Here is a 56,415-nt window from a genome sequence, read left to right on the forward strand (position 1 = left end):
GTTTTCGGTAAGAGGCGACGATCCGGTGCACATTCGGCGAGGTGTTCCAGAATGGCGGAAACCTCCGTCAGCACCTCTCCATCCTGCAGGGCGAGCGCAGGTACGCCGCCTTTAGGATTGATTCTGCCGAAGCGCCCCCTGAGGCGGTCGTCTGCGTGTTTAGATCAACCCGATCGAACTCGATCTCAAGACCAGCTTCATAGGCCACGATGTGAGGCGCAAGCGAGCATGCGCTAGGGCTGTGATAGAGCTTCACCATCGAAATCCTTCATTCCCGGCCCCAGCGGGAAATCGAATATCAAACTCAATGCAATGTCATGATAGTGCATCAGATGAGCCGAACTTCAAGGCGTGACCGCCAATCTTCGGGTATCGGCTCAATCCGGTATCGGATTTTGGCCTGAAGAGAGGAGTTCACCCTCGGGCGCATGCCGATGGACTGAGCCCGTGGCTTTCGCATGGCTGCGCACGCGCAGCTCGGCGAGCAGCGGGAAGTGATCGGACGCCACGCGCGTCAGCGTGTTCCGCACCGGCGCGGCATTCATCACCTCTACCGACCTGGTGACGAACACGTGGTCGAGGCGCAGCACTGGCGCACGCGTATGGAAGGTCGGCTGAGGCTCGCCATGGGAGTTGGAGAGCTGCGCATCCCTTAAGCGATTGGCGATCATGCGGTAGGAGCGCGAATAAGGCGGCGCGTTGAAATCACCGAGCAGAATCGCGGGGTCGGCGCATTCCGGGTGGCCCATCCAGTCAGGCCCCACGAGCGCTGAGGCCTGCGCCCGTCGTTCGCCAGAGCGAAGCGACAGGTGGGCGTTGATGACATTCACCTTGTGCCCATCAATCTCCGTACACACCCAAAGAGCGCTGCGTTTCTCGAAGGACGGCTTCGTCGATTGCGTCGGCAGGCGGCCCGATTTTACGAGATAGGCGGGATGCTTGGTGAGAACTGCAATGCCGTATTGCTCGCCTAAGATACGGATCGTGGGCTGGAAATGGAGGTCCATGCCGAGTGTGTCCGCGACAGTTGCGGCTTGATCGATCTCCCCAGTCTGGGCGCGCCCGACCCGCACCTCCTGGAGCGCGACGATATCGGCCTCGCAGGCCGCAATGACCTCGGCGATCCGTGTCGGCGAGATTTTTCGGTCGGTGCCCAGCCAGCGGTGAACGTTATAGGTGAGGATCCGAAAAGGGCGCCCGTGTTTATCGCTGTGCGTCAAAGGTCAGTACCGGCTCCAAGAATGGTGACAATGAACATGCATGGGCTTCAAACGCAGCATGCGGTGACGTCTCGATTCGCGACCTATGGTGCAAACGTGTCGGATCAATGACCCATCATCGATCAGAGTTCCGGACAAACGCAACCGTAAAAGGCGTCTTGACCCTCCCATGATTGGAAGGTTTACACCCTGACCCCATATGATGAATCAGGAGATTCAAGATGGCTGCCACCAACCGTTCCGCTGCAGCGGAGAGCTTCGACATTCCGGTCCAGGGGATGAGCTGCGCCTCCTGCGTCGGGCGCGTCGAAAAGGCAATCAAGTCGGTCGAGGGCGTCACCGCCGCCAATGTGAACCTGGCGACGGAGCGGGCGCATGTGTCCTTCGCCCCTGAGAAGGCCAATCCCCAGGCGGTCGCCGAGGCCATCCGGGCGGCGGGCTATGAACCTTCCGAGAGCCATGTGGACCTGAAGATCGAGGGTATGACCTGCGCCTCCTGCGTAGCGCGGGTGGAGAAGGCGCTCGAGCGCGTGCCAGGCGTTGTCGAGGCCCATGTGAACCTCGCCACCGAGCGCGCCTCCGTGCGGTACCTTGGCGGCGCGGACGTCATCGGTCGGATGATCGCGGCCGTCAATGCCACCGGCTATGAGGCGAAGGAAATCCGCCAGGATGCCGATCAGACAGATCGGGAGCGCGCTGCCCGCGAGGCCGAGATTGCAGCCTTGAGGCGCTCGCTCACGGTGGCCGCCATCCTCACCCTGCCCGTCTTCGTGGTCGAGATGGGCTCTCACTTCATCCCCGCGATCCATGATTGGGTGATGAGCATCCTCGGCCATCAGACCAGCTGGTATCTGCAATTCGCCCTGACTTCGCTCGTGCTGTTCGGGCCCGGCCTGCGCTTCTTCAGGAAGGGTGTTCCAGCCCTTTTGCGCTGGGCCCCCGACATGAATTCCCTCGTGGTGCTCGGCACGAGCGCGGCCTATGCCTATTCTGTCGTGGCGACCTTCCTGCCGGGGGTGCTGCCTGCCGAAATGGCCAATGTCTATTACGAGGCGGCCGCCGTGATCGTGACGCTGATCCTGCTCGGCCGCTTTCTCGAGGCGAAGGCCAAGGGCCGCACATCGGAAGCGATCAAGCGTCTTATCGGCCTCGCCCCGAAAACCGCGCGGGTGATCCGCAACGGCGAGGCACGGGAGATCCCGCTCGATCAGGTGCTGATCGGCGACATCGTGCAGGTCCGTCCCGGCGAGAAGGTGCCGGTCGATGGCGAGGTGGTCGAGGGCTCTTCCTTCGTCGACGAATCCATGATCACGGGCGAGCCTGTGCCCGTGCAGAAGGCTCAAGGTTCGGAGGTTGTCGGCGGCACGATCAACAAGACAGGCGGCTTCACCTTCCGCGCAACCCGGATCGGCGCCGACACGGTTCTGGCTCAGATCATCCGCATGGTCGAACAGGCGCAGGGTTCGAAGCTTCCGATCCAGGCCATGGTCGACAGGATCACCGCATGGTTCGTGCCAGCCGTGATGGCGGCAGCGGCGCTGACCTTCCTGATCTGGCTGATCTTCGGCCCCGATCCTGCAATGACCTTCGCGCTTGTGAATGCGGTGGCCGTGCTCATCATCGCCTGCCCCTGCGCCATGGGATTGGCGACGCCGACATCGATCATGGTCGGGACCGGACGCGCAGCGGAACTCGGCGTGCTATTCCGCCAGGGCGAAGCGCTGCAAAGCCTGAAGGAGATCGGCGTCGTCGCGCTCGACAAGACCGGCACGCTTACCAAGGGCCGCCCGGATCTCACCGACTTCGTCACCGCGAACGGTTTCATCGAGACTGACGCCCTGAGGCTCGTCGCGGCCGTCGAGGCGCGCTCGGAACATCCAATTGCGCAGGCCATCGTCGCGGCAGCGGAGCGCCAGAGCATCACTCTGCCTGCGACCGACAGCTTCGAAGCCGTGCCAGGCTTCGGCGTCTCCGCCACGGTCAAAGGGCGAAAGGTCGATGTGGGTGCGGACCGCTTCATGCAGAAGCTCGGGCTCGACGTGGCCGTGTTCGCCGATACGGCGGCCCGCCTCGGCTCCGAAGGCAAGAGCCCGCTTTACGCAGCGATTGACGGCAGGCTCGCCGCCATCATCGCCGTTGCCGACCCGATCAAGGATTCGACGCCGGAAGCGATTGCTGCCCTGCATGCTCTGGGCCTGAAAGTGGCGATGATCACCGGCGACAACCGCAAGACGGCGGAAGCCATCGCGCGGCGCATCGGCATCGACGAGGTGGTCGCGGAAGTGCTGCCCGAAGGCAAGGTCGAGGTGGTGAAGCGCCTGCGCCAAACCCATGGCCGTATCGCCTTCGTCGGCGACGGCATCAACGATGCACCTGCACTCGCTGAAGCCGATATCGGCATCGCCATCGGAACGGGCACGGACATTGCGATCGAAAGCGCCGATGTGGTGCTCATGTCCGGCGACGTGCGCGGTGTGGTGAATGCGATTGGCCTGTCGAAGGCAACGATCCGCAATATCGGTGAGAACCTGTTCTGGGCCTTCGCCTATAACGTAGTGCTGATCCCGGTCGCAGCGGGTGCGCTCTATCCTGTCAACGGCACCCTGCTCTCACCCATCGTGGCAGCAGCGGCAATGGCGCTCTCCAGCGTGTTCGTCGTCGGCAACGCGCTTCGTCTTCGCCGCTTCGAGGCTCCCATCGAGGCACGGCAGGAGATTGCTCCTGCCGCCCTAACCGTGGAAGGTGTGGCATGAATATCGGACAGGCCGCTTCCGCCTCCGGCGTTTCCGCCAAGATGATCCGCTACTACGAGTCCATCGGGCTCATCCCGAAGACCGTGCGTACGGAATCCGGATACCGAGTCTATTCGCACCACGACGTGCACACGTTGCGCTTCATTCGACGTGCACGAGATCTCGGATTCTCGGTCGAGCAGATCGCCGATCTCGTCTCACTCTGGCGCGATCGCGAGCGCGCCAGCAAGGACGTGAAGGCGATTGCGCTCGACCATGTGCACGTGCTCGAGCGCAAGATCCGTGAGCTGCAGGAAATGGCCTTGACCCTCAAGCACCTGGCAGACCATTGTCACGGAGATTCGCGTCCCCACTGCCCGATCCTTGAGGAACTTGCGAGCGAAGATCCCCTGCCCGTTCACGTCAAGACGGATGCGAAGTTCGGTGCGCTGGGTAAGGCTTAGGGGAATAAAGAGAGTCGAGCGTCCGCTGCTCGGCAACAGCGGACGCGAAGTGTCTTACAAGCCGAATGTCACGTGCCCCTGGGCGTCGATCGACCAGGCAGGGTTCCACGCGATCTCCCATGCATGCTCATCAGGATCAGCCACATACCCGCGCATGCCTCCATGCGGCGGCTCGTCGGCAAGCCGCAAAATCCGACCGCCGAAGCCTAAGAGGTGATTGATCGTCGCCTGCACATCCTCACGCGAGGCAACGTTATGGGCGAGAGAATAAGCCCCGGGCCCGGCAAGGCCGTTGCGCTGCATGTCCTCGGCAAGAGCCTCCTGCAACCAAGTGCCGAGCACGAAACCGTTCATCTGGTAGAAAATGATCTCTTCGTTCTCGAAGACAGGATGCCAGCCGAAGCCTTCGGCATAGAAGCGCCGCGAACGTGCAAGATCGCGCACGCCGAGTGTCACAACGGAAATTTGATGTTGCATTGGGTCACATCCCTACGTTGCCCTGGAGCACCATGCGCCAGGGCTTCCGTCATGGGACTTGGTGCATCTGCACCAGCCAGAACTTCCCGCAGGAAGCGACCGGGCTAACCAAACCGGTCCGCCTTTTCCGACACGCCGAGCATAGCCGGCCAAGAGATCAGGTCAAGGCAGCACCCAGCGCCTTCAAGCCGCCATCTCGACTTCGCAACCGCGGCCGAGATCGTGCATCCACTGCGCGAATTGAGGCTGCCGCTGAATCTGGCGCCCGTAATGGCGGCGTAAGCCGTCGACGAGGCGTCCGTTGTGGGACAACAGATCGTCCGCATAGGCGATCATGCGCGAGTTCGGCCAAGCCTGGGGCCTGATCAGCGTCAGTCGCTCGAAAAGCCTATCCTCCTTCTCGTCAGGGTGTGTCTGCGCCAGGAGTGTCAGCATCGCGGCCGTCGAGCGGGAAATGCCCATGTGGCAATGCACGAGAAGATGCCCTCGTGTGCGCTCGATGCTGCCTGCCGCAACCTCCTCGCCGAAGCGCAGCACGGCTTCCACATGCTCCGGCTGCGGCAGGATCATCCCCTCGATCGGATTGATGATATCGTGGAAGCGAAGGATCGTGCGGTGATGCGGATCGTATGCCTGGAACGCCTCTGGATCGGGATGATCCGGGTCCAGAATAGAGAGCACATGAGTGACTGCCCTCTCCTTCTGCTCCGGCAATTCGGAAATGCCACAGATGGTGAGCATGGAGATCGAGAGCGACTGCATTGAAAAACCCATCGAAAGCGGAGGCTGCATGATCCTCCCTGTTATGTTCGTAGGTTGTACCCATGCAGAGGGAATAAGTTCAAGCCCATCAAATGATTGTGTCCTTTTGATCACAGCTCGGCTTGGCCACATTTCTGCCATTTCGTTAACACCTTGTGGTCATCACCGGGTTTATGAACTCCCTTTCAAGGTACCGCCGCCGTTCGCGTTGGCGGCATAAGCGAAAAACCAGAAACTGCGAGCTTCCCCCACTGATGTCTGCTTTCACGGCCTTCCGCTTGTCCTCGTTGCAGAATGCAATCCGCTTCTGCGTGTTGGTCCTCCCGCTGGCGCTGGCCGCCTGTGTATCCTCCTCGTCTCCTCCGCAGCAGGCGATCCGCCATATCGATCCAGCGTACATGGCCATGTACGGTGCCCGTCCTGACGAAGCGCATTCGCTGCCCGCCACCGACATTTCCGAAGTCGACCCGCGCTTCCTGCGCCGGGAGGTGGCCTATTACGGCCGTGAAGAGCCCGGGACGGTAGTGGTCGATACCTCGGCCCGTTATCTTTACCTCGTCCGCGAGGGCGGACGCGCCATCCGCTATGGCATCGGCGTCGGCAAGGAAGGCTTGGCGTGGTCTGGCCGTGCCCAGGTCGGACGCAAGGCGCAGTGGCCGCGCTGGACCCCGACCGCCGCGATGATCAAGCGCGAGCCCGAACGCAACCGCCCCTGGGCCAGCGGCATGCCGGGCGGCGTCGAGAACCCGCTCGGTGCCCGTGCGCTCTACCTCTACAACAACGGTGTCGATACCATGTACCGCATCCATGGCACGACCGAGCCCTGGTCCATCGGCCAGTCGGTGTCGAGCGGCTGTATCCGTATGTTCAACCAGGACGTGATCGACCTCTACAACCGCGTGCCGGTGGGTTCGCCGGTGGTGGTACTGAGAGGGCGCAGCCCCTTCAACGATGTCGAACAGGACGAACAGCGCGTGTCCTTCTACTGAGCGTATGCAAGATCGGCGATGGTGAAAGGGCTGGCCGATGATGGCCGGCCCTTCTTTTTTGTCGTCCTGCCTGGCCTGATGTATGATCGGTGCATCCTGGTGGAGGCACGGCCATGACCGTAGAACGCGCCATCCTTCTGACCGTCGGCGGACTGATCATCATCAGCGTCCTGCTCGCGGTTTACGTCAATATCAACTGGCTCTGGCTGACCGGAATCCTGGGGGCCCATCTTGTCCAGGCATCGTTCACAGGCCTCTGCCCTGTCGTGATGATGTTCAAGCGGCTCGGGCTTCCCAGCAAGCCTGGTTTCACCTGAAAGCGTCCTCTCCTCCCCCTGGAGGCTTCCGCTCTCTGTCCTATGAATCAATGTCCATGGCCCTCGCGAAGGATTGTTCATGGACGAATGGTTCCCTCAAGCCTTGAGGCTCACGACACGTTTGGTCGAATTGGGCGGCGTCGCCATTATCGTGCTCGGAACCCTGAGCGCGACGATCACTTTTCTGCGGCAGATGCTGCAGGGCCTCTCCGCCGATAACGCTTACAGCCTCTACCGATCCAATCTGGGACGGGCCATTCTGCTGGGCCTCGAACTCCTCGTGGCCGCCGATATCATCAACACAGTCGCCATCGAACCATCCCTTCAAAGCGTTCTCATTCTCGGCGGCATCGTGCTCATCCGCACATTTTTAAGCTGCTCGCTGGAGGTTGAGATCGAGGGGCACTGGCCATGGGAGCGATACAAAGCGCGTGAAAAAAAGGAGACGATCCGGTCTTTACCGGAACATATCCCGGATCAAGAATGAAACTGCTCGACGGACATTGCGTCCATTTGCAGTCAGCCCCCGTATCTCTTCTGCGGTCCAAGAAGACCTCCAGCATCACGCGCTAACAGCCCGTCGCTTTAACCGCAAACCCTCCGAACCCACCGCCCGGACGGATTGTTGCATCTGCGCCACCAGCATGGGCAAAAAGTCCTCGTGCCTTCGGCAATTCGTTGACTGCATCGGCAACACGCCTTAGCTGGAACGACCGGCCCGCCAGCCGCCGCCGCCCTTCCAGCGTCCGTCGGCTCCACAATCTGCTTGATTTCTCCGCTTCATCCCCATGGATGACGTGCGATTGCGCACATCAGATCGCGATCCTCTTCGGCAGGTTTCTCTCCCAATTCTAAGCAGCCCCCTTCAAGCCCAATCGGCGCATGCCGCGATGGGCTGCTTGCAGCGATGATTGTCGACCATGATGACTTTCGAGACAGGCATCTTCCTGAGCAGGATTCCCTTCGTGAAAATCGGTTCAGGCCCCAATCCCATTGTGGTCTTCAACGGAGGTCAAGCCTTCGTCAGGCGACCGACGCCAGCGCGAACCGAAAGGGACGCCAAGCGCATTGCGCGCCTCCTGCCCTCTGACCGTCAGATCTACGTCATGGGCTACGATGCAGCGCCGCCCGCAGGCTATAGCGTCGACATGATCGTTCAGGACATGGCGACGATCCTGCGCGACGAGATCGGGCCTTCGACGGTCATGGGCATCTCGTTCGGCGGCTTCGTGGCGACCCGACTGGCTGCCGACCATCCCGATCTCGTGAAGGATCTGATCGTGATGGTGAGCGCCCACCGTTTCTCTCCGGAAGGCCAGCGCAGCATCGAGCGCCAGATCGAATGCGCCTGGCAGGGAGACTTCCATGGCCTTCTGAACGAGTTCGGCCTCGCCTTCCGCCGCCCCTGGCTCAACTGGCTGTTGCGCCTGCGCCTTTGGCAGGAGTGGGACAAGCTGCATGAAAAGATGAGCGATCCGGCGACGATCGTTCGCGGCCTTCACGCAGTCGCAGACGAGAATGTCGGCAAGGATCCGTCATGGCTGCAGCGCATCCAGGCCCGCACGCTGATCATCGGCGGAACGCACGATCCCTTCTTTGATGTGAACGCGATGAAGGAAGCAGCTCACCTGATCCCTTGGACGCAGCTGAAGCTCTTCGATGGCGAAACGCACATGCTGCCCATCGAGCGGGCGCGAGATGTCGCGAAGGTGGTGAAGGCGTTTTTGTGGTGATCGACAGGCTACGGCGGGAGTGTAGATCAATCCCGCCGTAGCCTGATCTCACGTAGGCCCGTTTAAGCCGTTTTGCGCTCGAAGATATGAGAACAGGGCTATTTCTTTGTCGTGCCGGTTCCCGCCACGTCAACGTCCAACTTCAATCGAATGTTATCCGCAGGAACGCCCGTTATCTGCGCTATTCGGCGTTGCGCTTCATCGAGGATTTCCTGGAGCTTTGCATAGTCCGCCAGGGTTTTCTCCGGCACGCTCGTGTCTTGTGGCTGCTCTGTCTCAACTGAAGTCGAAACTCCGCTGGATAGGTTAGCTTGAGGACCTTCAGTGAACCTGATTCCGTGCTCTCTTCCGTTTGACCACATGACCCGCGCCCAGACGGAAAGCTCTCTCGATGGGATTTCGAATTCGAACTCCGGCGGTATGGTCACTGGGTGCTCGAACATAATCCGAGCTCCCGTGTCCGAGAGATCTCTGACGCGACATTCGATAAGCGAGAACCGATTATTGAATACGATCCGCCCTTCAAGAATGGTGCGCTGCCGTTTATTGGATCGCTGTTCCATCAAAGACCTCCCCGCAGCGCCCTCACCGGGCCGCCAGCCTCTCGAAGCAGTCGAGTTCGAGGTCAATGTCTTTGATTCGTGAGCGACGCGAAGGAGTTGTTTCACTCATTGAGTTAGCCGAACGTAGATCCCGGGTGCTTTACAAACGCTGCGCCATCCCTCCGGGATCCAACTCGACAGATGGAGAGCAGATGCTGAAGCGGCGTCTTGCCCTTCGGGCGGCAAGCCTCAATCAAGGGCGAGAGCGTGCTCGGCCGTGCATCCGTGAACACCTGCATCCGTCATCCTCCGCCACAACCGCCGAGAGACAACACTTTCATGCGCCGGCGGCGGCATCCAGCTCAAAAATAACGCGCCAAATTCGTCCGGATGCGCTCCAGCACGGGCACGCTGACATCCGGCAGGGCGAAGGTCTGACCGGTGATGCGCTCGTAGGCGTCGATATAGACCCGCGAGGTTTCGAGGATCACGTCGGCGGGGATTTCGGGGATCGGATCCTTGTAAGGATCGCAACGCGCGACGACCCAGCTGCGGACGAAATCCTTGTCGAAGCTCTCAGGGCGCTCGCCTGCCTCGAATCGCTGAGAATAGCTCTCCGCGAACCAGTAGCGGCTGCTGTCGGGCGTGTGGATCTCGTCGGCAATCATGATCTTGCCGGTCTCGTCGATGCCGAATTCGTATTTCGTGTCGACGAGGATGAGACCGCGTGCGGCTGCCATCTCGCGGCCCTTGGCGAAGAGCGCGAGGGCATAGTCGGAAACGGTCTTCCACTGCTCGGCGCTCAGGAGATTGCGCTCCACGATCTCACTCGCGGTCAGCGGCTCGTCGTGGCCGCCATGGAAGGCTTTCGTGGTGGGCGTGATGATGGTCTGCGGGAGCTTCTGGTTGTCGCGCATGCCGTCCGGCAGTGTGATGCCGTACATCTCCCGCTGCCCCTGCTTGTAGAGCGAAAGGATCGAGGTGCCCGTGGTGCCGGCGAGATAATCCCGAACCACGATCTCCACGGGCAGGATGGTGAGCTTCTTGCACACCGCCACATTGGGATCGGGATATTCGATGATGTGGTTGGGGCAGATCTCCGCCGTCTTCTCGAACCAGAAGCGGGCGGTCTGTGTCAGCACCTGCCCTTTCAGCGGAATGGACGCGAGATTGATGTCGAAGGCGCTGATGCGGTCGGAGGCGATGATGATGCGCCACCCGTCCGGCAGGTCGTAGTTGTCGCGCACCTTGCCCCGGTAATGGTTCGGCAATTCCGGGATCGTCGCATCATCGAGGACGTAACCGGAATAGGCCCGAAGGGCTGCTTGATCGACCATGCTCACCTGCCACGGCTGTTCGGAGTTCTCGTCCGCCGAGTTCTAGACTGAATTGACCGGCTGGCTAGACCTAAAGCTCAGAAAGTCAAGCCTCTCCGCGGGATCAGTTGCCTGCGCTGGCGTTCCGGCGCTGCACCACGTTGAGGCCGGAGAGAGCCACGGTGGTCTCGTAGCCCTGGCTGTCCACGACCGTCCATTGCTTCAGGGCATTGGCGCGGCTGTCGAAACGAAGTGTAATCTTGGACGTGCCGCCCAATGTGGCGCTGTCGTCGAAGGTCACGGTGATCACCCCGTCGCGGGCGATCTGCACGTCGCGGACCTTGGTATCCCGCGCCAGGTCCACATTGTCCTGCAACAGGAACTTCAGGGGCGTCTGGCTGACGGGATAGACGTCGTTGGTGCCGAGCTTCTTGTCCCGGATCGCCACGTTGCGCCCGTCGGAGACGATCTCGAGCGTGCTCGGCGGCGCATAGGCGAAGTGCAGTTGCCCCGGACGCCGGACGGAGAGCGTGCCCTCCACCTGCTGGCCATTCGGATTCTTCTGCACGAAGTAGGCGGACAGCGTCTCCATGTTGTTGAAATAGGCGTTCACCCGCTCCAGCGCGGCCGCGGGCGAGGTCGGGTTCGGCGGCGACACGGGCGTCGCAGGCGTAGCCGCTGCGGCAACCGGGGTCGGCGTCGGAGCAGCCTGAGCGGGCGTTGAGCGCGCGGGCTTCGGCGGCTCGGCGACCTTGACCGGGGCGGACTCAGGAGCCTTCGGCTTCTCGGCGGCCTGCGCCGGAGGCTCGGTCGCGGCAGGCGCCGCCTGCTTCACCTCGGGCTCGGCAGGAGCCGGTTTGGGAGCGGCTGCAGGCGCTGCGGCGACCGGCTGCGACTGAGGCTGAGCTTGAGGCCTGGGCTGTGCGGCCTGCTGTTTCGAGGGGGTCTTCGGCTTAGGCGCAGCGGTCTTGGCTTTCGGCTTGGTCGGAACTTGGGCCTGGGCCGGGGCTGTGGCCGCAGGTGCAGGCTGCTCCGCCCGCGGGGCAGGTGTGGTCTGAGGCTCGGCTGTCGCTGACCCCTGCCCCTGATCGGGCTTGAAGATGCCGTCCAGAAAACGGGTCAGCGGATCGGGCGTGCGTTGCTGAGCAGCGGCAGGAGACGCACACGCGGCCACGACGGCGAGACCGATAAAGCAACGCAAGAACTTCTTGAGCATGACTCGACTGCAAACCCGAAAAACAAGGAACGGCCGCATGGCGGAAACCTGCGTACCGTGCGGGTCACGCCTTATCGCTTCGATTAGAGGCTGAATGAAGGCAGGAGCCTGCAGGCGAAAGCGAGTCGCGTCCAGGGACTAATCGGGACTGTGCACGGCTCCATCGGCACGGATCAGGCCGCGTCGGCGTACTCGTCCTCGTCGTCCACGGGCATGGGGCGGGTCGAAGGGGGCTTCGGCTTTGCCGCGCGCGGGCGGGACTGGCGCTTCTTCTTGGCGGGTTTCTTAGCACCCATAGCGCCCCACCAACTCTGCCAGCTCCAGGCGCCGGGGCCCACAAGCATGTAGAACAAAAGCCCGGACAGAACCCCGAGATTGGCGAGGAATATCGCCTGCTCTCCTTGGCGGGTCAGGCCGCCGTAGTCCCAGAACCGGTGCAGGGCTCCGGTGGTGATCACGAGCCCGGCAATCAGGGCGGAGGCGCTCACGCGCGGCGCGATGCCGAGGATCAGGGCGAGCGGAGCCACGATCTCGGCCACTACGATGATGGTGGCCACGATATCTCCGTAGGGGATGCCCTTCATGGTCAGCGCGGCCGCAAAGCCCGAGATGTTGGTGAGCCGGGCAATGGCGGGCGGCAGGAAGCAGCCGGCGAGCAACAGGCGGTTCAGGAGCAGTATTCCGTTCGTCGTGCCCGCATTCATGACCAAGCCCCTCTCCTCTTCGGCTGCGGCCGGAATCGGGGCCGCCGCCGTGTATTAGAGGCAGAGGTTCTTAACCTGTTCTTAGCGTGGCCGACTTGTCCACGGTGCCTGAGAGCGCCGGTCAGAGCTTCAGGTTCCGCTCGCGCAGCATGCCCTCCCAGCGCAGGGTATGATCGACGATGGTGGCAAGATCGTCATACCGGGGCTGCCACTCGAGCCGCGCGCGGATGCGGGCTGAATCCGCCACGATGGTGGCCGGATCTCCGGCACGGCGCGGCGCAATCCGGGCCTCGATCGGCCTCCCGGAGACCTTGCGCACGGTGTCGATCACCTCGGAGACGGAATAGCCGTGCCCGTACCCGCAATTCACCACGATGCTCTCGCCGCCCTTCCGCAGATAATCCAGCGCCTGCATGTGGGCGGCGATCAGATCGGTCACGTGAATGTAGTCGCGGATGCAGGTGCCATCCGGGGTCGGATAATCCGTGCCGTAGATGTCCATGGAGGGACGCATGCCGAGCGCCGTCTGGACCGCCACCTTGATGAGGTGGGTCGCATTTGCCGTCGACTGGCCATGACGCATGGCGGGATCGGCTCCGGCCACGTTGAAATAGCGGATGGCCACAAAGCGCATGTCGTGCACCGCCGCCACGTCGCGCAGCATCACTTCCGTGAGCTGCTTGGAGCTACCATAGGGCGATAGCGGCGCAAGCGGCGCGTCCTCTGCGAGCGGCTTGTCGGACGCGTTGCCATAGACCGCAGCGGTCGAGGAAAAAACGAAGGTCTTGATGCCCGCCGCCACCGCCGCTGCCAGGAGAGACCGGCTTTTGACAGTGTTGTTCAGGTAATAGCCGAGGGGATCCCGCACCGATTCCGGCACGACGAGCTTGGCGGCAAAATGCACGATGGCGTCGATGGAATGGGCTTTCAGGGTCTGCAGGACCAGCTCATAATCGCCCACATCGCCGACGACGAGGGGCACATCCTCAGGCACCGACCAGCGGAACCCGGTCGAGAGATTGTCGAAAACCACGGGTTTCAGCCCGGCGTCCCGCAGGGCCAGCACCATGTGGCCGCCGATATAGCCGGCGCCTCCAGTCACCAGAACGTTCACGGGCTCTCCTCGAACTGCCATTTTCGTCATCGTCGCCCGAATGACTCTGGATTTCCAGCGCAACCTGCTGGCAAAACAGGCTGAGTACCCTGCCATTTGTGAGAGGCTGCAGCATGAACGAACGCACGGAATATTGGTGGGTCCGCCACGATTCCGAGATCCAGCCGGCGGAAGTCGGCTTCATCGGCGGCATCCCCGTGCATTTCCGTTTCATCGGCACGGCAGGCCGCGTTCAGGCGGAAGCAGCCGAACTCATCGAGCGTCTCCCCGCCCCGCCTGTATCCGTCTTCAAGCCTCAAGCATCTTCCACCGTTGCAGCCCCCTCGAAGCCGCAGAAATCCGGCTCGCTTCTCTGGTTCATCGGCATCCTGCTGCTGATCTTGGTCGTCCAGTGTTCGGGACCGATCTTCGATGCCATCAAGTGAAGGAAAACAAGCTTCAACATGGTTGAGATCGCCCTCATTATCGATCCCGATCATGATGGGACAACAGCCTTCAGCGGTTCAATCACATCTGCCCTGCGGAGGGATGCAAGTTGTGCGTGGAAAATCAAAAAGCACCGCTATCGCGGTGCTTTCATTTTCAAATGAAGATGGTGTCCAGGGGCGGAGTTCCGATCTCTAAGTATTTCCAACTGCTTATCCAAAAGAGAGGAACCCGAAACCTCCCGTCAAAGCCCGTATTCTCCCGTGTCAGGTTCCCCACGCCAAGCTTTGTCGTTGGCTTGAGAAATACAACAAAGGAGCAACATGCTTCGTTACCAACTCCGTTCTGATCGTCAGCAGGAGTCTTCCAGAAATGTTCCTATCTTGTTCTCGATGAAGTCGCTCTATCTACGGCCCCATGGTCGAGCGACTGTGTGATTTCCCATGGATAATCGTCCGGGTTGGTTGTCCCCTCTGCCCCACCTCAAGGGACAGTATCGGTTGGCTCGGCTGGCCGAGAAGTACGGGGCTGACACCCAGCCATGTGATTTGATCGACCAGATCGCCTTCGACTGTCCAAGGAAATCTCTCCCGTGCGAGCGACCTTCAGGCCAATATGTTCCAAGGTGCAGAGCCCGGTTTGGCGACCTAGAGGCGACCAGCCGCCCTCCTCCAGACCTTCCGCCGACGATGCGGAAGCTTGCGATGATCCAAGGTGGAAGGCGACGACGGAACATAGGGAACTTCGACCCCGCACTACCGTTGGCTTACCCCTTTCGGCTGATGGCGAGATCACGCTCATGCTCTGTCTATTCTGCCAAAAGAACGTGGATGAGCCTTGTCACGACACCGTGGAGATGCAGCGACGGGGCAGCGACCACATCGAGCAATGTGAGAAAGCCCTCAAAAGCCTCCAGGGTATGATGTGCGGCTAACCGTGGCGGTCCGGGTGACGGCGTTTCTTGGCAAGGCTCTTCTGCCTATCGAGCACCTTGGCCGGGATAATCATGTCCTCGTAGCGGCGGGTATGAATGGCGTCGCATGTGCGCTTTACGAGCCATAGGGCCTATCCCTGCCCCTGTCTGATGCAGGAGACCACAGAGCTCGAATAGATCCGAGAAACTGATCAGCCGCTCGCCTAGCCCTTGGCCTGCTCCCGTCTTGCGAGCCCTCCACAAGCTCTGTCGACCGCGCCGGGAGGGCGTCCTCGACCGGAGCGTAGGCGGCTCGCAGCCGCTCTCCGAGCGTCTGAAGATCATGGGGATTCAGCGACTGGTCCACTGGAAGGTGAGATGAGAGAGACAACCTAACTGTTGGGGTATCACTCGGGAGCGGGGCCTGCATTAGAACACTCTCGCTGGCGGCACGAATTCGCCTCTGAATACCCCTATGTCCTTGCCGTGTTTAGGGTCGCTTAGGAGCAAGGCAGCGGGGTTTTGTGGCAAATGTACGGACGAGGTGTCAGGCATCTGCCCATAGCGGGCTTCACCCACGATGTTGCTTGAACTCAATGATGAGCAGTTGAGGGTCCTGAGACGTGCTCTGGAGGCGAGAGCGCGTGACATGCACCTGCGTCTGGGGAGCGAACCCGGAGATGAGGGTTTCCAACGGGAAGCAACACTCGCCACACAACTCTTACGGCTGGTCGAGGTCCTAGAACGGCAGGTTGGTTACCGCGCCTGGAGCATTGGTGATATCGAGTCCCTGCCGGAAGCGGATGAGAACTGAGTGAGAGCAAGCTGTCTGGCTGAACTTCCTTTTCTCGGGTGTCTAAGCTGATCTGCTTCGTTGAGCCGTCCTCATGACCACCAACCCAATCCCGCTCACATAGAACGGGTCACTGTCGGATCGGCATCCTTGTATTCCGCAAAAAAGCAGGAGACCGCTTGACGGTCTCCTGCAAGTCGGGAGGAACGCACAAATGCAAACCGCTGGAGATGCCGATCTCTGCGCTTTCACAGGCAACACAACTCCGCGTAGTCAATAATGTTCGATACTTTGTAGAATTTTTTGCCATTCTGGCGCAAATATAACTTATGTTACGAGGAATTTCGTCGTCCAAGAAACTGATTTTAATCTATGTTATTTCTTCAGGAGATTTGCTGGCGCTACGAACCATGTCCCTTTGCGAAGAGTTTATAAATTGAGCACTGATAGAATTTTTGGTTTGCCGACTTAGAGCCAAAACCCGCAGTTGGTACATCGCCTGTGAGGGTAGTCTCGCCTGTACAGACGATGTTAAGTCCTGCCTGGTTATATTCGGTGAAGGCTGGGCCGAACCCTTCGCATCCGCAGCGGTGAGGCAAAGACCAGCGGCTCAGAACAACGTGGGGCGCGGACAGACCGTAAGGACCGGTCACATGTTGTACCTGTTGCATGAGGCGTCACAGTTGATGCTCTCTCCCGCCCGGTTGGTTGCTGATCTCACAAGGTTTGCCTGTACCAATCCGCTCAATCCGGTTGCTTATACTCCAGGAGGACGTGCTCTTTCCGCCTCTTGCGAGATGTTCGGGCGAACCACGCGTCCCTATGCCAAACCAGCTTTCAATCTCCCTGCATCGGAACGAGTGGCGTGGCAGCGGCCCTTCTGCCGGGTGATCGCTTTTGGAGAGCCGACGAACAAGCCGAAGCTGTTGATCGTCGCTCCGATGTCGGGCCATTATGCAACCCTGCTGCGCGGCACGGTAGCGGCTTTTCTCGACAGCCATCAGGTGTTCATCACCGACTGGAGCGATGCCAAGGACGTATCCCTCGCGGAAGGGACATTCGATCTCTCAGACTACGTCGATTATTGCCTCAGCATGTTCGCAGCGCTGGGACCAGATCTGCACGTGATGGCAGTCTGCCAGCCTGCCGTTCCGGTGCTGGCGGCGATTGCGCTGATGGAGGCCGAGGACCATCCGCTGGTACCATCTTCAGCGACGCTCCTGGGTGGTCCTATAGACACGCGGTTTACCCCAACTGTGGTCAACAGTTTTGCGCAACGGCGGGATATCCGTTGGTTCAAGCGCCACTGTGTCCATCCTGTGCATGAACGGTATCGGGGACGAGGACGCATGGTCTATCCAGGCTTCATGCAACTGTGTGGGTTCATGGCAATGAACCCAGACCGCCATATCTCGGCGCATTGGGAGATGTTCAAGCACCTCGTCGAGGGCGACGGCGATTCAGCAGAAAAGCACCGGGAGTTCTATGACGAGTATCTGGCGGTCATGGACCTCACGGCTGAATACTACCTCCATACCCTGGAGACGGTGTTCATCGACCATTTGCTGCCCGAGGGGCTGATGCTGCACCAGGGCAGACCCGTGGACCTGCGCGAGATACGCCGCTGTGCTCTGATGACCGTTGAGGGCGAGAAGGACGATATCATCGGACGCGGTCAGACCTTCGCAGCCCTCGACCTCACACCGAACCTGCCGGATGCGCAGAAGGAGCGCTATCTGCAAGCCGGTGTTGGGCATTATGGCGTCTTCAATGGCTCGCGCTTCCGCAGCGAGATCGCTCCGCGCATTAAAGCGTTCATGAAAAGGCATGCGGCAGTCGTGCCGCTCCATGTGCGGAGAGCACCGAAACTCATCGCGTGAGAGCCCGACCGGGTCTGCTCGACGATCTCTCGTCGAGAGCAGTCTTCACCTGCTTGGTCGGCTTTCTGAACGGAATAACCGCTCTGAGCCTCAAGGATTGGAGCAAATGTCCTCGAAGGTCATGATCCGCATCATCCAAATCTGGAGATCGGCCAGCCGCTGCACATAGGGCTCTCGCTCCCGCTGATGGCGCTCCTCAAGCTGGGCGGCCAACTTCCGTTTGATCGCGTCAGGACCGGCCCACGCCTGAAGCCGCTCCCGGTCGGTCTCGTACTGGACCTCCAAGTCCGCCAGTGCAGCCAGCGCGCCCTGAAGCTCATCCAGAAGGTCGTCAGGGTAGCAGGAGGTTTGTGTCGCAGGCACAAGAGGTCGTAACGCGGCAGAGCTACGCGGCATCGGGTGACCCTCCCATTCTGGGAAGCCCGAATCATAGCACCCTCAGGATAATACGAAAGGATAATCTCTCGCTGCGCCCGAGCGCATAGCAGCAACGGAGTTGTTGCTGACGTAAGCCGACACAAGTTCGGCAGAAATCTCGATGAACTTCGGACACACAATTAGCGCCTGTCGCGAAGAGTGATGTTGCATGATGCGTGTCAGATTGTCTTGAGCCATTTGAAATGAGCCTTCGATTGCCCAAAGCACACCGATTGATGCCAACTATCTCTGCCGCCCAAAGATCGCGGCGATGAGGCCACCGCGCCTGGGAACGTCCTGGCGCTCGACCTGGACTTGAAGCCGTTCAGAGGCATTCTCCGGTTCGCGCAGTACCGCTTCATTCGGCTCATCTGACTTGCTCTGGGGAGTTTGATCGGGTGTGGACGCCCTATCCACCTCCTTCCTCGTGGACAACACCTCAATCTGCTCCGGAAAATCATTCCAGCGCTCGTACAAGATGTAGTCCTGGTGCCCACGCCTGATAGGAGCCTCTCTGTCGAGGATGACCTGATGGGTCACGTCCACCACGATCATGGGTCCCTGCGAAACTGTTTCGTCGATCCGACTCACCGCTCCTTCAACGAAGCTTTTCATTGGAACGGGAGGGTGGAAGTGAACGCGAACCTCATCCCCAACTGCAATCTGCATCAGCAATTTCTCAGACATTCAGAGTAGACACTCCTGTTCTTGGCAGGTGTTGCGACGCCCACATGGCAGCCTGAGTGCGATTAGACGCCCCGATCTTGCGCAGGATGGCTTTGACATGGACCTTGATCGTGGCTTCGGTGATATCGAGCTTACGGGCGATGAGCTTGTTGGACGCTCCTTCCTTCAAGCAGCCCAGGATTTCCGTCTCCCGCGCCGAGAGCTTGTACGCCTTCGGATCGGACAGGCTTGGGCCTCCCGTGTCGTCGTGGAGTGGCTGATCCTGATCCGGGGTAGGGCCAATCGCGATAGAGCGAAGGATTGCCGAGGGCACCACAGTCTCGCCGAGCATGACGAGTTCAAACGATTTGACCAGAACCTCGGGAGCACTGGCTGCTAAACAGAAGCCGTCCACGCCAGCCGCGTGCCCGAGCCTCACGAAGCTGAGGTCGAACTGATCCGCCAGAACAACGATCCGAGCCTCCGGCAACTGCTCTCTCACCTGCTTGACGATCTCAAGCAAGCGACCGGTGTTCGGGCTGGCCTCGATGACGACCAAGGCAGCCTTCGGACTTAACCTTTGGAAGCGTCTTGGAGCTGCAACAGAAGCTGCTTCGGCAATGACGAAGGGGCTTCCCGACAAAATCTGTTGAAGCCCTGAGCGTAGAAAGACGTTGTCACAGATCAGAGCCGTTGGGATCGGTGGAGTAAGACTACTGGACGAGTATTCGGGCTGATATGAGCGGTTGTGAGTGAGCGTTAGTATCTGCGCAGACATCCGTACCCCACTTAGGTTTTCCAGTTTGGCGGTCCGTCCCTTCGAAGGTCAGGAGGCCACGAGGAGTCATCACCGGTCCTGAGATAACTCAGGGTTGCAAGAACCGCACGGGCTTGTTCACGATAATCGTCCGTCACAGGCCGAATGAAGGGTCCTTGCACCCGCCTTGAATACCAGGATAGGCCACCACTCTCGGCAAGCTCCTTGGCAACTACTTCGATTTCTTCGTCGGTTCATTGGCTTCACTCGCGAGGACAGAGGGAGCCGATCAGCACACGCGCCGGATGCGCTCTTGCAGGATGGCGAGTTGCTGAAGGTAAGGCTCGCGCCGCTGGCGATGGTGCTGCTTGAGCTTCTCCAGCAGGCGTATCTTGAGGTTCACATCCATCGTACGGCAATTGATGTTGTCGCATTCGCGCTCGTACTCGAAGTCGATGTCGGCCAAAGTCCCCAGGAGCGACTGGAGCAAAGACTGAAGATCAGAAGAGTATATTCTTGGCAGCGCGGCCTGTTGGAAAGATGGAGAGGGGTGCGGCCCGTTCTCAGCCATAGTCACCCTTTCTTTGTTGTTGCTTCATTGCAGAAGAGAATGCTTGGGCAGGCGTGATTCGTCTGTCGGGAATCCAACAGAGCGGCCAATTTTACTAACATATGTTAGTGAATACAGTCATATTCTTGGCTTATTACTGCCACGTTTAAGCCCCAATTTCCTCCGCGCAGCCTGCAACCAGCGCGGTGTCCAGGTGTGAGGCAGAAGGCCCTCATAGCTGCGGCGGCCTGTGCGGTAACACCCTCAGATCATCCTGCTTACGAACAGGCTTGTGCTACGTCAGGGAGGTGAACCATGCCTGATCCAGCGGCGCTGCTTGGCACATAGAGGATTCTGGCTGCGGAATTTAGCCATGCTCTAAGACCCCGAAAACACCTTGCAGGTGTGCGGCAGCGGATTGCCACAGAGGGACTGCCCAAGCTCTCCTCAGAGGCGTTGCGGGCGTACAAGCGCCAGGAACAGCATGGCTCAGGCTCGTGCAGCCGAGTGCCTCCAAGGCTCCTCTGACGCTCTCACCGGAAGCGCTCCGTCTGTACCACGAGAGAACTGATCCCACATGGCTCTGGAAGTGGCACTGATTGGGCTCGATCCGCCTGGCGCCCTCGTTTCAAGCGATCCGATCTTTGTCTATCCTTGTCTCTGTAGAAGTCAGGCACGGAAAGAACCATGAGCTACGTCCAGCAGGTACTCCAACCGGGGGAGACCCTGCGGTTTCAGACCCATCTTCACTGGTTGATCTATCTCTATGCCATTGTGGCCCTGGTGATCGCCCTGGCCCTTCTGATTTCGTATTACGCGGACCCGAGCATGAATGTCCTTCTGCTCTATGGAGGCATTCTGTTCGGGATCGTAGCCGTCGTGCTTGCCATCCCAGCTTGGCTCAAGCGGCTGGGGACCGAGATCGCCGTGACGGACCGGCGCATTATCGCCAAGCGCGGCTTGGTCCAGCGCCACACCACCGAGGTCAACTTGGACAAGGTGGAGAGTGTGGATGTGGACCAATCCATCCCCGGACGCTTATTCGGCTATGGGTCGATCACGGTCCGGGGCACGGGCGAAGGCATCGCGACCTTAGACAATATTGCTCACCCACTGGAGTTTCGAAACAAGGTGATGGTGCGCTGACGATCTGACGGGAAGCTGATCAGCGGCACTGCGCTGTAGCGGCGTCCAAACAAGGCTCGGTTCACGGACGTAGAGACAACCAGCCGCCCTCCCCAGCCCCTTCACCGATGCTGTGGAAGGTCAGAGCCATTCAGGGTGGAAGGCGGTGAGGAGCAAGGGAATGGCAGTCTCATGCTTTCTCTCTGACAGATGTGGCTGTTACCCACAAACCAGCCGCAACAGCCTTGCCGCTTCATACTTGAATGGTGGCGGGCGTTCTTTTAGTGGGCCTGTGAAGGTCAGGATTCCCAACAGTCTCTGCGAATTGTGAGCCCACCCTGTAGTTGGTCCGCGCATCGTCGGGCTTAGCGGAATCAGGCTCCAGTTGAGACCTTAGACCAGCAAGCGTCGATAACGTGTAGAAAGTCAGTTGTACCCGCAATCAACAGGCCAAGAAGATTATGGTTAACGGCTGCTTAACCGCCTCTTTCTTAGCCGAATCGCTGCGTCCAATCGGGAGACGCAGCGGGTTGGGAGGCGGCGATGGAGAGTGAGATCGGCCTTGGCAAGCGGCATCCGAGTGTTCCCGACGCGGAACTCTTGCGCCGAATTGCGCAGGACATGCGCTCCCTCTATGCCGATGTGATCAAGCAACCCCTGCCCCGCAACATCGAGGTCGCTCTGTCGCGCATCGAACGCGAGCAGCGTCGTGCCGTGTACCAGGGGCAACGGCTTGGGGCCTGACGCCTCGTCTGCCAGCCTCGTCAGACGACTGCCAGGAGAGCGATGGCCAGGAAAACAGACCCCACAAGGACTGCCGCGCCGGTCCAAGCAACTCCTCGCGGGCGGCTATGAAAGCTGACTGCCTGTGGAACTGCCATCCCTTGCCTCCTATGAGCGAGGAATACCGTGGCCTCATGGCAATTTAATCCAAGAGCCCAAAGGCGTATCGGGCCCAAAGGGAGTGCACCTAAAGAGCTAGATCGGACCAGAGCAATCCTGACCTCTTCCCTGTTTTGCAGCGGCAACAGCCTGATCAGGTCGGGTGACCTTCCGTGTCGTCGATCCCCGGCGACTGCTCGACTGGGATTTGCTGATCCGGCACCTTCGCACTCTCGGTTGGATCGTGCTTCCCGTTCTGGTGGGCCGGGTTGCCAGTCCCATTTTCCTCCGCACCACTACGGCGGCGGCTGTTGACGCTCAGGTTTTCCAACCCGGCATCTTGGTTGGGCTGCTTTGTGCCTGCCATGGATACCTCCACGGTCTTTACATCCTTCGGGGGAACGGCGCTGCTGGTTCTGGGTTCATGCCCCTGCCCAAATAGTATCATTCCACCGGCTCGTCGGGGCCTTGCGTCCTTTCTTCGTCTCAGACATACCGCTCGGCTCGCTGCGCCCAAGGTGATTTCCCAATGCGGCGGCACCCCAAAGATTGCCTCAGCAGGCTGAATTGAAGTGCGTGATTTGACCGAAAAGCAATTTGTGACCGCGGTGGCGCGGAACGGGTTCGTCAAGGACGAGAGATTGCTCAATGGTTTCCGTCCCATCCTACCGAGGTTCAGGGCGGCGGGAGGCACTGACGAGTGCAATTCGGTTGGGAGCCGTTTTCGGACGGCTCTTTCGTCCGATCTATCGGTGGCGGTTGGGTAGCGGCGCTTTTTGGTGAGGTTCTTCTGCCCTTCGAGTGCTTCGGCAGGAGCGATCACCTCCTTTAGTGACGGGTGTGCTTCTTGAATGACGGTCTCATGCGAGCCTTACCAGCCATCTGGTTCCTCCCTTTGCAGCGACCGCAACATGAAACCATATCAAACCGAATGGAAACACCTCATCCCGAATGGGTAGTTCGGGCTTCGATGGAAGCGCGGGCCAGCAGTGATAAGATGATCCTGCTCCTGATCGCACGGAGAGATAGATCATGCGCGCCTGCGTCCTTCTCGCTGCCACCTGTCTGTGCCTGCCGGTTTCCGCCATGGCTCAGGACAGGGCAACCATTCAAAGCCTAAATGATCAGTTCGCGAGAGCCTTTAATACCGGCGACATCGCGGCAGTCGCGGCCCACTACACGGAGGATGCTGTCGTTCTGCCGCCAGGAGCCGAGATGGTGACGGGCCGGAACGCGATCCTGACCTTCTGGAAAGCTGCCTCCGAACAGATTGGGGACATCAAGCTGACGGCGGTGGATGTGAAGCCACTTGGAAACAGCGCAGCCCGCGAGATCGGCACCTTCTCTCTCCGGATCAAAGGATCGCAACCCCAGGAGGTCACCGGCAAGTATATGGTCGTCTGGGAGAAGGTTGGAGCCGACTGGAAACTCGCTACCGATATCTGGAACACCAACAAGTAGCTCCAGGCCAATCCTGCGCGATCGGCCATTCGTTTCGGTTGGCACAGGTCTGAGCGCAATGGTTTCTTCAAAGGGCGAGGGAGAGCATCATGGCGAATTTCCACCCTGTTGACCGGGTTGAGGTCCACATCCTCGTGGACAATGTGACCGACAGTCTTTCGACCGTCCCGAGCCATGTTGAGAACGAGTGGAGCTACCTGTGGCGGAATGGAATGAAACGGCTGTCGGGCCGGTGCATCTGCTGTGCCGCCCATGGTCTGTCGTGTCTCATTACGGCATTTCGTGGGGAGATCACGCACACGATCCTCTTCGACACAGGGCCAGAGGAGGAGACTTTCGAGCGCAACGTCTCGCGCCTTGGGGTCGATCTCGGCACAATTGAGGGGATTGTGCTCTCACACGGTCATTGGGACCATGCGGGTGGAATGCTGCGGGCTCTCGACCTCATCCGGGAGCGCAATGGCGGACGGGAGGTTCCCTTCTATGCTCATCCTGGCATGTACGCGGCCCGCGCCATGAAGCAACCGGATGGCAGCATGCGGCTGATGGAAGAAATCCCCAGTGTTACGGCGCTGACCGCTCACGGAGCCAAGGTGATCAACACGACCGAGCCTCAGACGCTTTCAGAGGGGATGTTCTATGTGAGCGGAGAAATCCCGCGCGTGACCTCTTACGAGCACGGCTTTCCTGGACAGTACCGCCAGACAGATGATGGAGAGTGGGAGCCTGATGTCCTTCTAATGGATGAGCGTTGGTTGGCTGTGAACGTGAAGGACAAGGGCCTTGTCGTGTTCACGGCCTGCTCCCATGCCGGGGTGGTCAATGTCCTCAAGCATGCCCAAGACTGCTTTGCGGGCGTGCCGCTCCACGCGGTCGTGGGTGGATTTCACCTGTCGGGCGGGAACGAGAAAGTAATCCCTGAGACCGTCGAAGGGATGAAGGCGTTTGGGCTCAAAACGATAGCAGCCGCCCATTGCACCGGGTGGCGGGCGGTTCTGGCTCTGACACAGGCGTTCGGGGAACCAGTGATTGCGCCCTCGGCTGTGGGAAAGCGCTACACCTTCTCATAGAACCCGCCCTCGAACACTTCCGTGACCGTCCGCGCCCACCTGCACCGGAACTGATCCGTATTCGTACGAAATGCTTTGATTTAATGGAGGCCCGCCATGGAAGGCCAAAGCGATAATCTCATCCGGATTGGCAGCCTGGAACTCCGCTTCCTGGTCGATGAGACCCAAGGCTCTGGAAACCTCGTGATGTTCGAGTTCGTGGTGCCACCCAATGCTCGGGTGCCAGCCCCTCACTATCACCGGGAAGTAGATGAGGTGGTCTATGGGCTGGAGGGAACCCTCACGACCACCCGTGATGGTCAAAAGCATGAGATTCGGGAAGGCGACAGCCTCCTGCTGCCCCGTGGAAGCGTGCATCAACACGAGAACCTGCACTCTGAGACGGCTCGGGCGCTGATCGTGCTCACGCCCGGCTCCATTGGAAGGCGCTATTTCGAGGAGATGGCCCAGGAGGTCAATGTGCCGGGCCAACCCAATCTCGGGAACATCAAGGAGATCATGCTCCGCTACGGTCTCGTGCCCGTATAATCTCTCACCTCTGCCAGCCCCACTTCGCCTTAGCGGGATGAAGCCTCTATCGGCAGTTTTATCATTGTCGGGATTGGCCAATCAGGCGGTCTGTCATGGCTTTGACCGCCCGCATCTGTGGTCCATTTCGGGTATAGTAGTTCGATCCGCTGTAGCCCCAGAAATCCCAGCAGCGGTTCGGATTCGCCGCAGAAGCCTTCGTCTGGGGGTACAGAACGACAATGTTGTTGTTCGCAGCCCAGCGATTGTAGCCCACATCTCGGATGAAGTCGTCGTAGACGCTGTCCACGTTCTGGTTACAGCCGTGTAAGGCCACATGCACGCGGCATTGCTCAGCGGCACATGAGGTTGGGACGTACAGGTAGCCGACACCGTGGAGGCTGACGCTCTCATCGGCAGGGTCGAAGAATTCCGACTGATCGAAAGCGAGCAGTGTCCCATCCCGATGCGGATCACCCGAGGCTGGTTTGAAGCGCTCCGGGTATAGGTGACGCAAGAGCATCTCAGCCGCCTCATAGCCGCACTGGATCACAAACGGTGGCTCGTGTTGACCGCAGCTTCGTAGAGGAAACTTGCTCTCTCCGGTGAACCGATTGACTGGCATCCCGTGATTAGCCGCTGTCTCGTTCTGGTTCCGGTCAAACTGGAGGTTCGGCTCGTGAACACCGAGCCGATCATACAGCCGTCTGAGGGTCTCCATCACCGGGAGCGGAACGATGGCGTCGTCCTTGCCATGGAACAGCCAAACCCGGCTGGCCACGAGATTGGACGGATGGTCGATCTGCCCCTGGCTGGCAGCCTCTCTGATGAGGTTGAGGGAATCCTCAGCCTTGGGCGGATCGGGCCGCAGCCCATAGTAGAGGTCACCGTAGTAGTGCGTGCAGACTACCACCGCCGCCGAGACCCGATCCAGGGGAATCGACCAGACGGGCGACCAAGGGTCAGGGATGTGCTCAACACAGCCATATGGCCCACCCGCAATGATACCTGCGCCTTTGACAAGGCTGGAGAAGGCGACGTGAAACTGATGAGCGAAGAACCCTCCAGAGGATAGACCTGATACGGTGACTGCCGTCCGGTCCGGGTGTGATAGCGAAGACAGCTTCTGGCTTATGGACTGCGGCGGTGGGTCAGGCAGGCTGTCATGGTTCGCGTACCCCTCTGTTGGCAGCAGCATCACAACAGCGAGTCCCAGCCATGTGAATGAGCGGACCATGATCATGCCCCCTACTGCTATAATCGAGGTATCGTTTCGCCTAAACACAACCTATTGACAAAAAAGGGAGCATTTGACCGGCCCCCGTCGAGTGGTCCGGTTGGAATGTTAATGGAGTGATGGCCTCGACGCCAGCGCGGGCGGCGGTGCTGGTTGGGATTGCTGAGCCGCCCGCGCGGACATGGCGGGCACGAAGACCTCCGGCGCTGGTGGTTTGTACCCGAGGGGTCCGTGGGGTCTCAGGGCGTTGTAGTGGCGGCGCCAGCTTTCGATCACGATCTTCGCCTCTTTCAGCGAGTAGAAGATTTCACCATCGAGCAGCTCGTCCCGAAGCCGCGCGTTGAAGCTCTCGATGAACCCGTTCTCCCAGGGGCTGCCTGGCGCGATGTAAGCCGTCTTCGCCCCCACAGCCGCAATCCAGTCCTGGACGGCCTTCGCGACAAACTCTGCGCCATTGTCTGACCGAATGTGCTCGGGCACGCCGCGCAGGATGAACAGATCCGATAGAACATCGATTGCATCGGCGGCCGTGAGCTGCCTCTGAATCCGAATGGCCCGGCACTCGTGCGTGAACTCGTCGATCAGGTTCAACATCCGGTACTTTCTCCCATCATGGGTGCGAACCTCCACAAAATCGTAGCTCCAGACATGGTTGAGCCTTTCCGCTCGCAGCCGGATGCACGAACCATCGTTGAGCCAGAGCCGACCTTTCTTCGGTTGCATACTCGGCACCTTGAGCCCCTCCCGTCGCCAGATCCGCTCGACCCGCTTATCATTAACAACCCAGCCGGCGGTCGAGCGCAGGAGTTCTGCAATCTTCCGGTAGCCGTAGCGTCCATACTGACGGGCAAGCGCGATGATGTCGGCGGTGAGCCGTTCCTCATCGTCCCGCCCTCGCGGAACACGCCTTTGTGTCGAACGATGCTGACCGAGCACGCGGCAGACCCGCCGCTCAGACAGCTTGAGTCGGGATCGGACGTGATCAATGCAGGCGCGGCGACGGGCGGGGCTCAGAAGTTTCCCGAGGCGGCTTCTTTCAAGATCAGCTTATCCAACGTCAGGTCAGCCACTGCGCGTCGGAGGCGGGCATTCTCCGCTTCCAGATCCTTCAGGCGCTTGACCTGATCTGATTTGAGCCCGCCGAACTCGGATCGCCATCGATAATAGGTCACCTCCGTCACGCCAATCGCGCGAACGGCATCCCCAACGGATTGGCCCTGTGAGACCATGACATCGACCTGGCGTAACTTGGCGACGATCTCTTCCGGCTTATGACGCTTCCTGGGCATTTTGGTTCTCCTGCTTGCCTTAAGACATACTTCAAGGTGGACCAATTCAATGGGGGTGGATCAATGAGAGCCTCGTGACCGCACTTATCGGCAATCTCGACACGAGCGTTGGCCCGATAGTCGAAATCCTTTGTAAACTTCACTCTCTGAGCCATGGCTTTCTCTATTTAGAAGCAACGCCGAGGGTGCAGGTCAGGACGTTCCAAGCCCGCTTCCCGTCGGGGTCGCGGATGTCGTGAATGTTCATGATCTGGCGCGGATCCCGAGCGTTGATCGCCCGCCAGCTTGGGGTGATGAAACGTCTCTGGCTTGATTGACGAACCGTGATTTCAACTGGGCGCACGCCTTGGGGACGGGCGGCTAGAACATCTTCCCTGCCCCGCGCCGGCGCGATGTTGGCGGCAACGGTGAACTGATCCTCCCAAGGGCCGGAGACCTCATTGCCGTATCCGTCATCGAGCACCCGACGTTTCTGGAAGGTCATGCGGTCGCGGAACTGGCCTGCTGTAGGCATCGAATACACGCCTGAAAGTCGTCCCCAGAAAAGGGGATGTGGATAAGATTGGGGGAAGCTCAGATGCTCCCTAAGCGTTCGCGAGAGGCGCTAAACGTTCCCTGCGTAGACAGCTCTTTTTTCGTTCTGGCAGAAAGGTTTGATTCAGAGTCTGGGGAGCAAATCCCGCACCTGTTTTCGCGTACCAGGTGCCCCCATGCTTTCATCAAAACTGCATATTGCCTTCACTATCACTGCCCTGATCACTCTCGGAAAAGCACCCATGGTGAAGCCGCTGAGAAATCCAGATACTGAAGTGATTATCCGCGTCGTGATTACTCGCGATGACGAGACGAAAGGCTGAGGGAAATTAGTATCGGTCTTGCGAATGAAAAATGGCCCCGCCACAAAGGCGGGAGCGCTAACAGGCGCATAAGTCAGCATCTGTATGGGGGAATGACAGATGCAGGGAGTTCAGAGGATCCCATGGCTTCGGTTATATGGCGCCGGTTCGGTCATGCACCTAGACCAAATGAACTGGGCTGCTGGCGCGTGCTGGCTATCGGAGATCTTCATTTGACTATCACGCACTCCGACTGATGTTCCTTAGCGTCTCGCCGTAGCGCTGGAAGATCACACGATCGCGAAGCTGCCCTGTGCTGGGCATTTCAGGAGTCCATAATATGGCCACGGTTGAGCGGCTAAGCTTCGTGGTGCGGCTTCCCCCTAGCCGCACTCGTCACGGTTGAGGGTAAACCCGATCCCCGAAACTGAGGCATCAGGTGCCCTGAGCCGGAGGTCCCGCAAGAACCCCTCGGTTAGGGCACCTCTTCAGGCATCTGGTCTTACAGCCAAGAATCAGCTACTTGGGCTGCCCTGCGGTCGACCGTCCGTTTCATACGCACAGCCAGAGGAGGCGTCACATGTCCGAACGACTTTGCACGCAATCGCGCACCCTCCTCGTTGCTCCTCTTGCTGCTGTAGGCTTTGATGAAACCGACCGTATTCCCCCTGCCCTTTGTAGGGTTTGCATTCCGCTGTGAATTTATCCGCGTTCCACGCAGGCCTGCGAACGATCGCAAGCCGCCAGTCGTAACCTTCGAACTCGAAGAGGCACTGCGGAACAAGCTGAGCGCACATATGCTGCGAGATATCGGCACCGATAAAAGCCGGTGCTGATATCGTATGGTGGCCACAGAGCTCGCAGACTGGGCTTCACACCCCGAACACCCGATGCGAAGCGAGCAACGCCATGATGGCCGTTTCCTCGATCAGATCATCGCAGATCTTCTCGCTGCGTCTCGCATGTTGCGGTCTTTGAGTTGTCCTGCGAAGGGCGTTCAGGCGCCCTTTGACGGACACGACATGAAGACAGCGCCCATATGTGGGTACCTCTTAGGCACGCTCGAGTGAGGCAGTCTTTCCCCTTTAGAGAGATTGCAGCAAGGCAGACATCGGTTACCTTCGATTGGGTAGCCCATGGTCCTTTGCTGAAAGATCTGGGCCGCAGCGCCCCAGTCCGGAGGTCTCACAGAGGCCCCACGGCTGGGGCGTTTTCATATGACATCCTGTGCCCCGACTGATGCTACGCGTTGGATCATCAGACCCTCGCACCTGAGAATTCTCAGGTGCGAGGGTCTGCTCAAAACCAGCAGTGTCGCGGTATTTAACCGAAACGACCTCAGAGGCAAGACTCCCAGGCCGTTGAGCCTGGCTAAGAAGATCGTCATCAAGCGCTAATGAGCCTGCCTATGGACATCCTTTACCACTTCCTCGCCCTAACACTCGGAGAAAACTAAACAGAGCTTCAGCTGTCCGAGATGCTGAGGGACCAGATGCTCATCATCGCCCGCTCAATCAGGCTGGCGTGAGCGATCGCGAGCAGCTTGCCGGGACGCGGTGTCGGCTAGGCAGGTTGATTGCTCGCCCACGCTATCTCGGGCCGAACGGCGGAATGGAATAATCTGAGCTGTGGGCTGTTCCACCCGTCCAGAGGCCTCTTTGGTGAAATCGAGAATTTGATTGCCTGCGAATTCCTTCAAGTAAGCGGCCAACGCATCACCCTTTGTCATGCTCACCCCCAGCGATCTTTCCACTTTCCAGTGGCTATACTATCCCTAAGGCCGTACGTCATCATGCGCTGACTGCCCAACCCCCTAGACTACAAAGACGGGGTGAGAGGCTGGGGCCGTTGAGATAGCGGCAGCCATTCGGCGAATATGGATCGTGCCCGTAGGTCCATTCTGTCTGCCACTTCCCATTCCGGTCCTGAACAAGGACTTGAGCGTCGGTATCCCTTTGTCTGGTTTTATGGGTGCACCTACCGCTCGACTCCTCGCCTGAGTGGCGGCCTGGTAGCTCAGATCAAGGAAGAGCAGGACTTTGGAGCAAGCGATGAAGCCGCCCGGCACCAAACCATATGGCAAGCATGCAGGCGGTCGACACATACCCGTCTAGTGCGTAGTGCCATCCGAGGTGAACGGAGCCAACAAGAACAACTCCCCAGAACAATGTGAGGACCACACCGACCCAACGGTTGATCCGCCAAGCGGCAAGGGCAAATAGAGTCGACATTGCAACATGTAGGCTTGGAAATGCGGATATACCAGTTCCTAACTCGACTGTGCCAGCCACATGATTGGTCCAGAGATACTTCTGATAGCTCCAAGCGGAGAATGGCAATCCCTCGCTGAAAGAGAGGTATTGAACCAATCCATGAAACCGCTCGATGTCTCCAGTAATAAGATCGTAGTAGGCCGGCCCTACTGACATCCCAGTCGCCGCTAAGATGTTGCCGAGCAGGATCCAAGCCCCAAAGAACGCTAAGAAGAAGCGCGTTCTTAAGTGACTCGCTGCCGGGTGTATGGCGACGAAAGCTGTGAAACCATAGGCAGTGAAAGCACAGGCTGGGCCATAAGCATACTCGATTACCCGTGTCACCGCCGGATAGCCCAGGATAGGCTGCAGAACGAACCAGGGCGCAACACCGCCATGCAATGCAGCGTCAAGGTCCGCGAGCGACAGATCCGCCCAAAACGGTACAAAGTCTGGTAGCATTGTCTTTATGGACGTGAAGGTTCCCGAGAACACTGCCACAGAGCAGAAGAGAACACCTCCCGCGACAAGACGCGGCAAGGGGAGTGTTGACAGACCTCGATAAACAGCTGTCAGTGGTCGGCGCGGATCAGATCGAATACCCCAAACCACTGAATAGAGAGTAATGGTGACCACGAGACCGTGAAGCCAATGGGGTAGATAGATGAATGCGACCAGCCGTTCAGGGTACCCAAGGGCAATTGTGAGGCAAGCCGCCACAAGAAGATATACGCCGACAACGCCATAGAGGATCCTGTCATCGGTCATCTCTTGCTGGAGTTCTCTCCAAAACATCGCGGGCGGCCTTGAGCGCCTGCCAGATGCTGCAAGAGATGTGCCTTGTGCAACGTATTGGTCCGCCAACGTCCACCCCCTGAAACGGTTTCTTCAAGCTCATCAAGAGCTAATCTTCTTGCGCTGCAGCGGTTACCCATTCGCAGCTGATCAAGAGCACGCTGGACGATAGCTGCCGATAGTGATTAGCAAGCTCGTGTTAGGCGTCCTAGCTGGCCAATTGTCCTAGAACGCCTGGCCTAGTCTGACGCCCACCGTATAGAGGGATAGGATGATCGCGAATGCGCCCAATCAGTACGTTGAAGAGTGTCTGGCTGCGAGGCTGGGGCTATAGAGATGAGCTCCCCCGAGAGGCAAAAGAAAGAGGGCTCCAAAGAGCCCCCGTGTTTGCAATCAACGAACCGTCCGGCAGCGTTGCACTCGCTCCACAACACGGCGGCCTTTCACCCAGTGGCGAACAAGCTCCGTCTTGCAAATGCGGCGAGGAGTCCCGAAGCGGCGTCCGTGATCATAATATTGGACCTGAACAATCCCGGTCTCTCTCACAAGCGCACTGTTCGGTGAGAATGGTGCCGCCTGAGAAGCCGTACCGCCTAGGCCAACATATGCCGACAGGGCAATGGCAGCGAGACCGATTTTACCGAGAGTCATAGGTGATCCTTGTCTTTGTTTTAGCCCCCGCGGGCAAAGACACCTCACCGAGTGAATAATCGATTAATGGCCTTCACAGTTCTCGGCGAGCATCTTGAGGAGAACTGCCTGAGAGGCTGGGGTTGTTGAGGCACTAGGATGCTGGGATGACGGCTATCTTGCAATCCTTCTCCCAGAGTTCAATAGCGTATCGACCGGCAAGGCGGCGAGCTTGCTTGATGGCCTGTTCCTCGTTCCGGCAAAAGAGTTCGCGGACGTTTAGGAAGTGACCTTTAGCATTGACTAGGTAAGCGCGATAAACCCGGCAAGAGACCGCTGCATCAGCTGTAAGCGTCTCTCGATCATCGCCGTTCCTAAAGATGCCGGAGCGTTAGACCTCCAATGACTGCTACGATAGCACTCGATGGTGCCTGCAAGTCCACAACGATTGAAGGAATCGGCGGATATCGCAGACACCCAGAGGGGCATTCATAACGCACTCTCAGGAGAAGCGAGGATGAGCAGTTGGTCAGGCCAGAGATCTTACGCTCGGCGCTTGGTCACGAGAGTGATGCTCCGGGGCTTGGGCCTGTTTCTCGACCCTTGTGGGGAGATCAGCGACCAACCCAGAGGCGGTATAAGCAGACAACACAAGGAAGCGACAGCCATCAGCACCAAGACGAGAGTCATTTGGGTGTCCTCGCTGCACACACGCAAATTCGGCGGCACTCAAGACATGGTGAATGACTATGGTTTCCCAATTCTTACCGCTCTGCAGCGAGTTGCCCCGCCCACGAATCTAGTAACGACCCAAAGAAAAAGGCCACCGTTGTCGGTGGCCCGAAGTTGGGACCTAAGTCCTTTCAGAGGGAACGAAACGAGATGGAGGAAATCTCGTGTCTCCCATAAAGTGGGGATCCAGCTAAGCGCCAGTTACATCCACGAAAGCCAAGCTGGGTTGCAGCGGATGCATTGCAGGCGGTTGACCGCAACCATTGGGGATCAGGGGTAAATCATGGGACAGGTAAGCAATTGTTCCGTTTTGCCTCCTAGCCCGCCGCTCTGGGAGCTCACCCAAAGAAAAAGGCCGCTGGTTAGGGGAGCAGCGACCTGGAAGTCGAGGCAACATGTGTCTCTCAGAGAACGGGTCGGACATGGGAGATACCAACCTGAAACAAACCTAATGTCTTTCAGCTTCTATTTGAAATTCCATTTCGTCAGTGGCCGCATGCGCGCAACGCATGATGTGGAGACGCGTTCATGATTGACTGTGATCGTTCAGCACTCATCTCCGACTGCGGGACCTATCGCTATCGACTCGATCGTCTCACCATTGCTCATGATGTGACCGGCAAGACAGCTGCCTTCATCATGGTCAATCCGTCAACTGCGGATGCGGTCGTGGATGACCCGACAATCCGTAAGGTCGAAGGCTTCGTGATCCGGAACGGTGCCGGACGATTTGTGGTCGGGAACCTGTTTGCCTTTCGTGCGACCGATATCAAGGCGCTCCGCACAGCCGCGTATCCAGTAGGTCCAGAGAATGACCGGCATCTCGAACAGATCATGAGGGACGCTGATCTTCACATCGTGGCTTGGGGACCATTGGCTAAGTTACCGCCTCACCTCCGCGATCGCTGGCGTGAAGTGGTCGCCATAGCTGATCAGGTCGGCTGCCGGCTTATGTGCCTGACGGCAGCTCAGGATGGGCACCCGCGCCACCCCTTGATGCTGTCGTACTCGACGCCCCTCGTAGCGTGGAGCATTCCTGGAGGAGCACATGCTCAAGGGTAAGCCGGGGACATGCCGCTCTATCTCACGGAGGAGCAGATCGCACGGGGGGCGTTTCAGCTTGGCCAAATAAAAGCCCCTCACGCGGTCCGCCTGCGTGAAGGGCTGAGGGCGAAAATGGGTCTGCACTAAGGCCTATTGAACTGGCAGCCGCGGAACGCTTCCTCAGCTCGCTATTACGATGCTGTTTAACAAATCGGCTTCTGTCCCAGTTTGGCCGGTGAAGGGAGCCGTGTCAGGGGCAACTCCATGAAAGGTGTATTGCGGAACGCCATTGCCAGTGTTGATGAGAACTGCCCAAGTGCTGAGCGGTCCTCCACCGGCCGGCTCAGTCAGCCATACACGGTCCAAGGAGCCAGCCTTGATCCAATCACAGATAATATTCTGGCCGAAACGATCCTTCGGGATATTCATAAATCTCTCCTGAATGAAGCTGGGTTTCGAGATAGAGCGGTGCGGGATGGCTTCGCAAGTGAAAGGGGCAGCCGCTCGCCCTTGATTCCGGGTGCGGTATAAATCCCAAGCGAGAGAGGGAGGCGCGGCGCCTACCCTCAACCTTCTCCCGCCTCTTCGTGCCGATCTGGCCCCAGTTGCGCACTGCGCAGCGCGCGCCGCCAAAGCCGGTCCAGGGTTGAGCAGATGCCATAGAGCAGAGCCGCTATCAGGAGAGCAGATGGCCAAAAATAAATCGCGTGGGCAGTGTAGTAGCCTAATCCGCTCGGAATAAGCACAAAGCTGGTCTTACCCAGAGCCGAGGTGAGAAGCAGCCCCACTGCGGTCACGGGCAAGGTCGCCAGGAGCAGCCCAAGATTGGCCAAGCCATCGTGCGCCGTGCGGGTGAAGTCGATCCAGACATACAGGGCGAATGCCAAGTAAAGTGAGGGTGGAACATACGTCCATCGCATATGCGCCATTCCGGTCCACTTCCTGATCAAGGCACTATTACCACATTTATTGCTATAACTTCCGATACCCCCGCCGCCTGGCTTGCGTCAGCATCTCCAGCGCTTGGCCGGCTGCCTTCCGCCATGGCCCTTGAACCCTGAGCGCCCATGCTTACCTCAAGGAAGACCCAGATCCGGGCCCCTCTGACGTGAGCCTGCTGGCGCTTACGTGATGTCGGATCCTCACCGATCTGACTGCCGGCACCGGAGGTGGACATGGTCCAGGACATTTTTGCTTTCTTCATCAACCTCCTGATTGTCGACCCGCTTCACGACGAGATGGCCAAACGGCTCGCCCAAGTCCGGGCGCCTCAGGCGATCATCGCGGAGATGAGGGCCTGTGCCGAGGATGCGCTGCCAAGGCTGGCTGAGCAAGCCATGGCGGAGCCTGTTTGGGGGTGACAACCGTTCTCGACGTCTGGACTGGCAGGGCAGCGCCCGAGGATGTGTTCCGCACAACACCCCAGTGCGAGAACACCATCAAGGCGGCGCGAACGTATCTTGAAAGCCGTGGGGCCTAACCCGCTGCTAACAGGCTGCGATAAGGCTCTCTTCACCTGTCCATGCCACACCCCTCGGCATGACCTACTCCCGCGACACCACTGCCATCTCCGAACTCACCGGCCAGCCCGTGAACACTTGGTTCGAGGAATGGCGGATCGAGACCGAAGCCCGCGCCATCCTGAAGATGTCCAAAGTACGGAGGGATGGGTTCTTCAACGGCCGCAAGGACGAGAACGGAAAGACCGTTGACCGTGGCGTGTTCGGCATCCGAGGGTTGATGGCTGCCGAGGAGATCAAGGCGACGATGCAGGGCTGCAGGCGGCACGGAGCGGCAGGTAGCGCGCGCCGTCTGCTGAAAAGAAGGGCCGCGCCTGAACTCAATTGGCTCTGGTCAGCGGCCCTTCCACTGTAATGCCCCTACAGTTGGTTGAATAGTACTTTTATTCCTGCGAGGTACGACAAGTGACCGGCCTCTACCTCTGAAGTAGCAGGTAAAAGAACCTATGCAAGCCTGTTGCTCATGCCGTAATATCACTGCACGGTCGAGATTTGCCCCTACGGCCGTGCACTTAAAAGTGCCCTTGCGGCGCTTTTCTTTTAGACCTTCTTTTAGGCCACTTGGGGAAGATCGCTCACCCGCGTCGCGTACCGAGGTGAGCGCTTTTCAAACTTCGTCTCCCATAGCTTCCGAATGCCTGCCGCCGCTTTGCACGGGCGCCGGCTTCCAGCGCCTCCCCGGCCTCCTCCTCGCAGTCGAAGACCTCAACCTTCTCCTGGCCGTCGGTGCCGATCCGCCCCCAGGTGCGCACCAGGCGCACGGTCCCGACAGGTCGCGCTCAATTATGAGACTGTCGAAGCGCCGGAAGCCCTGCTCCCGGTCAATTCCGGGTCACAGCCAAGACTGCCACCTCTTGGGTAGGATCCCGATCTCATGTGGGAAGTTACTCCAGGGGGCACGCTGCCTCCGCGCGAAGCTGATCAGTCCGAGCGCCAGCCTCTCGTTGTGCGCTCCTGGCCGTCGAGGCGGAGATGCTAGCGAAGGCGGCGGGGTGGCCGGCGGCAAGGGCGCAAAACCCACGTCGCGCCACCTCGACCGCCGCGCCTACCAATCAATGTTACTATCGGTCAAAAGGAATGGTTCAGAAGTGGTCGCGGGATCAGTAGAGACAGCAAGTCGCGGGAAGGGCGGTCCTTCGCCCGCCCTGCCCTTGCGAGCCTCTGCCACACCACGCCCAAAGATCAGCTTCGATTTCATGTACCGAATGTGCGCTCACCGTGGCCGCTCCTTAGCTCTGCCCGTGCTCGCCCCGGTTCTCCGACCAACTTCAACTGCAACGTCTGCCCAGAACCGCTCACCCTGCTCGCTTCCTCTAGCGCGACAATAGAAAGCCTGCTGACGGGCTCGGCTATACGCCGCGCGCCCCTCATAGGTGATCAGGCACACAGCTTCATATTCGACTGCTATAAGACCCTCGCGGCGAGTCTTAGGCCTGATTCGGCCCCTAAGAGAGTCGCGGAGGCGGTTAAGGAGACTACGCATACAGAGAGTGAAGCAAAGTCCGCCTGCATTTGGCAAGGCACCGGCTACGTTTGTGCCCCCCAGCGCGCCCCAAGCCTAACAAAACAAAAGCGCCCTCGGGCGCCTCTAAAAATTCGTCATCGTTTTTAGGAGATAGATGGTGCCCAAGGGCGGACCGCCCACTCCTTTCACTAAGTCATTGATTTTATAAAGCTCAATGACCTGTCCGGCGCCATCATGTCTACCGGTTTTGTCCCCAAGCTGCAACGGCAACTCTGGCCGAGGTGGTGGATACAAGACTCAAACCGCGGGCACTAGAACCTTCAGGACGTCCTCTGTGCCAACCTCCACCACCGGCCCCCCTGAGTTGGTTGCAGTAGACGGTGAGCGTCATCTTCCATCGGGCGCGCTGTTTTCTGATGCGCTCAGAATTTCCCGTATTGAAGGTACGCCTCCTGTGGATCCTGCCCGTTGCGAATGGCTTGGCGCAGAGCAGATTCTGTTCGCATCACCTCCTCCGTCCTGGCGACGACGCGCTCCGCCTCGTCCTTGGGGATCACCACGATTCCATCACGGTCCGCCAGAATGTAGTCGCCCGGACTGATCACGACATTGCCGATGGTGATCGGTTCGTCGAACGCCTCTGGAACCCAACCCGCCACAATGTCGATTGGCGTCGTATAGCGGCAGAAAACCGGATAACCCGCGGCCTCGATGAAGCCAGTATCCCGGCACCCTCCATCGACAATATAGCCACGCACGCCACGTAGCTTCAGCGTCTCGGCCGAAAGCTCGCCCATGAGAGCCCGAACATCGTCCTGCGGTTGACATACGACAACATGCCCCGCTGGCGCCTTCGACAAGAGCCCTGTCCAGGCTAGTAGGGACTCGTGCGCACTCACGTCCGGGTCCGGGCGGCCGCGCACGGTAAAGACCGGACCGGCCGCTTTCATGGTCTTTGTCAGGCCGAGAATGGTGCGTGGAAGCACCCGTGGCACGAGGCCGAGGTCCCGCATGACATCGTAGACGGCACCCGAATAGCACTGCTGCAGTCGATCCGCGAGGGACACCATCGCTTCCTCCTGAATACTGATCATCTATGGGTTCGCACTTTTCTGCTCGGCCACAGTCCCGCGCTGCAAGTAGCCAGCCACTTCATCCTCGCTGTAGCCCGCCTCTCGCAGAATCTCTCTTGTATGCTGCCCAACCAGGGGAGCCGGCCGCTCCACTGCAGCAGGGGTGGCTGAAAGCTTTACAGCAGGAGCGACGACCTTGACGGTGCCCGCCACAGGATGGTCGTAGCTCGTGATCATTCCCATGTGTTTGACCTGCGGATCGTCAACCACCTGCGTGTGGGTTTTCACCTCGCCGCACCAGATATCGACCGCCAGCATGGCCTCCATCAGTGCCGCCGTCGTCCATGTGCGCGTCAGGGCAGCAAGCTTCTCCCAGATCTCGTCCCGTTTTTCGAACAGCAACGTCGGATCGTTGTAGGTCAGGAGCGTATCGTCGCCGAGCACGCCAACGAGCTTGGTGAACGGGCTCATCGCGATTGTTACCCAACCGTCGGAAGTCGGATAGACGCCGAACGGAGCTTCCATTCCGGGATGGCCGATGCCGGAGTTCGGACGCTTGAAATCCTCGCCGAAATTCATCGCCATCAGCATTTCCTGGCCCTGGTGAGCCAGCAGTCCCGACATGAGATCGACCTTGATTTCTTGGCCCACGCCCGAGCGCTCGCGCCAGTACAGCGATGTCAGGATGCCATAAACCATGTTCATGGCCCCGATTTGGTCAGCAAAGCCCGAACCGACCGGGACCGGCGGACCATCGCCGCGTCCAGTCGCGGCCGCGAGGCCAGTCAGGCCCTGGATTAGCATGTCCTGCCCAGGCCGGGACAGGTAAGGACCGCTCTCGCCATAGCCGGATCCCGAACAGTAGATAATCCGCGGATTGATTTTCCTGAAATCATCATAGCCGAAGCCGAGCTTGGCCAAGACCCCAGGGCGGAAGTTCTGAACGACGACATCCGCCTTCTCGGCAATCTTGTACAGAATTTCCTTGGCCTCGGGTGCCTTGAGGTCAATGGCGAGCGAGCGCTTGTTGCGGTTCCAGGCGAGGAAGTTCGGGCTTTCCGAGCCACCGACCCATCGGTTGTTGAACGTCATCGTCCGGAAGAGGTCCCCCTGGCCGGGCCGCTCAACCTTGATGATGTTGGCGCCCATGTCGGCGAGGAGTTGCGTGCAGAACGGACCTTGCAGCAGGTGGCTGAAATCAAGGACCGTGACGTCGGCGAGAGCTTTGGGAGTCATGTTGTTAATCCAATGTTCGACAATAGTGGGCGACGCGCTGCGCTCAACGCTGCGCGCCAGAGCGTTCGGATCTGGGCGAGGATTTCTGGCGACGGGTGGCCTGCGATCAGCGCGTCACGTAGCGTGGCGGAGGCCGCCTTCTGGAAGGCGATGTAGCCGTCGAACCGTGGACGCACCCATGCGTGCTCCGTGGTCTCGATTGTGGCCTGATAAAATCCACCCCGCGCATCATTGACCGCTGCGCTGCACCACGCGGATCGAGCCGATGGCTGACCGTCGTGGTCGGGAATGAAGCGGACCTGGGCATCCTCTGAAATGAGCCAACGCAGGCGCTCGAGCAGATCGGCCGTTGGCTCGGCTCTGCGGGTGATGCCGATACCTGTGCCGCCGAGAACGCTGCCGCGGCAACCGCCGGCAGCAACCCGCGGTGCCTCCGAAAACGCGACCCTGCCGCGTCCTGGCCGTGCGACTGCATAGTTCACATAGCCGTAGACGAGCGGCACGAGGGCGATCCCAGACCGGCTCGCCAGCGCCTCGAGCAGGCCGATGGGATTGAGGCTTTCGGTGCCGGCAGGCGCGTTCTCGGCAAGGCGGCGCATGCGATCGAGCGCTTCGCGTCCGGTCGCATCGCTGATCAGATGCTCGCTCCCCGGTTCTTCACCCAATGCGAGGCACAGCGAGAAGAACGTTAAGATCGCATGCGGTCCGGCGAGAGAGAGAACGACCGGATGGGTCTCAGACAGACGCAGAACATCGTCCCAGGTGTCTGGAACAGTATCCGGTAGAATGTCCGGATTGCGCGCCATGACCTGCGTCGCAACGTCGAGCGGCAGACCATAGCAGCGTCTTTCCCAGCAATAACTGTCGAGCGCGCGACCAATCGTGCGATCCGCCCACGCCTTGATCTCCTCCTTCCCGAACCAATCATCGATCGGTTGCAGACAGTTCTCCGCAAGGGCCTCACCAACATGCGGATGATCGAAGACGAGTAGATCATGGCGGGACGCGAGATCGGCGATTGGATGGCTTTCAAATCCCTCCAACGGCTGGCGCGTCCAGGATATCACTTGTTCTTTGTCCAGAGCGGCCGCCGCCTCGAGAGCGCGATAGCCCCTCGGATGATCCCAGGTGAGGCCGAGAAAGGAATTGTGCCTCATGATCTCGCCTCCAGCCCTCGTTGTGCGTGAAGAGCGGTGGCGACGGTGTCAGTCTCGATACGGGTGATATGCCATCGCCCCAGATTGGCTGCATAGAGGATCGAGCCATCGAAGGCGATGTTGGTCGGGTGCGCGAACAGATGGGCCGTCGGGTCTTCGATGTACACATCCGCCCGTCCACCACCGGGCGGGATCCGCAGAATCCGCGATGGCTCGTAACAGCCAACGAACAGAGCGCCGGTGCTGTCGAATGCGATGCCGTCCGGCAGTCCGGGCAGGTCGACAGAGTAAGGGTTTGCACGGCCGGCCGTGCCGTTAGGATTGATCGGGATGGACATGATCCGCTGCGCGAAGGTCTCGCACACGAGCACCGCATTGCCTTCTGGCTCCATGGCCATGCCGTTGGCGAAGACCAGTGCTTCGGCATACCATAATTCACCGTTCCCGGTCCTGAGGTCAAAGGCCCAGACGCCAGGGCCTGGAGTCCCGAACGCATGACTGTCGGAGACGAGGAGCCGACCTCGGCTTGCATCAACGACGGGATAGTTTGGGATCCGAATACCAGGCGGCGTAAACCGCTGCAGTTGCCGCGTGGCGAGATCGAGCCGGAACACCGCGGAATGTTTCAGATCACAGGCGAAGAGCGCTCGGTCACCATCAAACGCCAAGCCGAGCACAAAGCCTGCCGTTGAAGCCACTTCCTCGATCTGGGAACCATCGGGCGCAATTCTGAGAATCTGGCCGTTTTCGGAGCCGCACCAGATCCAGCCGTCCGGGCCGACGGCAACGCCTTCAGGATGTTGCAGCCGTGGTTCCGAAAATACCCCATCGAACAGAACACGCGCACGCTGGACCGGCAGGATTGGGGTGTCAGCGGTTGCGAAGCGCATCATGCTCATGGCCGGCCTCCTGATAGACGCTGCCCTTCGGCATCAAACACATGCAGGGATTTTGAATCGAACAGGAGACTGACGGGCTCTCCGATTCTCATTCCGCCTTCGGGGCCGACTTTGACATTGACGAGATCCGGTCCCACGGTGACACCGATCAGCGTGGTGTCGCCCAGAAGCTCAGAGGAGAAGACAACTCCAGTCATATGCCCCTGCCCTGGTCCGACGATCCTGATGTCCTCGGATCGCACACCAAGCGTCACTTGGCCTCGTGGAACGCTCGGGATCTCCACTTGTCCTGCCGGATGAACAAACACGCCTTCGGACCCAGTGCCGCTCATCAGGTTCATCGGAGGAGATCCGATGAAAGCCGCCACGAACGTATTCGCGGGACGTGCGTAGATTTCGGCCGGTGTGCCCGACTGCTGGATGCGCCCGCCCTTCATGATCACGATGCGGTCGGCCAGCGTCATCGCCTCGATCTGGTCGTGGGTGACGTAAATAGTGGTCGTCGCGAGGTCCCGTTGCAGGTGCTTGAGCTGGGCACGCATGACCGTGCGCAGTTGGGCGTCGAGGTTTGAGAGTGGTTCATCCATCAGGAACAACCGCGGCGTTCGGACAATGGCGCGGGCGAGTGCGACGCGCTGCCGTTGCCCTCCGGAGAGTTCGGCAGGTCGTCGATGCAGTAGCCCGGCCAACTCGACGCGCTCGGCCGCTGTGCGCACACGAACATCGCGCTCGGCCCGCGGCACGCGACGCACCTTCAGCGGATAGCCGATGTTCTCGGCCACCGTCATGTGCGGGTATAGGCCATAGTTCTGAAAGACCATTGCGAGATCGCGATCCCGTGCAGCTCTTTCGTTGACCCGTTCGTCGCCAATCCGAATCTCGCCAGAGGTGGGTTCGTCCAGACCGGCAATCATCCGCATGGTCGTGGTCTTGCCGCAACCGGAAGGTCCGAGCAGCACAAGGAACTCACGGTCAGCAATCTCCAGTGACAGATCATGGACAACCGTGAGTGCGCCAAAGCGCTTGACGATATGGTCGAGGGCGACTGTAGCCACGTCAGGATACCTCCCTGAGAAAACGGCTGTCGAAGGGGAGCGAGATCTGATGACCGGATGCATCAGTGATGGTCAGGGCATCAGTCTGCATGGTGAGGTCGTGGACGGCCTCCCAGCCCGGCGGCGTCGGGATCGCTCCGATAATCTGTCTCACCTCGATGCGGCCTGCGGGATCAAGGCTCACCGAAGTAGGCACTCCAATTTCGGTCAGCGGATTGGTCGCAATCGACGCTGCATGTCCGTTGAGCGACCAGGAGCAACCATCTTCGATCCCAAGCACGCCACGGTGCCTGCCACTCCACGGCGCATAGGTCCGTCCGCCATTCGAGTACCAGAGCATCGTAACCGGAAGCTGCGCCGGGTTTTTGAGCACCAGAGCCATGTCGCGCTCCGCAGTGCGGACCACCGCGGACCAGCCCAACTCGGAGCCGGCGGCCTCCAGCAGCATGGCGAAGTCCTCGTGACTCTCGTCAATCGGGTAGACCCTGAGATCCGCCGTGCCTCCATCAGCCCGTGGGAAACGCCCGAGGTCGCTCGAGCGGGCCGGATACGCCAGGATGGAGCGCCCTCGCGTCGGATCGCTCTCCAGCGGCATCGCAGGCGTCTCGGCCCAGCGCTTGGGAGAGAACGAGACCTGCCCTGCGTTGGGCAGCCGCACCATGGTATGATGGGCCACCGGCAATGCCCCCGTACCGCCTTCGAAGACGTGGCGCTGGTAAAGAAAGGGATGATTATCCCGGAGCTGCAACTCTTTCAGCACCCGTGCTCCCATGACACGGCGCTCGAGCACGAACGTCGCTGACATGCCACCCTCTGCCAGTGTCCGGACGGCAATGGGAGCCCATGTGGCGCTGGCCGTCCAGCCGTGCGCTGGGGCGGCTTCGACGTCTGCCGCGGCAAAAGGCGCACAGAAGAAGTCGCCGGAAAGATGGCTGAGGTAGGGTTCTCCTTCCGTGCCGTCGATCGGCTCTGGATCATTCGCCCACGGCGCACGGTGAAACGGCGCGGCGCGGCGCCCATCGCGCTCGACTTCAAATCGAGTGAGATGTCCAACTGCAAGATCGACCTCGACCAAGATTCCGAGGGCGGTAAGAGAGCACTGGATCCCCGGACTCACGATCACTCTCCGCGAATGACGAGGCCGCCATCGACCCGAAGAATTTCGCCCGTGATGAACGAGGCCTTGTTGCTGGCCAGGAAGACCACGGCATCCGCGACTTCATGCGCCTCGCCGAAACGGCCTATAGGGTGGGCCTTGTTCCACGTATCAATCAAAGACTGAGGATCGTCGACAGTCTCGAAAATCCTCTGGTTCAGCGGGGTCATGATGGTGCCAGGTGCGACCGCATTGACCCTGATGCCAAGCGGGGCGAGGTCGATCGCCGTTTGCTGGGTCAACGCATTGATGCCGCCCTTGGCGGCTGCGTAGGCAGCCCACCCCTTGAAGCCTGTGAGCGACTGGACCGAGGATATGTTCACCACCGCTCCGCCACCGCGCTTGATCATCTCCGGTACACAGACCCGCATCCCGCGCCAAGCACTGGTGAGATTGGTGGACATCACTGTGTTCCAGGATTCCTCATCGATTTGGTCAACCCTGCCGCCAATGGCGCGTGCGGCGTTGTTGACGAGGATGTCTATGCCACCAAACGCGGCCACGGCGGCAGCCACCATTGCCTCCATATTCGCCATGATCGAAACGTCAGTTGCTACGAAAACAGCTGTGCCGCCGGCAGCTGTGATGGCGGCAACAGTCTCCGCGCCAACCTCGCGGTTCACATCCGCCACCACCACGGACGCGCCTCCCTTGGCGAAAGCCTCGGCACAGGCCTTGCCGATTCCCATGGCGCCGCCGGTGACCACAGCGACCCGGCCTTCCAGCTCGTAATCAGGCATTCTTATTCTCCTCTGAACTCGGGTTGGCGTTTGTCGAGGAAGGCTTCGATGCCCTCCTGCCCGTCGTGCGTCGAATAGAGTCTATTCAGAACCTCCTGCTCTAGGGATTGGGCGACCGGCAGGGGGGCATCGAAGCCCTGCCGGATCAGGCGCTTCATCTCGGCTTGGGCACCCGGGGCGAGCTTGAGCATCGCACGAGCCCGCTCCAGCGCGGCCCCGAGCAGCCTGTCGTCGGAAGTGAGTTCCACGGCCAGACCGACTTGGTATGCACGCTCTCCAGTGATCCGACGCGCGGCTAGCATAATGTCGGATGCCATCGGGCGCCCGATGGCGCGGGTCAGGCGCTGTGTGCCACCTCCGCCTGGCGACAGCCCAAGCAGACCTTCCGGCAGGCCGAGCCGGGCCGAGTGGCTGCAGATGATTAGGTCGCAGCAGAGTGCGACTTCGAAGCCCCCGCCAAGTGCGTAGCCGCGGATTGCCGCGATCGTCGGCTTCGGCAAAGCCTCGAGCTTATCGAACACCCGTCGGCTCTCGAATTGATAGGCCGCGAAAGCGGCCGCCCGGTTGCCGCGATACTCCGCAATGTCCGCACCCGCGACGAAGGCGCGCTCACCCGCCCCCATCAGGATGACGACCCTCACAGAAGCATCCGAGGCGATGGCATCGAGCTCCGCCTCCAGCGTTCGGACCAAAGGCGTCGAGAGCGCATTCAGTTTGTCCGGTCGATTGAAAGTGAGTCCGACGATGCCGGGCTCGAGCGTCGTGCGAAGGAGGATCTCGTCAGTCATGGTTAGCCTTTCACTGCGCCAGCCGTCAGCCCAGCGACGAACTGGCGTTGAAGAAGGAAGAAGATCAGGATTACCGGGAGCGAGATGAGAACCGAGCTGGCCATCAGCTCGCCGTAGCGGATCCCATACTGTCCGATGAAGTCGTTGACCCCTACCGGAAGCGTTCGCATGTCCTTCGTGGAGGTGAACGAAAGTGCGAACAGGAACTCCTGCCATGTCACGATCAGCACGAAGACCGCCGTTGCGACGATGCCAGGGCGGCAAAGCGGGACGATGATTTCGAAGAATGTGCGCAGAGGGCCTGCGCCATCGATCGCCGCCGCCTCTTCCAGAGTGAGCGGGAGGCTTGCCATAAAGCCGCGCAGCATCCAGATGGCAACGGGCAGTGTCACCGTCACATAGGCCAGCACAAGCGAGACGTACGTGTTCAGGAGGTTGGCGGATTTCACCATCTTGTAGATCGGGATGATGATCGCACTCGCGGGAAACATCTGGGCCACGATCACGAGCGTCATGATCACAGACAGGACCCGAAACTGCGCCCGCGTGAAGGCATAGGCGGCAAGGAGCGCGAGGGTGACTGTGATCACAACCGTGGAGACAGACACAATTATAGAGTTCAGGAAGTAGACGCGGAACTCAGGCCGAAAGGCCGTGACATAGTTTTCGAGGGTCGGATTCTCCGGCCAGAGGCGGGCAGGAATAGCGAAAGGCTCCACTGCCGGCTTTAACGAAACCGACACCATCCAGAAGAACGGCAGGAGAATGATCAGGCCGAGGATCAGGTTGAGCAGCATAAGGGTGACGCGGCGGGCGCGGCGGCGACGGGCTTTCATGACGACTTCCTCCGCGATCCGTTGGACTGAACCCCGAAATAAAGCGTGATCATCAGCGCGAGCGCCAAAATCGAGAACACGCCGTACACCGCGGCTTCGCCGAAACGGAACTGGCCGAATCCAAGCTCGTAGATCTTGGTCGGAAAGATGTGTGTGGCGTTCTGCGGGCCACCGCGCGTCAGCACCCAGATCATATCGAAGTAGTTGAAGGTCAGGATCGTGGTCAGGAGAAAGTTGATGACGATCACCTCCCGCATACCGGGGAGGATTACATCGAGGAGCCGCCTGACCGGACCAGCACCGTCGACGATCGCTGCTTCGATCTGTTCGCGGTCAATGGCCTGCAAAGCAGCGAGATAGACCACGCAGGAGAAAGGAAATCCCTTCCATACCGCAGCGATGATGGCGGATCCCATCGCGATCGTTGGCTCGGCCAGCCAAGCGATACCGTGGTCGATCAAGCCGAGGCTCATCAGCACCGAGTTGATCAGACCAAGTTGCGGGTCGTACATGAAGCGCCATAGGACAGCTGCGACAACGCCGGGCAACACCCAAGGCAGCAATACCAAAGCCCGCATCAAGCCTTGGCCGGGCAGATGCTGGTTCAGCAGAAGAGCGGCGGCAAAGCCGAGCACGTTCTGCAAGACCACAACAAAGAAGGTCCAAATGAAGGAGTTCCAGACAACTCGTGTGAACTCGGCGCTCCCGACGATCTTCTCATATGCCGTCAGGCCGACGAACTTCGGCGTCGGATTGATGAAGGAGGTCGAATAGAAGCTCTCCACGACCGTGCCGAGCATCGGATAGTACATCAGCACCGAGACGAGCAGCAGGGCTGGCGCTACGAAGAGCCACGTTAGCCAGCGATCACGATAGGTCATCAGGGACATCCTGCAGTAGGATGGGCGGCGCCGTCCCGGGACGGCGCCTTTCTCGAGCGGTCGACGAGGTAATCACCTCGACGCTCGGGCTCACTTCAAGGCGTCAATGGCGGCACAGGCCGTCGCAGCTGCCTTCTTGGGATCCATGCCCGAGTAGACGTTCTGGGCCAACTGCACCTGGATTTCCGAAATCTCAAGGTACCGTGGGGAGAGCGGCCGCGGCGCGGCATTCTCCAGGTGCGCGATGATCCGGTCTCCTCCTTTGCGGTTGGCCTGGACGAACGCCTTCGCTGCCTTCACATTGGCCGGAATCAGATCCACGACAGCTCCGTTGACGTCCTCACGCGTCAGGAACTGCACGAACTTCCAGGCTGCCTCCTTGTGCGGCGAAGAATTATAGACGGCGAGGTTCCATCCCCCGAATGTCCCGATCGGCTTCTTGCCCTCCGGGGCGTGACCGACCACGAAATCCCAATCGAGCGAGGACTTCTGCAAGGTCGGCTGCTCCAGTGCAGGCCAGAACTCCACAGCAAGCGATTTGTTCAGGAACAGCTCGCGCATATCGCCCGACGACGCATTCAAGATGCCTTTTGGAGCATACGGAACAAGCGACTGCAGGAACGCAAGCGCGCCGACCGCCGCATCGCTGGTGAGTGCGCACTTGCCGGCCTCATCCAGGACCTTGCCGCCGTTTGAGAAGATAAAGCTGTCGAGCACGACGACGGTATCTTCACCCTTGTGTGCGAAGAGGCCGACGCCATAACGGCCCTTCGCCGGATCGGTCAGCTTCTGAGCCGCAGCCCTGAGTCCGTTGAAAGACACCATGGATGCAGGGTCGACGCCGGCTTCTTTAAGGAGAGCGTTATTCACGAACGAGAAGGACCAGACGTCGACATTGAAGGGAATGCCCCAGAGCTTGCCGCCGTAGTTCGCCGAGTCCCAGGCTCCTTTGAAAAAGGCATCGGCCTTGATCCCGGCAGTTTTCGCTTGCTCGTCCAGCGGGATGATGGCGCCGGCCTCGGCAAATGCTGCGATCCAGATCTGGTCGAGGGTCGAGACATCGGGCGCATTGCCGCCCTGCACCGCCGTCAGAAGGCGCTGTTGGTACTCGGGATAGGGAATGGTGGTGACTTCGACCTTGATATTGGGATTTTCGGCTTCAAAGCGTTTGACGGCTTCTTGCTGATACTGGCTCAGGCCTGACTCGGTCTGCTGATTATCCCAAAATTTCAGTGTGATTTTTTCTTGGGCGAGGGCCGGGCCCGTCATTGTTGCGAGCGCCGTCGCGACAAGCAGTGTGGTAAAACGCATCTTTTCCTCCCATTGCTGATGTATTATGACGGCAGAGATGACGGCTTAGGGCGGAGTTCCCGCCAGCCATGTTGACGAGAAGTCCCTGCCACTCTCCTCCTCGTCTGCAACGGTCACCCGCGTGCCAGTGGCCGTGAGTGCGTGCCGATCTGCCGGCAACGAGCCGGAGTCTGTTATGACTTCTGCCACTGCGCGTGTCGGCACAATGCGGTGGTTGGCATCGATACCCATGACGGAATGATCGGCCAGAACCAGCGTCTCGCGCGATGCATCAACGAAGCGCCGCGCAGCCAACGCAAGCCGCTCATCAGTGGAAGAGAGACCGAAGCGGGCCGTTATGCCATCGACGGAGAGGAAGGCTTTGTCGACCCTCAATGTCTCAAACAGGGCGCCGACGCTCGGTCCCACCAAACAGTGCTGCTTGGCCTGATACTCGCCGCTGGTCAGAATAACCTTGAGGTCTGCCCTGCCCTGCAGGCGCTCCATCACATCCAGTGCGTTCGTCACGACTGTGACATCATGGATGACTGACAGTTCGTCAGCGAGCATGAGACTGATTTCACCGGCATTCAGGAGGATCGTTTCCCCAGGCTGGATGCGGGCCGCGGCAGCTCGCGCGATCAAGCGGCGAAGCGATTGGAGTTCTCGCGCGATGCCGGCCTGAGGGGCAGCAATCCGGAGTTCATAACCAAGGGCCTCCGTTCTCATGCGCATTGCCCGGATCATGTTCCGGTACCAGTCGTGAGCTGGATAATGCGGCACGAACCCAATAACCCGCTTCGGCCCAGCCTCCGGCATAACATGCCAGCTTGGGAGAAGCCGCCTTTCGGTTTCGGACATGAGTGTCCACCCGCTCGGTTCCCGACGGTAATACTCGTTCAGGTTCTCTGGCGTGAGGACCGCATGCGGAGTCCGGACCTCCCGGGGCATTGCCTGCCCGCGCAACGCGGCCGCGAGCACATCAACGGCGAGGATGCCGACAATTTCGGGGAAAAGGGCCGCGCAGGCACGGAGCTTGCCATTAGTCTGCAAGACGTCGAACAGTGACCCGCCCTCGCCACCGACAACAAAGCCTTGAACGTCGTCGATCCCCCGAGTTTCGGACGCCTCAAGTGCAGCGAGAATGGAGTGGTCATTGACCCCAAAGGCCACGTTGATGTCTGGATGGGCAGCAAAGGCGTCAAGACAAGCACTCAAAGCGATCCGGAAGCTGCCACGACCATCCACGCGCCAGCTGCGGACAGACCCCTTGAAGGTTTCACTGAAGCCCTTGATGAAGCCATCGCAACGGCTGCGGGTGTTGGGAAGGCGCTCAAGGGACACCAGGAGAACGCACGCCGCCTCGATCTTTCCACTCAGTGCACGACCCGCCCGGTTGCCAAGCTCCCGGCCGACCGTGAAGTTGTCAGGGCCAATGTACACGCCGCCGTCTTGCGGTGATGACTCCGCCAAGAATGGAATCTGTCGCCGCCGTGCCATGCCGCGCAATGTCTCCGCGCCACGTCCCTCGATCGGAGGCAGCACAATCGCGTCGACATCGCCCACTTGATCATGGATCGAGTGGCCGCCCTCAAACTGAGTACTCTCTACTCTACCTGGGCGACAGACGCGTCCATGCGTCCTTTGGAGAAGGCCTTTGGCGGCCAACTCTGACACATCACGACGCACAGTCACGCTGGAGACCCGACCAAGGCGGCGCGCGAGGTCATGAATGGACAACTCTTCGCACTCTTCCAGCATCGATACGATACGAGCATGTCGATCATCTTTGATCATCTCGATCGAGTTCCACGGCTAACTGACTTCCATCAGATCTTATAATCGGACCGATGCTGATCAAGTTGAAAGCGTCCGATCGGCCAAATTGATCATTTCGATCAAAACCGTGTCGCCTGGGATGAGCTACTCAGTCGCTGGCAGTCTTAAACTCGACTGAGGAGCCGCGGCGTAGCTGTCGATGAGTGATGGCATCTGCGGATGTCCGTACCCATGGGCTAAACGACACTTGAACACACTCGGCCATGCAGAGCACGGGGCGCCGACATTTCTCCTGGTGTTCAATCAAATTGTCACGCTTGGGCGCATGAAGCTGTCTGTGCTGGAACAGTTTCTTCGAGCTCTCCAATCACACCGGCTTCGATCCACGCCTGAATCACCTCGTCACTATGTCCAAAACCACGCAGAATTTCCCGGCTGTGCTCTCCGACGCGAGGCGCCGGGCGCGTGATCTCGCCGGGTGTTTCCGACAGTGTGACCGGAACATTGACGACGTGCACGGTACCGGCAACAGGATGCTCATAAGATGAGAAGGCATTGAGATGCCGAGCTTGAGGAAGCTCCACCACATCTCCGAGGGAATTCACCTCACCCGCCCACAATCCGGCACCAAGCAGGGCCTTGATCCACTCTGCCGTGGGTGCAGCAATGGTGCGTTCCTCAATCAAAGCGTGGATGCGATCGCGATCCGTCCATAAGGTGTTATCATCGCTGTGAGCCAATTCCGGTAAGCCGAGGACATCGGCGAGCCGGACAATGGGATTCATGGAAATCGTGATCCAGCCATCCGCTGTCTTGTACACACCAAACGGCGCTGGCATGCCAGGATGACCAATCCCCGAGGCGGGCCGTTCGAAATCCGCACCCAAGGTCATGGTGTAGAGGAGTTCCTGTCCCTGATGAGCAAGACAGGAGCGCAGCATGTCAACTTCGATATACTGGCCACGGCCGGTGTTCATCCGATGGATGACGGCTGCCAGCACAGCGTAAACGATATGATACGAGCAGAGTTGGTCAGCGAGCGAAATCCCAAGCGGCGTCGGTCTCTCCCCCTTCGTCCCCGTCATGCTCAGAAAGCCGCTGACTCCCTGCAGAAGGAGATCCTGCCCAGGGCGGTCAGCGATAGGGCCAGTCTCACCATAGCCCGAACTCGAGCAGAAGATAATTCCGGGGTTGACGCCTGCAAAGTCATCGTATCCAAGGCCAAGCCTTTCCATCACACCGGGCCGGAAGTTCTCGACGACCACGTCAATTGTCTTCGCCATGTCCAGCAGAATTGATCGTGCCTCTGGAGCCTTGAGGTCGACAGCCAGAGAACGCTTGTTGCGGTTCCAAGCCAGGAAGTGCGGACTCTCGCCATTGATGCGGGTGTTGAGGAACGGCGGCAGACGCCGGTACAGATCGCCCTCGCCCGGCCGCTCGATCTTAATGATGTCCGCTCCCATGTCCCCCATCATCTGAGTGGCCAGCGGGCCCGCCAGCAGATGGGTGAAATCGAGCACCTTGATGTGACTGAGAGCGCCCATCAGATTATGCCGCATCGGTGAGCGTTGCATGTCCATAGAGGTACTGCAGCTGCTCTATGGCGGCTTCCCGACTGATGGCGCCGCGCAGGCGGGCATTGATGACGGCACCCCCCTCTTCGAAGAACGGCACAAAGCCGTCGAACCGCGGACGAAGGTAAGACTTGTCCAGTGTTTCCAGCGTCGAACGGAAGAAGTTGTTAGACGCCGCATTCACGTGCTCGTCGAGCCACGCTGCGCGGCTGCCAGGCTGGCCGCCGGCTTCGAAATAAGCCCCCCGTTGATGCGCCGGATCATGAACGAAGCGGAGATACCGGCCGATAGCCTCCAGATCGGTTGCGGACTTGGTTACGGCGCAGCCTGCTCCCCCCAGAAGCGCTCCCGCCGTCGGGTCCGTTCCAGGCCCGGCAACATTCGTGAAGAGGATGGGTTTCACTGCTCCGGCACGAGCGTAATTCGAGTAGCCAAAGGCAAATGGGACATAGACGATGTCGTCACTGCGGGACATAACCTCGTAGGTCTGGATCGGATTCCAGTCGACCGACGATGGATGGCTGGCACCAACAAGTTCCTCGACATAGGCCAATGCTTCCGCAAGGGCCTGCTTGTCCCAGAACCGCCCTGGCTGAGGATCCAGCGGATGACCCAAATTGGCGGTGAAGGACAGGATCAGAGACATGGCATCGGTGGGGCAAGCCGGGGTTGCGATGGTTTTGCCGGCCTTGCGAGCGGCGCCGGCGAGGGCCAAGACATCCTCAAAGCTTTGGGGCACCTCTCGGTCCAGGGCGGTCAGAAGATCCGGACGGTATGATGCGACTTGAGACGCGGCATCCGTAGGCAGACCATAAACCGCACCGTTCCAGTGGTAGGATTCGCTGCTTCGTCCCACACTATCGGAGAGCATGGCATCGATAGTCTGTTTGCCGACGATGGCCGTCACGTCGACGAGGCATCCCGAAGCCGCACCATGGCCGACGAACGGGTGATCAACCACGATGAGGTCGTAGCGCTCCGCGAGGGCGTCGATCGGCTGCTCTCCGAACTGCTTCAGGCTGCGACGCTCCCAAACAACCTGGATGTCTGGATTCACCGTATGGAATGCTGGGACGTTCGCTGCAAGGCAGTCGAAGCCGCGAGGATGATCCCAGGTGATGCCGCGGATGATGCGTGGGCTTGGCATTGTGTTCCCTATCTATATGCTCGGTCGATCAACTGGGGCGATAACCCAGCGTATTGGAGATTTCGGCCGCGGCTTTCTTGATCTCGATCGTTGCTTCCTCAACGGAGATATCGAGATGGACCTGCGGCAGGAAAGGTGTGGTCAGAACGGCCACAACCTTGCCCTGGTGGTTGAAGATCGGATGAGTAATGTTGGTCACGCCACTGACGATGGCGCTGGCGCGCACCTCGCTGCCGTTGCGCACAATGGCGGCGCACCTTGCGTCTAGTTCGCGCCGGCTCACGTCAGATTGGACTGCCATGATCCGGTTGATCATATCCTGGCGCACCGCATCCGGCTGGTAGGCAAGCAAGACGAGGCCGGAACTCGTCTCCCAAACGGGAAATTGCGCCCCGAGCCGGACGGCGTAGTGCATCGGCGATGGAGAGTTGACTTGAGCGACGACCAGAATTTGCAGGTCGTCGACCACGGCGAGATGACAGGACTGCATGGTTGCTGCAGCAATGCGGTCCATGACTGGAGCTGCCGCTGAAACCAGGGCCTTGGTCGGCGGACGGGAATGAGCAAGCCCGAACAGCTTCATCGACAGGCGATAGCGATCGCTCTCCGGGTCACGTTCCACATAGGCCCTGCTCTCGAGGCACTGCATGACACGATAGATTTCGCTGACAGTGCGTTCGAGCGCCGCCGCAACGGCGCTCATGCTGAGGCTATCGGGTGATCGGGCGAGAAGCTCGAGCACGTCGAGGCCTTTTTCGAGGGCGGGAACGGCGTAACGCGGTGCGCCGTTCCGCTCTTTGTCAGCCGGGAGCACAGCCGTTCTCACTGGCCAGCAATCGCAGAGCGCACTTGGCTCACGAGATTCGGCGTCCACTTCGGGAAGGCCTTCTCGATTGCTTCGGCGCGCTTGGCGAATGCCGCGCGGTCGACATCTTCGACGATCGTCATACCTTTATCCTTGAGGATCTTCACATTGTCGTCGTAAGCCTTCGACGTTTCTTCACTGATCCAGTCGCATGCTCTTTGGCTTTCCTCCAAGACGACAGCTTGGTTCTCTTTGGAGAGGCCATTGAACGCCGAAAGGCTCATGACGATCGGCGAGATATCCGTGATGTGGTTGGTCTTGATGTACATCTTGGCGTGCTCGTAATGCTTCTGGTCGACGACCGCATTGGGCGGCGCCTCCGCAGCATCGATCACGCCCTGGCTGAGCGCGCTGTAGACCTCAGGCCACGGCATGGGGGTTGGCGTTGCCCCCATCGACTTTACCATCTCGGTGTAGATGGTTACCGGCTGAACCCGGAACTTCAGCCCAGCCATATCGGAGGGGCTCTTCACCATCTTGTTGCGGGTATAAAGATCCCGGGTTCCAAAATTGATGTGACAAAGCACCTTGATGTTATGCTTCTCCAGCGCCTTCGCCCATTGCTGCGGCAGGGGCGTTGAGAGGAAGGTCTTGACCTGATTGAAGTCCTTGAACAAGAACGGATAAACGACTACCGAATAGTCCGGGACGTAGTCGGCGAGCACACCCACGCCGATCTGGCCGATCAGCGCTCCGCCGAGGCTGATCTGCTCGCCAACGGCGGTGTTCTCTCCAAGCTGGCCGCTTGGAAAGACGCCGACCTGAACCTGCCCCTTGGTGCGGCTCTCCACCGCCTCCTTGAATTTCAAAGCACCCAGGTTGACGGTGTGTTGAGGCCCGTTCATGTGCGCGAACCGCAATTGTGCGTTCTGGGCGATGGCTGGTGACACCGCAAGGGCTCCCAGCGCAGCGGCAGTCATAGTCTTCAGAAAAGTCTTCATGGCGTTTAGTCTCCCGTTGGTAGGTGGACTCGGTGCATCCGAGCCTCGTTGTTGAGGTTGCAAGGTAGAGGTTACATGTAGGCGAGCCAGGTTGCCGTTTGCGGCACGAAGATGATCAACAGTCCCGTTGCGGCGATTGCGAGCAGGAACGGCAGGCACTCGCGAAAGAAGGGTCCCATCGGCACTTTGGTGATCGCACACGTGGTTGCCATCAGGGTGCCGACTGGCGGCGTGATGCCGCCGAGCAGAGACACCAGCACGAAAACCACACCGTAGTGCACCGGGTCGATCCCCACCGCCGTCACCGCCGGCAGAAACATCGGCGCCAGGATGAGGATCATCGGCAAGCCCTCGATGAAGATCCCGACGATGAATACTAGAAGGCAGATCAGCATCAGCAGCAGATGCGGTTCGGCTGTGACCGAGATCAAGCTCTCCGCCACGGCCTGCGGAATGCGCTCGAATGTCAGCACAAACCCAAGTGCACCAGTGGCTGACAGGACGAGCAGGATCGCTCCCGTGGTGGCCGCCGTGGTGCGCAAGGCCTCGTAGATTTCCGCCCAACTTGCTTCCCGCGTGATGGCGCAGAAGACTAGAGCGTAGATGACAGCGACTGCGCCAGCCTCTGACGGAGTAAAGACGCCCAGTCGAATGCCGAACGTGACGAGCAGCGGCAACAGCAATGCCGGCAGAGATCCGAGGAACATGCTGCTGACCACACCCCATCCAGGCCAAGCCGTATCGCCGCCATAACCGCGACGCTTGGCCGTGATGTGTGTTGCAATCATGAAGGCCAGCGTGAGCAGAATGGATGGAATGATGCCTGCCAGGAACAGCGCTCCGATGGACGTATCCGTCACGAATCCGAACATCAGAAGGCTGATGGACGGGGGGAGCATGGCAGCGGTAAAGGCCGATGTGGCAGTGACTGCGGACGAGAACGCGACATCATAGCCCCGTCGGGTCATTTCCGGCACGAGCATCTTCGCGTCCATAGCCGCATCGGCATTCGCCGAGCCGCTCATCCCGCCCTTCAAGGTGCTCACGACCACATTGACCTGAGCGAGGCCACCCGGCAGGTGACCCGTAAGCGCAGTGGCAAAATCCATGAGCCGACGGGAAATGCCACTGACGTTCATCAGTTCGCCAGCCAGCAGGAACAAAGGGATGGTGATCAGGGGAAACGGTTGCGTTGCGTTGACGAGCGCCTGCACGACACTGAGCGGCATAAGACCCGGTTCGGAGAGGACGAACAGAATCGTTGCGCCCAGGATTACTAGGGCAATGGGCATGCCCGTGATCATGAGGCCAGTGAAGACGGTTAAAAGTCCTGTAGCTCCCATCGATCAAACCTCAGCCAGTTGGCGGCGAGGGGCAGTCGCCATGTGCGCAAGATCCCAGAGGATCCACCCAATATAAAGGCCGCAGCCCACAGGAACTGCGGCATACATCCAAGCCATCGAGATGCCGATCGTTGGCATCTCCACTCTGGTTCGCCCTGCAAGGACATACGCATACCAGGCAATGTAGCCGAGAACCGCGATCGACAGCACATGAGCTACGGCCTGCAGCACCAGCAGGAGCTTTTCACCCAGATACGGGGTCAGAATATCGGCCCCGAGATGAGCGGCTCTCGCGGCTCCGGCGGGCAAGGACAGAAACACGAGCCAGACGAACAGGAGCGAGGAGAGTTCGTAGGAGTAGAGGATCGGCTCACCAAGGACATAGCGGAAGAACACCGCTGTAGCGATTAGGGCCGCGATGATGCCGAGCAACAGCACCAGCAGCGCTTCATAGGCATGAACAAGGAGAAGCAGGCCGCCAGAACGGCCAAGTCGTTCCTTCATTAGGGCCTCCCAGTTTTTATATGTAAACTTCTATTTCATATGTGGATAACGCCTACAGGCCATCCGGGTCAAGCAACTCAATATATCCTTTGGTATGATAGAGTATGGCTAAGTATCATCTCGACCCGAGAGGGCATGATGGAGCAGGTCCAAGGGAATTTCTGAAGGTCTAGAGGCGCTGTTGCATCAACAACGTAATAGTCAAGTATCCGGCACCTGCGTGAGCAATGTATAGATGATCAAATTTTTGCTCTTCCACGAACCTGAAGCCATCCTAATCGCTGCGAATAAGATCATATTGACCAGTTTATTCGATCT

At 59.5% G+C, this 56,415-nt stretch carries 59 protein-coding genes and 1 pseudogene (2 of these 60 running past the window's edge); 19 read left to right on the forward strand and 41 right to left on the reverse strand.

From position 1 onward, the window contains the following. Both AA309_RS12755 and AA309_RS12760 read right to left on the reverse strand, forming a co-directional pair. Positions 1-122, reverse strand: the beginning of a protein-coding gene (locus AA309_RS12755; protein ID WP_425286879.1) for a glutathione binding-like protein. 328 nt of this gene lie to the left of the window's left edge; only the first 122 of its 450 coding nucleotides appear in the window; its start codon is at positions 120-122; its stop codon lies beyond the left edge, outside the window. A 255-nt stretch (positions 123-377) separates the two neighbouring features. Further along, positions 378-1,220, reverse strand: a complete 843-nt coding sequence (locus AA309_RS12760; RefSeq protein WP_047189397.1) for an endonuclease/exonuclease/phosphatase family protein — start codon at positions 1,218-1,220, stop codon at positions 378-380. Positions 1,221-1,441: 221 nt separating this feature from the next. Here AA309_RS12760 and AA309_RS12765 point away from each other — a divergent pair, with 221 nt between their 5' ends. Then, complete coding sequence (locus AA309_RS12765) at positions 1,442-3,973, forward strand: heavy metal translocating P-type ATPase (protein ID WP_047189398.1); 2,532 nt, start codon at positions 1,442-1,444, stop codon at positions 3,971-3,973. After that, complete coding sequence (gene cueR / locus AA309_RS12770; RefSeq protein ID WP_047189399.1) at positions 3,970-4,416, forward strand: Cu(I)-responsive transcriptional regulator; 447 nt, start codon at positions 3,970-3,972, stop codon at positions 4,414-4,416. The genes AA309_RS12765 and cueR overlap by 4 nt, the downstream gene beginning before the upstream one ends. Before the next feature lie 54 nt (positions 4,417-4,470). On the opposite strand, the gene AA309_RS12775 is transcribed toward cueR, so the two are convergent. Then, the gene (locus tag AA309_RS12775; RefSeq protein WP_047189400.1) at positions 4,471-4,893 is read right to left on the reverse strand and encodes a VOC family protein; all 423 of its coding nucleotides are present in this window, start codon (positions 4,891-4,893) and stop codon (positions 4,471-4,473) included. A 183-nt stretch (positions 4,894-5,076) separates the two neighbouring features. Continuing rightward, a complete protein-coding gene (locus AA309_RS12780; RefSeq protein ID WP_244470339.1) occupies positions 5,077-5,685 on the reverse strand; it encodes a tyrosine phosphatase family protein in 609 nt (202 codons plus the stop codon). Between the two features lie 224 nt (positions 5,686-5,909). Here AA309_RS12780 and AA309_RS12785 point away from each other — a divergent pair, with 224 nt between their 5' ends. From AA309_RS12785 to AA309_RS12800, 4 genes are all read left to right on the forward strand, one after another. After that, positions 5,910-6,644: a L,D-transpeptidase gene (locus AA309_RS12785; RefSeq protein WP_047189401.1), complete on the forward strand. Its 735-nt coding sequence runs from the start codon at positions 5,910-5,912 to the stop codon at positions 6,642-6,644. 113 nt (positions 6,645-6,757) lie between these two features. Beyond that, a complete protein-coding gene (locus AA309_RS12790; RefSeq protein WP_047189402.1) occupies positions 6,758-6,961 on the forward strand; it encodes a YgaP family membrane protein in 204 nt (67 codons plus the stop codon). Positions 6,962-7,040: 79 nt separating this feature from the next. After that, on the forward strand, positions 7,041-7,448 hold the full coding sequence (locus AA309_RS12795; RefSeq protein WP_047189403.1) for a DUF1622 domain-containing protein: 408 nt from the start codon (positions 7,041-7,043) through the stop codon (positions 7,446-7,448). Between the two features lie 433 nt (positions 7,449-7,881). Then, complete coding sequence (locus AA309_RS12800) at positions 7,882-8,694, forward strand: alpha/beta fold hydrolase (protein WP_047189404.1); 813 nt, start codon at positions 7,882-7,884, stop codon at positions 8,692-8,694. Positions 8,695-8,792: 98 nt separating this feature from the next. Here the strand turns inward: AA309_RS12800 and AA309_RS31975 are convergent, their stop codons facing one another. The 5 genes from AA309_RS31975 to galE form a co-directional block, all read right to left on the reverse strand. Beyond that, entirely contained in the window at positions 8,793-9,257 is a 465-nt protein-coding gene (locus tag AA309_RS31975; RefSeq protein ID WP_052954675.1) for a PilZ domain-containing protein, read from the reverse strand. A gap of 341 nt (positions 9,258-9,598) precedes the next feature. Continuing rightward, positions 9,599-10,573 carry a phosphoribosylaminoimidazolesuccinocarboxamide synthase gene (locus tag AA309_RS12810; protein WP_047189405.1) on the reverse strand — a complete coding sequence of 325 codons (975 nt, stop codon included), beginning with the start codon at positions 10,571-10,573 and terminating at the stop codon, positions 9,599-9,601. Between the two features lie 103 nt (positions 10,574-10,676). Beyond that, complete coding sequence (locus AA309_RS12815; RefSeq protein WP_052954676.1) at positions 10,677-11,768, reverse strand: LolA family protein; 1,092 nt, start codon at positions 11,766-11,768, stop codon at positions 10,677-10,679. A 173-nt stretch (positions 11,769-11,941) separates the two neighbouring features. Then, positions 11,942-12,472: a DoxX family protein gene (locus AA309_RS12820; protein WP_047189406.1), complete on the reverse strand. Its 531-nt coding sequence runs from the start codon at positions 12,470-12,472 to the stop codon at positions 11,942-11,944. Positions 12,473-12,593: 121 nt separating this feature from the next. Next, positions 12,594-13,586, reverse strand: coding sequence for a UDP-glucose 4-epimerase GalE (gene galE, locus AA309_RS12825; protein WP_047189407.1), 993 nt, complete (start codon positions 13,584-13,586; stop codon positions 12,594-12,596). A 113-nt stretch (positions 13,587-13,699) separates the two neighbouring features. Here galE and AA309_RS12830 point away from each other — a divergent pair, with 113 nt between their 5' ends. The 3 genes from AA309_RS12830 to AA309_RS12840 all read left to right on the forward strand — a co-directional run bounded on the left by AA309_RS12830 (position 13,700) and on the right by AA309_RS12840 (position 17,598). Next, positions 13,700-14,011, forward strand: coding sequence for a hypothetical protein (locus AA309_RS12830; protein ID WP_047189408.1), 312 nt, complete (start codon positions 13,700-13,702; stop codon positions 14,009-14,011). 18 nt (positions 14,012-14,029) lie between these two features. Next, positions 14,030-14,176, forward strand: a complete 147-nt coding sequence (locus AA309_RS35190) for a hypothetical protein (protein ID WP_160310451.1) — start codon at positions 14,030-14,032, stop codon at positions 14,174-14,176. 2,195 nt (positions 14,177-16,371) lie between these two features. Further along, complete coding sequence (locus tag AA309_RS12840) at positions 16,372-17,598, forward strand: polyhydroxyalkanoate depolymerase (RefSeq protein WP_084731185.1); 1,227 nt, start codon at positions 16,372-16,374, stop codon at positions 17,596-17,598. A 90-nt stretch (positions 17,599-17,688) separates the two neighbouring features. Here AA309_RS12840 and AA309_RS12845 read toward each other — a convergent pair whose 3' ends face one another. The 4 genes from AA309_RS12845 to AA309_RS12860 all read right to left on the reverse strand — a co-directional run bounded on the left by AA309_RS12845 (position 17,689) and on the right by AA309_RS12860 (position 19,904). After that, positions 17,689-17,994, reverse strand: a complete 306-nt coding sequence (locus AA309_RS12845; protein ID WP_047189410.1) for a hypothetical protein — start codon at positions 17,992-17,994, stop codon at positions 17,689-17,691. A gap of 264 nt (positions 17,995-18,258) precedes the next feature. Continuing rightward, positions 18,259-18,702: a hypothetical protein gene (locus AA309_RS12850; protein ID WP_047189411.1), complete on the reverse strand. Its 444-nt coding sequence runs from the start codon at positions 18,700-18,702 to the stop codon at positions 18,259-18,261. Next, complete coding sequence (locus AA309_RS12855) at positions 18,695-19,240, reverse strand: LuxR C-terminal-related transcriptional regulator (protein WP_052954677.1); 546 nt, start codon at positions 19,238-19,240, stop codon at positions 18,695-18,697. The genes AA309_RS12850 and AA309_RS12855 overlap by 8 nt, the downstream gene beginning before the upstream one ends. A 487-nt stretch (positions 19,241-19,727) precedes the next feature. Beyond that, positions 19,728-19,904 (reverse strand): hypothetical protein, encoded by a 177-nt coding sequence (locus AA309_RS12860; protein ID WP_160310452.1) that lies wholly within the window; start codon positions 19,902-19,904, stop codon positions 19,728-19,730. A 771-nt stretch (positions 19,905-20,675) separates the two neighbouring features. On the opposite strand from AA309_RS12860, the gene AA309_RS12865 reads away from it, so the two are divergent. Beyond that, positions 20,676-21,134 carry a PH domain-containing protein gene (locus AA309_RS12865; RefSeq protein WP_047189413.1) on the forward strand — a complete coding sequence of 153 codons (459 nt, stop codon included), beginning with the start codon at positions 20,676-20,678 and terminating at the stop codon, positions 21,132-21,134. Positions 21,135-21,656: 522 nt separating this feature from the next. Next, positions 21,657-21,857 (forward strand): hypothetical protein, encoded by a 201-nt coding sequence (locus AA309_RS12870; protein ID WP_047189414.1) that lies wholly within the window; start codon positions 21,657-21,659, stop codon positions 21,855-21,857. A gap of 292 nt (positions 21,858-22,149) precedes the next feature. Here the strand turns inward: AA309_RS12870 and AA309_RS12875 are convergent, their stop codons facing one another. After that, complete coding sequence (locus tag AA309_RS12875) at positions 22,150-22,362, reverse strand: hypothetical protein (RefSeq protein WP_150117530.1); 213 nt, start codon at positions 22,360-22,362, stop codon at positions 22,150-22,152. Positions 22,363-23,027: 665 nt separating this feature from the next. On the opposite strand from AA309_RS12875, the gene AA309_RS12885 reads away from it, so the two are divergent. From AA309_RS12885 to AA309_RS12895, 3 genes are all read left to right on the forward strand, one after another. Continuing rightward, positions 23,028-23,456, forward strand: coding sequence for a YybH family protein (locus tag AA309_RS12885; RefSeq protein WP_047189417.1), 429 nt, complete (start codon positions 23,028-23,030; stop codon positions 23,454-23,456). Positions 23,457-23,545: 89 nt separating this feature from the next. Next, complete coding sequence (locus AA309_RS12890; RefSeq protein ID WP_047189418.1) at positions 23,546-24,526, forward strand: MBL fold metallo-hydrolase; 981 nt, start codon at positions 23,546-23,548, stop codon at positions 24,524-24,526. Between the two features lie 96 nt (positions 24,527-24,622). Beyond that, complete coding sequence (locus AA309_RS12895) at positions 24,623-25,054, forward strand: cupin domain-containing protein (protein WP_047189419.1); 432 nt, start codon at positions 24,623-24,625, stop codon at positions 25,052-25,054. 61 nt (positions 25,055-25,115) lie between these two features. On the opposite strand, the gene AA309_RS12900 is transcribed toward AA309_RS12895, so the two are convergent. The 3 genes from AA309_RS12900 to AA309_RS12915 form a co-directional block, all read right to left on the reverse strand. Continuing rightward, the gene (locus AA309_RS12900) at positions 25,116-26,270 is read right to left on the reverse strand and encodes an extracellular catalytic domain type 2 short-chain-length polyhydroxyalkanoate depolymerase (protein WP_150117531.1); all 1,155 of its coding nucleotides are present in this window, start codon (positions 26,268-26,270) and stop codon (positions 25,116-25,118) included. A 108-nt stretch (positions 26,271-26,378) separates the two neighbouring features. Next, positions 26,379-27,559 (reverse strand): IS3 family transposase gene (locus AA309_RS12905; RefSeq protein ID WP_150117532.1). Its coding sequence is split into 2 segments (ribosomal slippage): positions 26,379-27,295 and positions 27,295-27,559, totalling 1,182 coding nucleotides; the frame shifts between segments, so codons are not numbered across the junction. Positions 27,560-27,722: 163 nt separating this feature from the next. Next, entirely contained in the window at positions 27,723-28,073 is a 351-nt protein-coding gene (locus AA309_RS12915; protein ID WP_047189422.1) for a phage head closure protein, read from the reverse strand. Positions 28,074-28,269: 196 nt separating this feature from the next. On the opposite strand from AA309_RS12915, the gene AA309_RS35195 reads away from it, so the two are divergent. Continuing rightward, positions 28,270-28,416, forward strand: a complete 147-nt coding sequence (locus AA309_RS35195; protein ID WP_160310453.1) for a hypothetical protein — start codon at positions 28,270-28,272, stop codon at positions 28,414-28,416. Positions 28,417-29,905: 1,489 nt separating this feature from the next. Here AA309_RS35195 and AA309_RS12925 read toward each other — a convergent pair. Together AA309_RS12925 and AA309_RS12930 are read right to left on the reverse strand one after the other, a co-directional pair. Then, complete coding sequence (locus AA309_RS12925) at positions 29,906-30,124, reverse strand: hypothetical protein (protein WP_047189424.1); 219 nt, start codon at positions 30,122-30,124, stop codon at positions 29,906-29,908. Between the two features lie 292 nt (positions 30,125-30,416). Continuing rightward, positions 30,417-31,415 carry a phosphatase PAP2 family protein gene (locus AA309_RS12930; RefSeq protein WP_052954679.1) on the reverse strand — a complete coding sequence of 333 codons (999 nt, stop codon included), beginning with the start codon at positions 31,413-31,415 and terminating at the stop codon, positions 30,417-30,419. A gap of 1,917 nt (positions 31,416-33,332) precedes the next feature. On the opposite strand from AA309_RS12930, the gene AA309_RS12940 reads away from it, so the two are divergent. Continuing rightward, entirely contained in the window at positions 33,333-33,866 is a 534-nt protein-coding gene (locus AA309_RS12940) for a DUF1643 domain-containing protein (protein ID WP_047189426.1), read from the forward strand. Positions 33,867-34,028: 162 nt separating this feature from the next. Here AA309_RS12940 and AA309_RS12945 read toward each other — a convergent pair whose 3' ends face one another. Both AA309_RS12945 and AA309_RS12950 read right to left on the reverse strand, forming a co-directional pair. Next, on the reverse strand, positions 34,029-34,277 hold the full coding sequence (locus AA309_RS12945) for a hypothetical protein (RefSeq protein ID WP_047189427.1): 249 nt from the start codon (positions 34,275-34,277) through the stop codon (positions 34,029-34,031). Positions 34,278-34,414: 137 nt separating this feature from the next. Beyond that, positions 34,415-34,768 (reverse strand): hypothetical protein, encoded by a 354-nt coding sequence (locus tag AA309_RS12950; protein ID WP_210166512.1) that lies wholly within the window; start codon positions 34,766-34,768, stop codon positions 34,415-34,417. A 255-nt stretch (positions 34,769-35,023) separates the two neighbouring features. Between AA309_RS12950 and AA309_RS12960 the strand changes: the two genes are divergently transcribed. Next, a complete protein-coding gene (locus AA309_RS12960) occupies positions 35,024-35,209 on the forward strand; it encodes a hypothetical protein (RefSeq protein WP_047189430.1) in 186 nt (61 codons plus the stop codon). A 178-nt stretch (positions 35,210-35,387) separates the two neighbouring features. Then, positions 35,388-35,723 (forward strand): DUF7696 family protein, encoded by a 336-nt coding sequence (locus AA309_RS12965; protein WP_047189431.1) that lies wholly within the window; start codon positions 35,388-35,390, stop codon positions 35,721-35,723. 197 nt (positions 35,724-35,920) lie between these two features. Here the strand turns inward: AA309_RS12965 and AA309_RS37665 are convergent, their stop codons facing one another. The 20 genes and pseudogenes from AA309_RS37665 to AA309_RS13060 form a co-directional block, all read right to left on the reverse strand. After that, complete coding sequence (locus AA309_RS37665; protein WP_425286880.1) at positions 35,921-36,064, reverse strand: DUF4113 domain-containing protein; 144 nt, start codon at positions 36,062-36,064, stop codon at positions 35,921-35,923. Beyond that, positions 36,055-36,129: pseudogene (locus tag AA309_RS37670) on the reverse strand (WGR domain-containing protein); the annotation flags it as partial. The pseudogene AA309_RS37670 and the gene AA309_RS37665, both read right to left, overlap by 10 nt. 1,126 nt (positions 36,130-37,255) lie before the next feature. Beyond that, the gene (locus AA309_RS12975; RefSeq protein WP_047189601.1) at positions 37,256-37,903 is read right to left on the reverse strand and encodes an RraA family protein; all 648 of its coding nucleotides are present in this window, start codon (positions 37,901-37,903) and stop codon (positions 37,256-37,258) included. Between the two features lie 24 nt (positions 37,904-37,927). Further along, positions 37,928-39,142: a CaiB/BaiF CoA transferase family protein gene (locus AA309_RS12980; protein WP_047189432.1), complete on the reverse strand. Its 1,215-nt coding sequence runs from the start codon at positions 39,140-39,142 to the stop codon at positions 37,928-37,930. Further along, positions 39,139-40,299: an extracellular solute-binding protein gene (locus AA309_RS12985; RefSeq protein WP_047189433.1), complete on the reverse strand. Its 1,161-nt coding sequence runs from the start codon at positions 40,297-40,299 to the stop codon at positions 39,139-39,141. Before AA309_RS12985 ends, AA309_RS12980 begins: the two co-directional genes overlap by 4 nt. Continuing rightward, positions 40,296-41,198 carry an SMP-30/gluconolactonase/LRE family protein gene (locus tag AA309_RS12990; protein ID WP_244470340.1) on the reverse strand — a complete coding sequence of 301 codons (903 nt, stop codon included), beginning with the start codon at positions 41,196-41,198 and terminating at the stop codon, positions 40,296-40,298. Before AA309_RS12990 ends, AA309_RS12985 begins: the two co-directional genes overlap by 4 nt. Further along, on the reverse strand, positions 41,195-42,253 hold the full coding sequence (locus AA309_RS12995) for an ABC transporter ATP-binding protein (RefSeq protein WP_047189434.1): 1,059 nt from the start codon (positions 42,251-42,253) through the stop codon (positions 41,195-41,197). The genes AA309_RS12990 and AA309_RS12995 overlap by 4 nt, the downstream gene beginning before the upstream one ends. A 1-nt stretch (position 42,254) precedes the next feature. Further along, a complete protein-coding gene (locus tag AA309_RS13000) occupies positions 42,255-43,370 on the reverse strand; it encodes a hypothetical protein (RefSeq protein WP_244470341.1) in 1,116 nt (371 codons plus the stop codon). Positions 43,371-43,372: 2 nt separating this feature from the next. Continuing rightward, the gene (locus AA309_RS13005; RefSeq protein ID WP_047189435.1) at positions 43,373-44,149 is read right to left on the reverse strand and encodes an SDR family NAD(P)-dependent oxidoreductase; all 777 of its coding nucleotides are present in this window, start codon (positions 44,147-44,149) and stop codon (positions 43,373-43,375) included. 2 nt (positions 44,150-44,151) lie between these two features. Further along, the gene (locus AA309_RS13010; RefSeq protein WP_047189436.1) at positions 44,152-44,937 is read right to left on the reverse strand and encodes an enoyl-CoA hydratase/isomerase family protein; all 786 of its coding nucleotides are present in this window, start codon (positions 44,935-44,937) and stop codon (positions 44,152-44,154) included. 2 nt (positions 44,938-44,939) lie between these two features. After that, positions 44,940-45,773 (reverse strand): carbohydrate ABC transporter permease, encoded by an 834-nt coding sequence (locus AA309_RS13015; protein ID WP_052954681.1) that lies wholly within the window; start codon positions 45,771-45,773, stop codon positions 44,940-44,942. After that, positions 45,770-46,654: a carbohydrate ABC transporter permease gene (locus tag AA309_RS13020; RefSeq protein WP_052954682.1), complete on the reverse strand. Its 885-nt coding sequence runs from the start codon at positions 46,652-46,654 to the stop codon at positions 45,770-45,772. The genes AA309_RS13015 and AA309_RS13020 overlap by 4 nt, the downstream gene beginning before the upstream one ends. A 90-nt stretch (positions 46,655-46,744) precedes the next feature. Next, positions 46,745-47,965 carry an ABC transporter substrate-binding protein gene (locus AA309_RS13025; RefSeq protein ID WP_047189438.1) on the reverse strand — a complete coding sequence of 407 codons (1,221 nt, stop codon included), beginning with the start codon at positions 47,963-47,965 and terminating at the stop codon, positions 46,745-46,747. A 45-nt stretch (positions 47,966-48,010) separates the two neighbouring features. Continuing rightward, positions 48,011-49,741, reverse strand: coding sequence for a substrate-binding domain-containing protein (locus AA309_RS31980; RefSeq protein ID WP_084731191.1), 1,731 nt, complete (start codon positions 49,739-49,741; stop codon positions 48,011-48,013). Between the two features lie 293 nt (positions 49,742-50,034). After that, positions 50,035-51,267: a CaiB/BaiF CoA transferase family protein gene (locus AA309_RS13035; protein ID WP_047189606.1), complete on the reverse strand. Its 1,233-nt coding sequence runs from the start codon at positions 51,265-51,267 to the stop codon at positions 50,035-50,037. Positions 51,268-51,271: 4 nt separating this feature from the next. Then, the gene (locus tag AA309_RS13040) at positions 51,272-52,444 is read right to left on the reverse strand and encodes an ABC transporter substrate-binding protein (protein WP_047189439.1); all 1,173 of its coding nucleotides are present in this window, start codon (positions 52,442-52,444) and stop codon (positions 51,272-51,274) included. Between the two features lie 28 nt (positions 52,445-52,472). Beyond that, a complete protein-coding gene (locus AA309_RS13045; RefSeq protein WP_052954684.1) occupies positions 52,473-53,258 on the reverse strand; it encodes an IclR family transcriptional regulator in 786 nt (261 codons plus the stop codon). A gap of 8 nt (positions 53,259-53,266) precedes the next feature. Then, entirely contained in the window at positions 53,267-54,250 is a 984-nt protein-coding gene (locus AA309_RS13050) for a TRAP transporter substrate-binding protein (protein ID WP_047189441.1), read from the reverse strand. A gap of 71 nt (positions 54,251-54,321) precedes the next feature. Next, positions 54,322-55,593 (reverse strand): TRAP transporter large permease, encoded by a 1,272-nt coding sequence (locus AA309_RS13055; RefSeq protein ID WP_047189442.1) that lies wholly within the window; start codon positions 55,591-55,593, stop codon positions 54,322-54,324. 3 nt (positions 55,594-55,596) lie between these two features. Continuing rightward, the gene (locus tag AA309_RS13060; protein WP_052954686.1) at positions 55,597-56,097 is read right to left on the reverse strand and encodes a TRAP transporter small permease; all 501 of its coding nucleotides are present in this window, start codon (positions 56,095-56,097) and stop codon (positions 55,597-55,599) included. 235 nt (positions 56,098-56,332) lie between these two features. On the opposite strand from AA309_RS13060, the gene AA309_RS37675 reads away from it, so the two are divergent. Beyond that, positions 56,333-56,415: the 5' portion of a DUF3572 family protein gene (locus AA309_RS37675; RefSeq protein ID WP_047189443.1), read on the forward strand. The gene runs 97 nt beyond the window's last position; 83 of the gene's 180 nt are visible here — the first part of the coding sequence; the start codon lies at positions 56,333-56,335; its stop codon lies beyond the right edge, outside the window.

This window comes from Microvirga vignae (assembly GCF_001017175.1).
Classification (GTDB): Bacteria; Pseudomonadota; Alphaproteobacteria; order Rhizobiales; family Beijerinckiaceae; genus Microvirga; species Microvirga vignae.

Coding starts and splice junctions, on each gene's coding strand:
- AA309_RS12765 (WP_047189398.1), top strand. CDS start 1,442: ATGGCTGCCACCAACCGTTCCGCTGCAGCGGAGAGCTTCGACATTCCG.
- AA309_RS12960 (WP_047189430.1), top strand. CDS start 35,024: ATGGTCCAGGACATTTTTGCTTTCTTCATCAACCTCCTGATTGTCGAC.
- AA309_RS12885 (WP_047189417.1), top strand. CDS start 23,028: ATGCGCGCCTGCGTCCTTCTCGCTGCCACCTGTCTGTGCCTGCCGGTT.
- AA309_RS12795 (WP_047189403.1), top strand. CDS start 7,041: ATGGACGAATGGTTCCCTCAAGCCTTGAGGCTCACGACACGTTTGGTC.
- AA309_RS12845 (WP_047189410.1), bottom strand. CDS start 17,994: ATGCCGCGTAGCTCTGCCGCGTTACGACCTCTTGTGCCTGCGACACAA.
- AA309_RS13060 (WP_052954686.1), bottom strand. CDS start 56,097: ATGAAGGAACGACTTGGCCGTTCTGGCGGCCTGCTTCTCCTTGTTCAT.
- AA309_RS13055 (WP_047189442.1), bottom strand. CDS start 55,593: ATGGGAGCTACAGGACTTTTAACCGTCTTCACTGGCCTCATGATCACG.
- AA309_RS13035 (WP_047189606.1), bottom strand. CDS start 51,267: ATGGGCGCTCTCAGTCACATCAAGGTGCTCGATTTCACCCATCTGCTG.
- AA309_RS12940 (WP_047189426.1), top strand. CDS start 33,333: ATGATTGACTGTGATCGTTCAGCACTCATCTCCGACTGCGGGACCTAT.
- AA309_RS12790 (WP_047189402.1), top strand. CDS start 6,758: ATGACCGTAGAACGCGCCATCCTTCTGACCGTCGGCGGACTGATCATC.
- AA309_RS12985 (WP_047189433.1), bottom strand. CDS start 40,299: ATGAGGCACAATTCCTTTCTCGGCCTCACCTGGGATCATCCGAGGGGC.
- AA309_RS12830 (WP_047189408.1), top strand. CDS start 13,700: ATGAACGAACGCACGGAATATTGGTGGGTCCGCCACGATTCCGAGATC.
- AA309_RS12875 (WP_150117530.1), bottom strand. CDS start 22,362: ATGGCAGGCACAAAGCAGCCCAACCAAGATGCCGGGTTGGAAAACCTG.
- AA309_RS13025 (WP_047189438.1), bottom strand. CDS start 47,965: ATGCGTTTTACCACACTGCTTGTCGCGACGGCGCTCGCAACAATGACG.
- AA309_RS31975 (WP_052954675.1), bottom strand. CDS start 9,257: ATGGAACAGCGATCCAATAAACGGCAGCGCACCATTCTTGAAGGGCGG.
- AA309_RS13010 (WP_047189436.1), bottom strand. CDS start 44,937: ATGACTGACGAGATCCTCCTTCGCACGACGCTCGAGCCCGGCATCGTC.
- AA309_RS12895 (WP_047189419.1), top strand. CDS start 24,623: ATGGAAGGCCAAAGCGATAATCTCATCCGGATTGGCAGCCTGGAACTC.
- AA309_RS12810 (WP_047189405.1), bottom strand. CDS start 10,573: ATGGTCGATCAAGCAGCCCTTCGGGCCTATTCCGGTTACGTCCTCGAT.
- AA309_RS12950 (WP_210166512.1), bottom strand. CDS start 34,768: ATGCGATGGACGTATGTTCCACCCTCACTTTACTTGGCATTCGCCCTG.
- AA309_RS13020 (WP_052954682.1), bottom strand. CDS start 46,654: ATGACCTATCGTGATCGCTGGCTAACGTGGCTCTTCGTAGCGCCAGCC.
- AA309_RS13050 (WP_047189441.1), bottom strand. CDS start 54,250: ATGAAGACTTTTCTGAAGACTATGACTGCCGCTGCGCTGGGAGCCCTT.
- AA309_RS31980 (WP_084731191.1), bottom strand. CDS start 49,741: ATGATCAAAGATGATCGACATGCTCGTATCGTATCGATGCTGGAAGAG.
- AA309_RS12840 (WP_084731185.1), top strand. CDS start 16,372: ATGTTGTACCTGTTGCATGAGGCGTCACAGTTGATGCTCTCTCCCGCC.
- AA309_RS12925 (WP_047189424.1), bottom strand. CDS start 30,124: ATGACAAAGGGTGATGCGTTGGCCGCTTACTTGAAGGAATTCGCAGGC.
- AA309_RS12870 (WP_047189414.1), top strand. CDS start 21,657: ATGGAGAGTGAGATCGGCCTTGGCAAGCGGCATCCGAGTGTTCCCGAC.
- AA309_RS12980 (WP_047189432.1), bottom strand. CDS start 39,142: ATGACTCCCAAAGCTCTCGCCGACGTCACGGTCCTTGATTTCAGCCAC.
- AA309_RS12965 (WP_047189431.1), top strand. CDS start 35,388: ATGACCTACTCCCGCGACACCACTGCCATCTCCGAACTCACCGGCCAG.
- cueR (WP_047189399.1), top strand. CDS start 3,970: ATGAATATCGGACAGGCCGCTTCCGCCTCCGGCGTTTCCGCCAAGATG.
- AA309_RS12900 (WP_150117531.1), bottom strand. CDS start 26,270: ATGGTCCGCTCATTCACATGGCTGGGACTCGCTGTTGTGATGCTGCTG.
- AA309_RS12850 (WP_047189411.1), bottom strand. CDS start 18,702: ATGTCTGAGAAATTGCTGATGCAGATTGCAGTTGGGGATGAGGTTCGC.
- AA309_RS35190 (WP_160310451.1), top strand. CDS start 14,030: ATGGTTGAGATCGCCCTCATTATCGATCCCGATCATGATGGGACAACA.
- AA309_RS13040 (WP_047189439.1), bottom strand. CDS start 52,444: ATGCCAAGCCCACGCATCATCCGCGGCATCACCTGGGATCATCCTCGC.
- AA309_RS13005 (WP_047189435.1), bottom strand. CDS start 44,149: ATGCCTGATTACGAGCTGGAAGGCCGGGTCGCTGTGGTCACCGGCGGC.
- AA309_RS12820 (WP_047189406.1), bottom strand. CDS start 12,472: ATGAATGCGGGCACGACGAACGGAATACTGCTCCTGAACCGCCTGTTG.
- AA309_RS12785 (WP_047189401.1), top strand. CDS start 5,910: ATGTCTGCTTTCACGGCCTTCCGCTTGTCCTCGTTGCAGAATGCAATC.
- AA309_RS12975 (WP_047189601.1), bottom strand. CDS start 37,903: ATGGTGTCCCTCGCGGATCGACTGCAGCAGTGCTATTCGGGTGCCGTC.
- AA309_RS35195 (WP_160310453.1), top strand. CDS start 28,270: ATGCTTTCATCAAAACTGCATATTGCCTTCACTATCACTGCCCTGATC.
- AA309_RS12930 (WP_052954679.1), bottom strand. CDS start 31,415: ATGACCGATGACAGGATCCTCTATGGCGTTGTCGGCGTATATCTTCTT.
- AA309_RS12800 (WP_047189404.1), top strand. CDS start 7,882: ATGATGACTTTCGAGACAGGCATCTTCCTGAGCAGGATTCCCTTCGTG.
- AA309_RS13015 (WP_052954681.1), bottom strand. CDS start 45,773: ATGAAAGCCCGTCGCCGCCGCGCCCGCCGCGTCACCCTTATGCTGCTC.
- AA309_RS12990 (WP_244470340.1), bottom strand. CDS start 41,198: ATGAGCATGATGCGCTTCGCAACCGCTGACACCCCAATCCTGCCGGTC.
- AA309_RS12775 (WP_047189400.1), bottom strand. CDS start 4,893: ATGCAACATCAAATTTCCGTTGTGACACTCGGCGTGCGCGATCTTGCA.
- AA309_RS12890 (WP_047189418.1), top strand. CDS start 23,546: ATGGCGAATTTCCACCCTGTTGACCGGGTTGAGGTCCACATCCTCGTG.
- AA309_RS12865 (WP_047189413.1), top strand. CDS start 20,676: ATGAGCTACGTCCAGCAGGTACTCCAACCGGGGGAGACCCTGCGGTTT.
- AA309_RS12915 (WP_047189422.1), bottom strand. CDS start 28,073: ATGCCTACAGCAGGCCAGTTCCGCGACCGCATGACCTTCCAGAAACGT.
- AA309_RS12780 (WP_244470339.1), bottom strand. CDS start 5,685: ATGCAGCCTCCGCTTTCGATGGGTTTTTCAATGCAGTCGCTCTCGATC.
- AA309_RS12945 (WP_047189427.1), bottom strand. CDS start 34,277: ATGAATATCCCGAAGGATCGTTTCGGCCAGAATATTATCTGTGATTGG.
- AA309_RS12815 (WP_052954676.1), bottom strand. CDS start 11,768: ATGCTCAAGAAGTTCTTGCGTTGCTTTATCGGTCTCGCCGTCGTGGCC.